This window comes from Streptomyces sp. NBC_01454 (genome assembly GCF_036227565.1).
GTDB lineage: Bacteria > Actinomycetota > Actinomycetes > Streptomycetales > Streptomycetaceae > Streptomyces.
In genome coordinates this window covers 3927960-3984249 of sequence record NZ_CP109460.1, presented here as the reverse complement: position 1 = coordinate 3984249, position 56290 = coordinate 3927960, and the positions used below count along the sequence as shown (strand labels likewise).

Annotated in this window: 52 protein-coding genes, 1 tRNA gene and 1 pseudogene (3 of these 54 cut by a window edge); 26 read left to right on the top strand and 28 right to left on the bottom strand. The window is 71.8% G+C overall.

The genetic code is table 11. The features are described 5' to 3' along the window. The 4 genes from OIU81_RS17600 to OIU81_RS17585 all read right to left on the bottom strand — a co-directional run. Positions 1–658, bottom strand: the 5' portion of a protein-coding gene (locus OIU81_RS17600) for a MerR family transcriptional regulator (RefSeq protein ID WP_329148955.1). The gene continues 548 nt to the left of window position 1, outside the view; only the first 658 of its 1206 coding nucleotides appear in the window; its start codon is at positions 656–658; the stop codon falls past the left edge of the window. Positions 659–687: 29 nt separating this feature from the next. After that, a complete protein-coding gene (locus OIU81_RS17595; protein WP_329148952.1) occupies positions 688–1617 on the bottom strand; it encodes a metal-dependent hydrolase in 930 nt (309 codons plus the stop codon). A gap of 291 nt (positions 1618–1908) precedes the next feature. Beyond that, positions 1909–3717, bottom strand: coding sequence for an SDR family oxidoreductase (locus OIU81_RS17590; RefSeq protein WP_329148950.1), 1809 nt, complete (start codon positions 3715–3717; stop codon positions 1909–1911). Between the two features lie 236 nt (positions 3718–3953). Continuing rightward, positions 3954–4820, bottom strand: coding sequence for a M24 family metallopeptidase (locus OIU81_RS17585; RefSeq protein WP_329148948.1), 867 nt, complete (start codon positions 4818–4820; stop codon positions 3954–3956). A gap of 241 nt (positions 4821–5061) precedes the next feature. Between OIU81_RS17585 and OIU81_RS17580 the strand changes: the two genes are divergently transcribed. From OIU81_RS17580 to OIU81_RS17565, 4 genes and pseudogenes are all read left to right on the top strand, one after another. After that, positions 5062–6084: an ABC transporter ATP-binding protein gene (locus OIU81_RS17580; RefSeq protein WP_443074150.1), complete on the top strand. Its 1023-nt coding sequence runs from the start codon at positions 5062–5064 to the stop codon at positions 6082–6084. Further along, positions 6074–7029, top strand: a pseudogene (locus OIU81_RS17575) (ABC transporter permease subunit). Before OIU81_RS17580 ends, OIU81_RS17575 begins: the two are co-directional and overlap by 11 nt. Before the next feature lie 85 nt (positions 7030–7114). Further along, a complete protein-coding gene (locus OIU81_RS17570; RefSeq protein WP_329148945.1) occupies positions 7115–8026 on the top strand; it encodes an ABC transporter ATP-binding protein in 912 nt (303 codons plus the stop codon). A 79-nt stretch (positions 8027–8105) separates the two neighbouring features. Beyond that, entirely contained in the window at positions 8106–8825 is a 720-nt protein-coding gene (locus tag OIU81_RS17565) for an ABC transporter permease subunit (protein WP_329155199.1), read from the top strand. A gap of 94 nt (positions 8826–8919) precedes the next feature. Here the strand turns inward: OIU81_RS17565 and mltG are convergent, their stop codons facing one another. From mltG to OIU81_RS17540, 5 genes are all read right to left on the bottom strand, one after another. Continuing rightward, the gene (mltG, locus tag OIU81_RS17560; protein ID WP_329148944.1) at positions 8920–9762 is read right to left on the bottom strand and encodes an endolytic transglycosylase MltG; all 843 of its coding nucleotides are present in this window, start codon (positions 9760–9762) and stop codon (positions 8920–8922) included. Between the two features lie 117 nt (positions 9763–9879). Further along, complete coding sequence (locus OIU81_RS17555; protein ID WP_329148942.1) at positions 9880–11169, bottom strand: CynX/NimT family MFS transporter; 1290 nt, start codon at positions 11167–11169, stop codon at positions 9880–9882. 164 nt (positions 11170–11333) lie between these two features. Then, complete coding sequence (locus OIU81_RS17550; RefSeq protein ID WP_329148940.1) at positions 11334–12044, bottom strand: FadR/GntR family transcriptional regulator; 711 nt, start codon at positions 12042–12044, stop codon at positions 11334–11336. Between the two features lie 169 nt (positions 12045–12213). Continuing rightward, positions 12214–13632, bottom strand: coding sequence for a diaminopimelate decarboxylase (gene lysA / locus OIU81_RS17545; protein ID WP_329155197.1), 1419 nt, complete (start codon positions 13630–13632; stop codon positions 12214–12216). Between the two features lie 60 nt (positions 13633–13692). Further along, positions 13693–14013: an SAV_915 family protein gene (locus OIU81_RS17540; RefSeq protein WP_329148938.1), complete on the bottom strand. Its 321-nt coding sequence runs from the start codon at positions 14011–14013 to the stop codon at positions 13693–13695. A gap of 262 nt (positions 14014–14275) precedes the next feature. Between OIU81_RS17540 and OIU81_RS17535 the strand changes: the two genes are divergently transcribed. The 3 genes from OIU81_RS17535 to OIU81_RS17525 are packed head-to-tail and all read left to right on the top strand — an operon-like array spanning position 14276 to position 16234. After that, positions 14276–15226 (top strand): MerR family transcriptional regulator, encoded by a 951-nt coding sequence (locus tag OIU81_RS17535; protein WP_329148936.1) that lies wholly within the window; start codon positions 14276–14278, stop codon positions 15224–15226. 52 nt (positions 15227–15278) lie between these two features. Continuing rightward, a complete protein-coding gene (locus tag OIU81_RS17530) occupies positions 15279–15452 on the top strand; it encodes a hypothetical protein (RefSeq protein WP_329148934.1) in 174 nt (57 codons plus the stop codon). Between the two features lie 11 nt (positions 15453–15463). Beyond that, positions 15464–16234, top strand: coding sequence for a rhomboid-like protein (locus OIU81_RS17525; RefSeq protein WP_329148933.1), 771 nt, complete (start codon positions 15464–15466; stop codon positions 16232–16234). Here OIU81_RS17525 and OIU81_RS17520 read toward each other — a convergent pair. From OIU81_RS17520 to OIU81_RS17480, 9 genes are all read right to left on the bottom strand, one after another. Further along, a complete protein-coding gene (locus tag OIU81_RS17520; RefSeq protein WP_329148931.1) occupies positions 16222–17037 on the bottom strand; it encodes an HAD family hydrolase in 816 nt (271 codons plus the stop codon). The genes OIU81_RS17525 and OIU81_RS17520 overlap by 13 nt on opposite strands. Beyond that, positions 17034–18323: a serine--tRNA ligase gene (gene serS / locus OIU81_RS17515; RefSeq protein WP_329148929.1), complete on the bottom strand. Its 1290-nt coding sequence runs from the start codon at positions 18321–18323 to the stop codon at positions 17034–17036. The genes OIU81_RS17520 and serS overlap by 4 nt, the downstream gene beginning before the upstream one ends. Positions 18324–19008: 685 nt before the next feature. Continuing rightward, positions 19009–19935: a prephenate dehydratase gene (gene pheA / locus OIU81_RS17510; RefSeq protein WP_329148927.1), complete on the bottom strand. Its 927-nt coding sequence runs from the start codon at positions 19933–19935 to the stop codon at positions 19009–19011. A 126-nt stretch (positions 19936–20061) separates the two neighbouring features. Then, positions 20062–21435 carry an iron uptake transporter deferrochelatase/peroxidase subunit gene (efeB, locus tag OIU81_RS17505; protein WP_329148925.1) on the bottom strand — a complete coding sequence of 458 codons (1374 nt, stop codon included), beginning with the start codon at positions 21433–21435 and terminating at the stop codon, positions 20062–20064. Continuing rightward, entirely contained in the window at positions 21432–23705 is a 2274-nt protein-coding gene (locus tag OIU81_RS17500; RefSeq protein WP_329148923.1) for a copper resistance CopC/CopD family protein, read from the bottom strand. The genes efeB and OIU81_RS17500 overlap by 4 nt, the downstream gene beginning before the upstream one ends. Before the next feature lie 82 nt (positions 23706–23787). Then, entirely contained in the window at positions 23788–24231 is a 444-nt protein-coding gene (locus OIU81_RS17495; RefSeq protein WP_329148920.1) for a copper chaperone PCu(A)C, read from the bottom strand. Beyond that, positions 24228–24875: an SCO family protein gene (locus OIU81_RS17490; RefSeq protein WP_329148918.1), complete on the bottom strand. Its 648-nt coding sequence runs from the start codon at positions 24873–24875 to the stop codon at positions 24228–24230. The genes OIU81_RS17495 and OIU81_RS17490 overlap by 4 nt, the downstream gene beginning before the upstream one ends. Before the next feature lie 85 nt (positions 24876–24960). Further along, positions 24961–25716, bottom strand: coding sequence for a YcnI family copper-binding membrane protein (locus OIU81_RS17485; protein WP_329148916.1), 756 nt, complete (start codon positions 25714–25716; stop codon positions 24961–24963). Between the two features lie 140 nt (positions 25717–25856). Then, positions 25857–26699, bottom strand: a complete 843-nt coding sequence (locus OIU81_RS17480; RefSeq protein WP_329148913.1) for a hypothetical protein — start codon at positions 26697–26699, stop codon at positions 25857–25859. A gap of 246 nt (positions 26700–26945) precedes the next feature. Here OIU81_RS17480 and OIU81_RS17475 point away from each other — a divergent pair, with 246 nt between their 5' ends. Further along, positions 26946–27443 (top strand): ATP-binding protein, encoded by a 498-nt coding sequence (locus OIU81_RS17475; protein ID WP_329148911.1) that lies wholly within the window; start codon positions 26946–26948, stop codon positions 27441–27443. A gap of 98 nt (positions 27444–27541) precedes the next feature. Here the strand turns inward: OIU81_RS17475 and OIU81_RS17470 are convergent, their stop codons facing one another. Continuing rightward, positions 27542–28888 carry a diacylglycerol/lipid kinase family protein gene (locus OIU81_RS17470; protein ID WP_329148909.1) on the bottom strand — a complete coding sequence of 449 codons (1347 nt, stop codon included), beginning with the start codon at positions 28886–28888 and terminating at the stop codon, positions 27542–27544. A 434-nt stretch (positions 28889–29322) separates the two neighbouring features. Here OIU81_RS17470 and OIU81_RS17465 point away from each other — a divergent pair, with 434 nt between their 5' ends. Then, positions 29323–29970: a TetR-like C-terminal domain-containing protein gene (locus OIU81_RS17465; protein WP_329148907.1), complete on the top strand. Its 648-nt coding sequence runs from the start codon at positions 29323–29325 to the stop codon at positions 29968–29970. A gap of 34 nt (positions 29971–30004) precedes the next feature. Here the strand turns inward: OIU81_RS17465 and OIU81_RS17460 are convergent, their stop codons facing one another. Both OIU81_RS17460 and OIU81_RS17455 read right to left on the bottom strand, forming a co-directional pair. Next, positions 30005–31465, bottom strand: a complete 1461-nt coding sequence (locus OIU81_RS17460; protein WP_329148905.1) for an aminopeptidase P family protein — start codon at positions 31463–31465, stop codon at positions 30005–30007. Between the two features lie 172 nt (positions 31466–31637). Then, entirely contained in the window at positions 31638–33323 is a 1686-nt protein-coding gene (locus OIU81_RS17455; RefSeq protein WP_329331142.1) for a PP2C family protein-serine/threonine phosphatase, read from the bottom strand. A gap of 718 nt (positions 33324–34041) precedes the next feature. On the opposite strand from OIU81_RS17455, the gene OIU81_RS17450 reads away from it, so the two are divergent. Both OIU81_RS17450 and OIU81_RS17445 read left to right on the top strand, forming a co-directional pair. Then, a complete protein-coding gene (locus tag OIU81_RS17450; protein WP_329148901.1) occupies positions 34042–34791 on the top strand; it encodes a bifunctional DNA primase/polymerase in 750 nt (249 codons plus the stop codon). 198 nt (positions 34792–34989) lie between these two features. Next, the gene (locus OIU81_RS17445) at positions 34990–35619 is read left to right on the top strand and encodes a hypothetical protein (protein WP_329148899.1); all 630 of its coding nucleotides are present in this window, start codon (positions 34990–34992) and stop codon (positions 35617–35619) included. A gap of 298 nt (positions 35620–35917) precedes the next feature. On the opposite strand, the gene OIU81_RS17440 is transcribed toward OIU81_RS17445, so the two are convergent. From OIU81_RS17440 to OIU81_RS17430, 3 genes are all read right to left on the bottom strand, one after another. After that, positions 35918–36886 carry a DUF5926 family protein gene (locus tag OIU81_RS17440; protein ID WP_329148897.1) on the bottom strand — a complete coding sequence of 323 codons (969 nt, stop codon included), beginning with the start codon at positions 36884–36886 and terminating at the stop codon, positions 35918–35920. Between the two features lie 144 nt (positions 36887–37030). Further along, on the bottom strand, positions 37031–37708 hold the full coding sequence (locus OIU81_RS17435; protein WP_443074003.1) for an ATP-binding protein: 678 nt from the start codon (positions 37706–37708) through the stop codon (positions 37031–37033). Between the two features lie 53 nt (positions 37709–37761). Then, positions 37762–38607 (bottom strand): glycerophosphodiester phosphodiesterase, encoded by an 846-nt coding sequence (locus tag OIU81_RS17430; RefSeq protein ID WP_443074002.1) that lies wholly within the window; start codon positions 38605–38607, stop codon positions 37762–37764. A gap of 586 nt (positions 38608–39193) precedes the next feature. Between OIU81_RS17430 and OIU81_RS17425 the strand changes: the two genes are divergently transcribed. Both OIU81_RS17425 and OIU81_RS17420 read left to right on the top strand, forming a co-directional pair. Further along, positions 39194–40729, top strand: a complete 1536-nt coding sequence (locus tag OIU81_RS17425; RefSeq protein WP_329148891.1) for a S1C family serine protease — start codon at positions 39194–39196, stop codon at positions 40727–40729. Between the two features lie 52 nt (positions 40730–40781). After that, positions 40782–40868: transfer RNA gene (locus tag OIU81_RS17420), tRNA-Ser, on the top strand. A 269-nt stretch (positions 40869–41137) separates the two neighbouring features. Here OIU81_RS17420 and OIU81_RS17415 read toward each other — a convergent pair. Then, entirely contained in the window at positions 41138–42046 is a 909-nt protein-coding gene (locus OIU81_RS17415; protein ID WP_329148889.1) for a DUF4231 domain-containing protein, read from the bottom strand. Positions 42047–42764: 718 nt separating this feature from the next. Between OIU81_RS17415 and OIU81_RS17410 the strand changes: the two genes are divergently transcribed. From OIU81_RS17410 to OIU81_RS17385, 6 genes are all read left to right on the top strand, one after another. Further along, the gene (locus OIU81_RS17410) at positions 42765–42986 is read left to right on the top strand and encodes a DUF7489 domain-containing protein (RefSeq protein WP_329148888.1); all 222 of its coding nucleotides are present in this window, start codon (positions 42765–42767) and stop codon (positions 42984–42986) included. Positions 42987–43311: 325 nt separating this feature from the next. Continuing rightward, positions 43312–43458, top strand: coding sequence for a hypothetical protein (locus OIU81_RS17405; protein ID WP_329148886.1), 147 nt, complete (start codon positions 43312–43314; stop codon positions 43456–43458). Positions 43459–43710: 252 nt separating this feature from the next. Further along, positions 43711–43833 (top strand): hypothetical protein, encoded by a 123-nt coding sequence (locus OIU81_RS17400; protein WP_329148884.1) that lies wholly within the window; start codon positions 43711–43713, stop codon positions 43831–43833. A gap of 450 nt (positions 43834–44283) precedes the next feature. Beyond that, complete coding sequence (locus OIU81_RS17395) at positions 44284–46068, top strand: ABC transporter ATP-binding protein (RefSeq protein WP_329155195.1); 1785 nt, start codon at positions 44284–44286, stop codon at positions 46066–46068. Between the two features lie 493 nt (positions 46069–46561). Then, positions 46562–47095 (top strand): GNAT family N-acetyltransferase, encoded by a 534-nt coding sequence (locus OIU81_RS17390; RefSeq protein ID WP_329148882.1) that lies wholly within the window; start codon positions 46562–46564, stop codon positions 47093–47095. 40 nt (positions 47096–47135) lie between these two features. Then, positions 47136–47894, top strand: coding sequence for a class I SAM-dependent methyltransferase (locus OIU81_RS17385; protein ID WP_329148880.1), 759 nt, complete (start codon positions 47136–47138; stop codon positions 47892–47894). Between the two features lie 21 nt (positions 47895–47915). Here OIU81_RS17385 and OIU81_RS17380 read toward each other — a convergent pair whose 3' ends face one another. Further along, complete coding sequence (locus OIU81_RS17380) at positions 47916–48917, bottom strand: bifunctional DNA primase/polymerase (RefSeq protein ID WP_329148878.1); 1002 nt, start codon at positions 48915–48917, stop codon at positions 47916–47918. Between the two features lie 565 nt (positions 48918–49482). Here OIU81_RS17380 and OIU81_RS17375 point away from each other — a divergent pair. From OIU81_RS17375 to OIU81_RS17345, 7 genes are all read left to right on the top strand, one after another. Next, on the top strand, positions 49483–49788 hold the full coding sequence (locus OIU81_RS17375; protein ID WP_329148876.1) for a hypothetical protein: 306 nt from the start codon (positions 49483–49485) through the stop codon (positions 49786–49788). A gap of 235 nt (positions 49789–50023) precedes the next feature. Next, on the top strand, positions 50024–51358 hold the full coding sequence (locus tag OIU81_RS17370; RefSeq protein WP_329148874.1) for an acyl-CoA dehydrogenase family protein: 1335 nt from the start codon (positions 50024–50026) through the stop codon (positions 51356–51358). Then, positions 51355–52473 carry a bifunctional MaoC family dehydratase N-terminal/OB-fold nucleic acid binding domain-containing protein gene (locus OIU81_RS17365; protein ID WP_329148873.1) on the top strand — a complete coding sequence of 373 codons (1119 nt, stop codon included), beginning with the start codon at positions 51355–51357 and terminating at the stop codon, positions 52471–52473. Before OIU81_RS17370 ends, OIU81_RS17365 begins: the two co-directional genes overlap by 4 nt. Before the next feature lies 1 nt (position 52474). Next, positions 52475–53761: an acyl-CoA dehydrogenase family protein gene (locus tag OIU81_RS17360; protein WP_329148871.1), complete on the top strand. Its 1287-nt coding sequence runs from the start codon at positions 52475–52477 to the stop codon at positions 53759–53761. Then, entirely contained in the window at positions 53758–54150 is a 393-nt protein-coding gene (locus tag OIU81_RS17355) for a MaoC family dehydratase (protein WP_329148868.1), read from the top strand. Before OIU81_RS17360 ends, OIU81_RS17355 begins: the two co-directional genes overlap by 4 nt. After that, on the top strand, positions 54147–55316 hold the full coding sequence (locus OIU81_RS17350) for a lipid-transfer protein (protein ID WP_329148866.1): 1170 nt from the start codon (positions 54147–54149) through the stop codon (positions 55314–55316). Before OIU81_RS17355 ends, OIU81_RS17350 begins: the two co-directional genes overlap by 4 nt. A 211-nt stretch (positions 55317–55527) precedes the next feature. Next, the gene (locus tag OIU81_RS17345) at positions 55528–56061 is read left to right on the top strand and encodes a SigE family RNA polymerase sigma factor (RefSeq protein WP_329148865.1); all 534 of its coding nucleotides are present in this window, start codon (positions 55528–55530) and stop codon (positions 56059–56061) included. A 19-nt stretch (positions 56062–56080) separates the two neighbouring features. Here OIU81_RS17345 and OIU81_RS17340 read toward each other — a convergent pair whose 3' ends face one another. Beyond that, positions 56081–56290: the 3' portion of a DUF397 domain-containing protein gene (locus tag OIU81_RS17340; protein WP_329148862.1), read on the bottom strand. It continues 3 nt past the right edge of the window; only the last 210 of its 213 coding nucleotides appear in the window; its start codon lies beyond the right edge, outside the window; the stop codon is at positions 56081–56083. After that, a protein-coding gene (locus OIU81_RS17335; protein ID WP_329148860.1) for a helix-turn-helix domain-containing protein crosses the window boundary here: on the bottom strand, position 56290 shows a 1-nt sliver of it. Its footprint extends 848 nt past the window's final position; only 1 of the gene's 849 nt is visible here; its start codon lies off the right edge, out of view — the gene reads right to left on this strand; the stop codon is cut by the window's right edge — 1 of its three bases falls inside, at position 56290. Before OIU81_RS17335 ends, OIU81_RS17340 begins: the two co-directional genes overlap by 4 nt.

Here is a 56290-nt window from a genome sequence, read left to right as displayed (position 1 = left end):
GGGGGCGCAGCCGGCGTACCAGGGCGGCGGCTTCCGCTGCCTCGGTCCCGGTGGGCGGGTGGTCCAGGAACGGCTGGAAGACATGCTCGGTGGTGAAGTCCAGGAACCGTGCGGCGATGTGCTCGACCTGGCCGCGCACCTCCCGCAGATGACCGGAGATCGCGAGGAGCGGGACGCCGGCCGAATACAGTTCGGCGGCGACGGCGAGTTCCTGCGGGCTGGGAACGAGGAATGCGTCGTCCCGGCCGGGAACCCGTTCCAGGACGCCCAGTTCGACGGCCTCGGCGATCGCCGTCTCGTCGGAGGTGCCCCCGAAGGCGGCGTCCAGTTCGGCGCGGGAGAGACGGGCGGGCTCCTCGTCGGTCCACGGCCCGTCGATCTCGGTGACCAGGCCCAGGACCCCGCCGAGGTCGAGGCCCGCGTCCCAGGCCTGGAGGAGTTCCTTGATGCTGGCCAGGGTGTAGCCGCGGTCGAGCAGACCGGCGATCTGGTGCAGCCGCGCCAGATGGGCGTCGCCGTAGACATTGGCCCGGCCGCGGCGTTCCGGGCGGGGGAGCAGCCCGCGGTCCTGATACGCACGGATCGTGCGGACCGTGGCGCCGCTGAGGTGGGCCAGGTCCTCGATACGGTATTCGGCCGGCTGCGCCTGCTCGGTCATGCGGTTGCTCCTCACACCATGGCCGCGCGCTACGGGAGAGCCGCTCGGCCCACCGCACCCGCCGCGGCCCGTGCCGCCGGGGAGGAGGCCAGATAGGCGACGGCCGTGCGCAGCGACCCTTCCTGCGAGGGATGGTACGACCGTCGCAGATACCGCGGTATCGCCGCTCCCAGCTCACGCCAGGTGGGCAGCAGCCCCTTGTGGACGGCGCGGCGGTGCGCGCGCAGCGAGTAGCGGGAGGGGGCGGCCAGCTGCGGGTCGTGCCGCAGGAGGTAGGCGGCGCCCCAGCCCCAGAGATAGAGCAGCACGGGGGCGGTCATGGCCATGCCCAGGACACGGCGGAGATAACGGCCGGGGTCCTCGCCACCGGTGTGCTGGTACATGTCGAAGGCGACCGCGCGATGCTCGACCTCCTCCGCGCCGTGCCAGCGCAGCAGATCGAGCATGACCGGGTCGGGCCCGGCGCGGTCGAGGCCCTCGGCGTGCAGCACCCAGTCGCCGAGCACCGCGGTGAACTGTTCGATGGCGGCGATCACGGAGAGCCGGAAGCGCAGCCACTCCCGGTCGGTGACCGGAATGCCGGAGGGAGGCTTCTCGCCCAGGAGGCGGGCGAAGAGGGAATCGATGTGCCGGGTGTAGGGGGCGGTGTCCAGGCCCTGGTGGGCCAGGTGGTCGAGCACGGTGGAGTGCTGGACGCTGTGGGTGGCCTCCTGGCCCATGAAGCCCTTGACGTCCGTGCGGAGTTGCTCGTCCCGGACCAGCGGCAGGGCTTCCTTGAAGACCTTGACGAACCATCGTTCGCCCGCCGGCAGCAGCAGGTGCAGCACATTGATGACGTGGGTGGCGGTGGGCTCGTCCGGTATCCACACCAGCGGCGTGGCCTGCCAGTCGAACGAGACCCGCCGCGGCGCGATGGGGCGGGGCTCCTGGGGGTGCGACGGGAAGTCCGGGGTGCTCATGCGGTGTGCTCCTGGGGTGCTCGGTTCTTTTGGCCACCGGCGGTTCTCCTGGCCGGTTATCCCGGCTCCTGGCCGGTTGTCCCGGCTCCCGGCGGGGGCGCCAGGCCCCCCGGGGCCGGGCGGTCGCTGCTCCGGCCGGCCCGGCCAGTGCCGTGCCGGCGTCGTGCCGGGGCCATGCGAGGCGTCTGTGGCTCTGTGCGTGTGGCCATGTGGCCGGTGTGTGGCCGTGCGTGGCTGTGTGTGGCCGCGTGGCGCCATGCCCGGCGGCCACACAACGGCCGGTACCCGGTGCTACAACCGCGGCTCGAAGCGGGCGAAGGCGCGTAGCAGGCGCGGGGCGAAGCGGGACAGCAGATGGGCGCCGCGTGCTTCGGGGGTGACCGGCACCACCGCCTGGTTGTGGACGACCGCACGCAGGATGGCGTCGGCGACCTTCTCCGGCGGGTAGTTGCGCCGCCGGTACTTCCGCGCGGCCGAGTCCTGGCGACGCTTCTCCTCGTCGGCCGGGACCCCGGTGAAGCGGGCGGTGTTGGTGATGGCGGTGTTGATCAGCCCCGGGCAGATGGCCGTGACGCCGATGCCCTGCCCTGCCAGCTCGGCGCGCAGACACTCGCTGAGCATCAGGACGGCCGCCTTGGACGTGCTGTAGGCGGGCAGCAGCTTCGACGGCAGGAAGGCCGCGGCCGAGGCGGTGTTGACGATGTGGCCGCCCTGGCCGCGGTCCGCCATCCGCCTGCCGAAGACCCGGCAGCCGTGGATGACCCCCCAGAGGTTCACGTCCAGGACCTTCTTCCAGTCCTCGGTGGCGGTCTGGAGGAAGGAGCCGGCCAGCCCGATGCCGGCGTTGTTCACCAGCACGTCGACCGTGCCGTACTCCGCGTGGACCCGGTCGGCGAGCTTCTCCATCGCCGTCTCGTCCGCGACGTCGACGACCTCCGCCCAGGCCTGGGGTGCGCCGATCAGCCGGGACATCTCCGCGGTCCGTGCCGCGCCCTCCGAGTCCCGGTCGACGGCGATGATCCGCGCGCCGGCCTCCGCGAAGGCGAACGCCGTCGCCCGGCCGATGCCGCTGGCCGCGCCGGTCACCAGCACCAGCTGTCCGCCGAACCGGTCGGCGTGCGGCCCGGACGCCACGACCCGCTTCGCCGGATCACCCTCCTCCTTGGCGGTGATGAACGCACCGAGCCAGGACACCAGTTGGTCCGGACGGGTGCGCGGTACCCAGTGCTTGGCCGGCAGGGTGCGGCGCACCAGCTGGGGAGCCCACTGCTCCAGGTCGTCATAGAGCCGCTCGGAGAGGAAGGCGTCGCCGGTGGGGGTGATCAGCTGGACCGGGCAGTGCGCATAGGCGTCGCTGCGCGGGCGGCGGAGCCGGGGGAGCACATTGTCGCGGTAGAGCCAGGCGCCATGCGCCGCGTCCCTCGGCAGCGAGGCGGTGGGGTAGTCCCCGGCAGGCACCTTCTCCATCCGCTGCAGGATCTGCGGCCAGCGCTTGCCGAGCGGGCCCTTCCACGCCAGTTCGGGCAGCACGGGGGTGTGCAGCATGCCGACGTACCAGGACTTGGCGCTCTGGTGGAGCAGCTGGGCGGCGCGCCGGGGGGTGGGGCGCGTCATCCGCTTCTTGATCCAGTGGCCGAAGTGGTCCAGGGACGGGCCCGACATGGAGGTGAAGGAGGCGATCCGGCCCTCCGTACGCCGCACCGTGGCGAACTCCCAGCCCTGTACCGAGCCCCAGTCGTGGCCGACGAGATGGACCGGGCGGCCGGGGCTGACGGCGTCGGCGACGGCCAGGAAGTCGTCCGTCAGCTTTTCCAGGGTGAAGCCGCCCCGCAGCGGCCGCGGGGCCGTGGACCGGCCGCAGCCCCGGACGTCGTAGAGCACCACATGGAAGCGGCCGGCCAGCCCGCGGGCGACCTCGGACCACACCTCCTTGCTGTCGGGATAGCCGTGCACCAGCAGCACCGTGGGCTGCTCCGGATCCCCCAGCTCCGCGACGCACAGTTCGATACCGCCGGTCCGCACCCGTCGCTCCCGCGCCCCCGCGATCCCCGCACCGGCACCGGTCCCGCGGCCCGCCCCGTCCCGCTGCACCCGGCTCATCCCCTGCCCCCGCACAGCGCCCCGTCGCCCACCCCTCGCCCGGCCGGGCCCCTCCGCCTGCCGACGCCGCCTGCCCCGCCCATGCCCGCTTTCCTGTCCCCGATCTTCCCCATACCCGTGCCCCTCTCCTTGCCCCTGCCGGTTTCCCTGCCCCTGCCCGTCCCCATTCCCCGGCCCCTCTCCACGCTCCGGCGGCTCTCCATGCCCCTGTCCCCCTCCACGTCCCCGTCCCGTGTTCACGCGGCCTTCTCCTCCTGCCAGCGCCGCACATGCGGCAGATCGCCGTCCAGCCAAAAGGCGCTTTCCTGGGGGTCCGCCGAGTCCGTCACGACCAGGATTTCCTCGAACTTCGCGCCGGTGCCCCGGAATCCGAGGTGGGGTTCGACCGCCCACAGCCCCGGCGTCGGCGGGTGATCGGAGAAGCGGTACGGGCTCCACAGCGGGGACCAGCCGTCACGGTGGCCGTGCAGCGCATCGGAGGCGAGTCCCCGCAGGGAGCGGGCGCCGAACCCGAAGAGGGTGGGGGACCAGCGGTGCTGCCCGACCCGGTCGATCTTGTGCGCGATCACGCCGAAGGGGTAGGCGCGGTGGCGGTTGGCATAGCCCTGCCGCACCATCAGCCGGTCGACGTCCTCGTAGATCTCCCGCAGCGACCGACGCTCGCGCACCTCGCGCAGGATCAGGTCCCGGTGTGCTTCGAGGTCGGCGAGGAGCCGGTCGTGCACGGGGTTGAGGCCCAGACAGCCCGAGTAGCCGATGTCGGCGGTGAACCCCTGGTGGACCGGGGCCATGTCGAGGATGAAGGGCATCCCGGGCTCCAGCGCACGGTGGGTGGGGAAGAACTGCAGCGGCACCCGGAAGTTGACGAAGGCGGTGCGGTCACCGAACCACGCGAACGGCAGATGGAACCAGTCCCGTACACCGCGCTCGCGCAGCCACTCGCGCTGCATCCGCGCCGCCGTACGCTCGGTGACCCCGGGCCTGAGCTGTGCGGCCACCGCCTCCGCACAGGCATAGGCGAGCCGTTGGACCTCTCTGAACCCCCTCAGCCCGGCGCTGAGTTCCGTGGCTTCCCGTGCGGTCGCTGTGGTGACCGATGCCATCGCCAACCGTCCCGTCCCTGAGCAGTTTCATCGCGGTACGTGCTCGTAACTTGACACCGATGAATGTGACAATGACCGGCGGCTGCGTCAAGGGGGGCGGGTGCGGGCACCGCGCCCCCGACGCCGGGGGAGCTCCCAGAAGGAGACCCCTACGGGCATGTACTACCGCAGGGGGAGAGAGATCCCATCGTCTGGGCTGACGACCGGTGTGGCGGGCGCCACTACCGTCTAGGACGTGACTGTGATCGTGACCGAAAGCCTGAGCAAGCGGTTCCCGCGGGTGACCGCCTTGGACCGGCTCTCCGTTGACATCGCCCCCGGCGTAACGGGCCTGGTGGGTGCCAACGGCGCCGGTAAGTCCACCCTGATCAAGATTCTTCTGGGACTGGCCCCGGCCACCGAGGGGAGTGCGCATGTCCTCGGCCTGGACGTGACCAAGGACGGCAGCACCATCCGTGAACGGGTCGGCTACATGCCCGAACACGACTGTCTGCCGCCCGACGTCTCGGCCACCGAATTCGTCGTGCACATGGCCCGGATGTCCGGCCTGCCGCCGACCGCCGCCCGCGAGCGCACCGCGGACACCCTGCGCCACGTCGGCCTCTACGAGGAGCGCTACCGCCCCATCGGCGGCTATTCGACGGGCATGAAGCAGCGGGTGAAACTGGCCCAGGCACTGGTCCACGACCCGCAGCTGGTCTTCCTCGACGAGCCCACCAACGGCCTCGACCCGGCCGGGCGGGACGAGATGCTCGGTCTGATCCAGCGCGTCCACCGCGACTTCGGGATCTCCGTCCTGGTGACCTCCCACCTCCTCGGAGAGCTGGAGCGCACCTGTGATCATGTCGTCGTCATCGATGGCGGCAAACTCCTGCGCTCCTCCTCGACCGATGAGTTCACGCAGGTCACGGCCTCGCTGGCGGTCGAGGTCACGGACACCGACGCCCATCCGGACGGCACCGGAGCGCTGCGCACGGCCCTGGCCGCCGCCGGCGTCGCGGTGACCACCGCCGCCGGCGGCTCCGAGAGCCTCGCCTCCTCCGGCCACCTCCTGTATGTGGAGGCGGCCGGCGAGGAGACCTACGACCTGGTGCGGGACACCCTCGCCGGGCTCGGGCTGGGCCTGGTGCGGATGGAACAGCGCCGCCACCAGATCGCCGAGGTCTTCCGTGACGCGGACGCGGCGCAGGCCACCCCCGCCCCCGCGGGCGCCCCGCGCGCCCCGCACGCCACCCAGGACGGAGGCGCCCACGATGTCGCCTGAGCCCACGACGCCCCAGTCCGCGACCTCCCAGCCCGCGGCACCCCCGTCCGCGACGTCCGTAGCCGGTGCGCCGGGCGGCGCCCATATCCACAACATCGGCTACCGCCACTACGACGGCCCCGCCTGGGCCGCGCCTATGCCCGCCGGTCGCTCTTCTCACAGAGCCTGCGCGGCGCCTACGGTCTGGGCCGTTCGGCCAAGAGCAAGGTGCTGCCGATGCTGCTCTTCGCCGTGATGTGCCTGCCCGCCGCGATCATGGTCGCGGTGGCGGTGTTCACCAAGGCCGGCAAGCTCCCGGTCGGTTACTCCGGCTATGCCGTCTACCTCCAGGCGGTCATCGGCCTCTATCTGGCGTCCCAGGCGCCGCAGTCGGTCTCCCGCGATCTGCGCTTCCGGTCCATACCGCTGTACTTCTCCCGCCCCATCGAGCGGGGCGACTACGTGGCATCGAAGTTCGCGGCCATGGCCGCCGCCCTGTTCGCCCTCACCACCGCCCCCCTGCTGGTGCTCTACGCCGGAGCGCTGCTGGCGAAGATGGACTTCCTCGACCAGACCAAGGGGCTGGCACAGGGACTGGTCTCCGTGGTGCTGCTCTCGCTGCTGTTCGCCGGGATCGGCCTGGTCGTCTCCGCGGTCACCCCGCGGCGCGGCTTCGGCGTCGCCGCCGTGATCGCCGTCCTGACCATTCCGTACGGCGCGGTGAGCGCGCTCCAGGGGATCGCCCACATCCAGGGCAACGACTCCGCCGCCGGCTGGCTGGGGCTGTTCTCCCCCATCACCCTGATCGACGGGGTGCAGTCGGTGTTCCTCGGGGGCACCAGCTCCTTCCCCGACGGCATAGCGCCCTCGACCGGCGTCGGATTCGTCTATCTCCTCGTCACGCTCTCGGTCATCGCCGGCTGCTATGCCCTGCTGCTGCGCCGCTACCGGAAGGCCGGGCTGTGATGCCCGCCCGCCGCAGGCCCGCCCGCCGCCGGCCGGGCGGCGCCCCCGGCCCCACCACGACCCTCCGAAGGAACGGGCCGCGCCCATGACGCACCTCTCGATCGACCATGTCTCGCGCTGGTTCGGCAACGTCGTCGCCGTCAACGACATCACGATGTCCATCGGCCCCGGCGTGACCGGCCTGCTCGGCCCCAACGGCGCCGGCAAGTCCACCCTCATCAACATGATGGGCGGCTTCCTCGCGCCCTCCAACGGAACCGTCACCCTCGACGGCGCCACGATCTGGCGCAACGCCGGCATCTACCGCCACATCGGCATCGTCCCGGAGCGCGAGGCGATGTACGACTTCCTCACCGGGCGCGAATTCGTCGTCGCCAACGCCGAGTTGCACGGCCTGGGCCGGGCGGAGGCGGCCAGGGCGCTGGCCACCGTCGAGATGGAGTACGCCCAGGACCGCAAGATCTCGACCTACAGCAAGGGCATGCGCCAGCGCGTGAAGATGGCGTCCGCGCTGGTCCACGATCCGTCCGTGCTGCTGCTCGACGAGCCGTTCAACGGCATGGACCCGCGCCAGCGGATGCAGCTGATGGAGCTGCTGCGGCAGATGGGCGACCAGGGCCGGACGGTCCTGTTCTCCTCGCACATCCTCGAAGAGGTCGAGCAACTCGCCTCCCACATCGAGGTGGTGGTGGCCGGACGGCACGCCGCGTCCGGCGACTTCCGCAAGATCCGCCGCCTGATGACGGACCGCCCGCACCGCTACCTCATCCGGTCCGACAACGACCGGGCGCTGGCCGGTGCCCTGATCGCCGACCCCTCGACGGCCGGGATCGAGGTGGATCTCGCCGAAGGCGCCCTGCGCGTCCAGGCGGTCGACTTCGGGCGCTTCACCGCACTCCTGCCGCGGGTCGCCCGCGATCACGGCATCCGCCTGCTGACGGTCTCTCCCTCCGACGAGTCGCTGGAATCCGTCTTCTCCTACCTCGTAGCGGCCTGAGGCCTGAAAGGAGCCCTGACGCATGTCCACGACCACTCCGACGGCCTCGCCCGCGCCCCCGCGCGCGCCCAAGGCCGCACTGTTCCACCCGACCGTCGCCCGGCTCACCTACCGCGCCCTGCTCGGCCGGCGGCGCGCCCTGATCCTCTTCGCCCTGCCCACCCTGCTGGTGGTGCTCGCCATCGCCGTCCGTGCGCTGGCCAGCGCGGACGACTCCACCGCCGGCGGCATCCTGGGCGGCTTCGCGCTCGGCACGATGGTGCCGCTGATCGGCGTCATCGCCGGTACGGGCGCGATCGGTCCGGAGATCGACGACGGCTCGGTGGTCTATCTCCTGGCCAAGCCGGTGCCCCGGCCGACGATCATCTTCACCAAGCTCCTCGTCGCGATCGGCGTCACGGTCGCCTTCTCCGCCCTGCCGGTCCTGCTCGCCGGCTTCCTCCTCAACGGCAACAGCCAGCAGATGGCCGTGGGGTACGCGGTGGCGGCGGCGATCGCCTCGGTCGCCTACAGCGCCCTCTTCCTCCTCTTCGGCACGCTCACCCGGCACGCCGTGGTGTTCGGCCTGGTCTACGCCCTGGTCTGGGAAGCGCTCATGGGGACGCTCATCCCGGGCGCGAAGACCCTCAGCATCCAGCAGTGGGCGCTGGCCGTCGGCCAGCGGGTGGCCGCGGAGGGCGCGATCACCTCGGACGTCGGACTGCCCGCCGCCATCTGCCTGCTGGTCGGCGTCACGGCCGTCGCCACCTGGTACGCCGGCCGCCGTCTGAAGGCGCACACCCTGGCGGGCGAGGAGTAACCCCCTCCGGGCGGCCGGGCCCGCGGGGCGGCAGGACGGAACTCGTCCCTGCCGCCCCGCGGGCCCGTCGGCGTCGGGACGTCACGGACCCGGCCTAAGCCCCGCCGCCGCTCGCCGCGCCGCCGCTCGCCGCGCCCCTGTGCCGGCGGTTGAACTCCTGAACGTTCCTCAGATGCCGCTGGTAGTCGGCGGTGAAGCGGGTGTCGCCCGGTGTGACCGTGACGAAGTAGAGCCAGTCACCGGCGGGCGGTGCCCCGGCCGCCCTCAGCGCGTCCGCCCCGGGACTGTCGATCGGCGTCGGCGGCAGGCCCTGCTTCCGGTAGGTGTTGTACGGGCTGTCGATCCTGGTGTCGGCGTGGCTGGTGCGCAGCGTGCTGCGGCCGAGCGCGTAATTGAGCGTCGAATCCATCTGCAGCGGCATGTGGTGGTCGAGCCGGTTGGTGATGACCCGGGCCACCTTGCCCATATCGGCGGGCCGGTCCGCCTCGGCCTGCACGATGCTGGCGAGGACCACCGTCCGGTAGGAGGAGACGCCGTCGTCGGCGAGGTGCCTTCTGGCGGTGCTGACCATGTAGGTGAGCAGCGACGCCGGAGTGGTGTCCGAGCGGAGCGGATAGGTCGCCGGGAAGAGGTAGCCCTCGGGATTGCCGTGTGCGTCGTCCGGCAGCGCGAGGTGCGCGCTCCTGGCGGCCTTCGCCGTGGAACCCGCGGGCAGCTTCAGGGCCTTGTCGGCGGCGGCGTAGATCTGGCCGGCCCGCTGCCCCTCCGGGACCGTCAGGGTCCCCACGGCCTGCCGCCCGCGCAGCCACCGGGCCAGCAGCAGGACACCCAGAACGAGCAGGACGAGCAGGACGAGCAGGGCGGCCGCAAGAAGGAGCCGGCCACGACGGGAGGACCGCGGTCCCGGTCGGCGATCGGTGTGCTGAACCTCGCTCATGGGGGCACGGTAGGACACCGTCCACACCATGCGGTGCCCACCACGAAACGGGGCCCAGGAGATCTCCGGGGCCCCGCCCCCTGCGCCCCCCGGCGCCCGCTTCCCTCCCCGTACGCGCTACTTGCCGTTCCCCTCCCCGATCCGCCGGTCCCGTCCCGCGCCCGCGCCCAGCAGCGCCAGGCCGGCGCAGACCACGAGCAGCAGGACCAGGGGGACACTCCAGCCGCCGGTGACCTGGTGGACGGCGCCGAGGACCAGGGGCCCGGCGGCGGCGAGGAGGTAGCCGCCGGTCTGGGCCATGCCGGAGAGCCGGGCGGCGGTGTGGGCGTCACCGGAGCGCAGCACCATCATCGTCAGGGCCAGGCCCAGCGCACCGCCCTGTCCGACGCCGAGCAGCGCGGCCCACAGCCAGGCGCCGGCCACCGGTGCCAGCAGCAGACCGGTGACGCCGCAGGCCATCAGCGCGGACACCGCCACACCCAGCAGGCGCTGACGCCGCATCCGCCCCGCGAGCACCGGCACCACGAACGAACCGGCCATCTGCAGCAGGGTGCTGAAGGCGAAGACCAGCCCCGCCTCGCTCTTGGCCATGCCGTGGTCGGTGAAGATCGTCGGCATCCAGGCGATGCTCACGTACGCGATCAGCGACTGCGAGCCCATGAAGAGCGTGACCTGCCAGGCCAGCGGGGAACGGCTCAGCTTCGGCCCGGCCGCGGCGTGGTGCGCCGGGGTGGCCGCGGGCGCGCCGTGCCGGCTGCCCCACCGGACGAGCAGGGCCTGCGGGATCCAGACGACCGCGGCGACGGCGGCCAGCAGCGACCAGGAGACCAGCGAACCCTGCCAGCTGCCGAGCGCATCCTCCAGCGGGACCGCCGTGGCGGCCGAAACGGTCGCCCCCAGGATCATCGCGGTCGAGTACAGCGCCGTCATCCCCGCGGCCCGCTCCGGGAAGTCCCGCTTGATCAGCCCCGGCATCAGCACGTTCAGCAGGGCTATGGAGGAACCCACCACCGCGCACCCGGCGAACAGCGCGACCACCGGCGGCGCGATCCGCAGCACGATGCCGCCGCACAGCGCCACCAGCGCCCCGCACAGCACCGCCTCCGTGCCCCAGCGCCGCGCCAGCTTCGGCGCGATGATCGAGCCGAGACCCATGAAGACCAGCGGAATGGTCGTCACCAGGCTGCTGGCGGTCGGGGTCAGCCGGAAGTGCCGGCCGATCTCACCGAGCAGCGGGGAGACGCCGGCCAGCGCGGTCCGCATGTTGAGCGCGGCGAGCACGATCCCGGCCAGGAGCAGGGCGGGGTGGGCCCGCAGCCGGCGGCGGGCGGTGGCGACCGGCGGTGTCGCGACCAGATCCTCCTCGGCGTCGATCACCGCGGTTCCCCGCTCGGGTGTGCTGGGCATACTCTGTTCCTCCGCTCGTCTGGCCGGCTGCGGCGATCTGCCGCGCGGCTCGTCCCTGCGTCCGCTCCCCGGAGCCGGCCGGCCCGCCCCGGCACCGAGGCACCGCGGCTTCGCGCGTGCGAAAGTCGACGGAACGCCTCGGTGTGCAGCCCGAAGGCAGGCCCTCAGCCGTCGGTCAGCAGGGCTTCGACGGCCCGCTTCGGCTTCTCCAGCAGGGCGCGCGTGGCCCGCTCCGCGGCCTCCGGGTCGCCCGCCGCGATCGCGTCCATGACCGCGCGGTGATCACCGTGCAGGATCCTCGGCATCGCCCGGTCGTCGAGCGCGCTGACCAGCGCCTCCCGCACCGAGCTGCTGAACCAGCCGTAGGTGGCCGTCAGCGCCGTGTTGTGCGCGGCCTCGACGACGGCCCGGTGGAAGGCGATGTCGTGATCGGCGTAGAGCTCCAGGTGGTCGGCGTGGGGCTGGCCCTCTGCGTCCGCGAGGTCGGTCTGCGCGTCGAGCGCGGCCCGCATCCGTGCCAGGTCGGCGGGCTCATGGCGCAGCGCGGCCAGTCGGGCGGCCTCCGCCTCCAGCGCGATCCGCAGCTCCAATACGTCGCGGATGCCCGCCCGTTGGACGCCTCGCATGATGTCACCGGGGTCCGCGGTGGACACCACGAAGGTGCCTTCGCCCTGCCGTGAGCGCAGCATCCCCGCATGGACGAGCACCCGCACCGCCTCGCGGACGGTGTTGCGGCCGACTTCGAGCTGTTCGGCGAGCGCATGCTCGGTGGGGATGCGGGACCCCACCGTCCACTCCCCGGCGGCGAGTTGGGCCCGCAGGGCATCGACGACGGTGTCCACGAGTGAGCGCCGTCCCGCCGCCTGCAGTGCCATGGCCGTTCCGTCCCTGTCGATGAGCTCCCGGTGCCAGTTGCCCTGTCATCCTACAACTGACTGATTCATCGTACATGGAAGTAGCGGGGGTGAAGAAGATGCCTGGTGGGAGCGCGTGCGGGGGCGAGAGTCGGAGCGGGGGGGGGGCACCAGGAGGCGCCCCCCGCCCTCACAGTCCGACGTCCCGCTCCTGGATGTCCGCCAGGGATTCGCGGCGTACGAGGAGGCGGGCATGTCCTCCGGTGACGGCGATGACCGGCGGCCGGCCGACGAGGTTGTAACCGGAGGCCATCGAGAGCTGGTAGGCGCCGGCGACGGGAACGGCCAGCAGATCGCCGGGGCGGACATCGGCGGGCAACGGGACATCGGCGGCGAGCACATCGCCCGCCTCGCAGTGCCGCCCGACGACGGTGACCGGCTCCGTCGCGGCCGCCGTGTCGCGTCCGATCAGCCGCGGGGCATAGCGCACCCCGTACAGCGCGGGCCGCGGGTTGTCGCTCATCCCGCCGTCCACCGCGACGAAGGTGTGGGCGCCGGTCCGTTTGACCGACAGCACCCGGTAGAGGACGACACCGGCCGGACCCACCACGGCGCGGCCGGGCTCGACGGCCAGCCGGGGCACCGGCAGGCCGGCCGCCGCGCAGCCGCCGGCCAGCTCCGCGCGGACCCTGGAGGCGAAGGCGGCGAGGTCGAGCGCCGGCTCACCGGGGCGGTAGGCGACCCCGTGGCCGCCGCCGAGGTCCAGCTCGGGCAGCGTGACGCCGTGCTGCTCGCGGATCCGGGTCAGCAGGCCGATCAGCCGTCGCACGGCCGACAGATACGGCTTGACGGTGGTGATCTGCGAGCCCAAGTGGCAGTGCAGCCCGACCAGTTCGAGGCGTGGCTGGCTGAGCACCCGGGCGATGGCGTGCTGTGCGGAGCCGTCGGCGATCGACAGCCCGAACTTCTGGTCGTCGGTCCCGGTCCGGATCTTGGCGTGCCCGCCGGCGGCGATCCCCGGCACGACCCGGATCAGTACCTTCTGCCGGGTGCCCGCCGGGACCGTGGCGGCCAGCCGGGCGATCTCCGAGGTGTTGTCGAGGGCGATCCGGCCGACGCCGAGCCGCAGTGCGGCCCGCAGATCCGCCGGGCTCTTGGCGTTGCCGTGCAGCACCATCCGCTCGGGCGGGAAGCCGGTGGTGACGGCCAGTTCCAGTTCGCCGGCGGAGCAGACGTCCAGGCCGAGGCCCTCCTCCCGCACCCAATGGACCATGGCGCGGCACAGGAAGGCCTTGGCCGCGTAGTAGACCTCGGCGTCGGGGAAGGCCCGCAGGTAGGCGCGGCAGCGGCGGCGTATCTCGTCCTCGTCCAGGACATAGGAGGGGGTGCCGAACCGGTCGGCCACTTCGGTGAGCGGCACGCCGCCGACGGCAAGGTCGTCCTGGCCCAGCGGTGTCGTCGACCCGGGCCAGACGGACAACGGCCCGTCGCCGGAGGGCGGCTCGCTGTCGGAGGGCGGCCGGGTGGCGGTGTACGGCGGGGCGGCGACAGCGCCGGCCGGCGGGGCGGCGGCTTCCCCGACGGTCCGGGGCAGGGTGTGGCCGTTCATCGACTTCATGCGGCTCGTATGACTCAGGTGACTCAGGTGACTCATGGCGCTTGCCCTCCCTCAGACGGCCCGAAGATGGTGACCGTGCATCCGGGGCGTGTCGGGGACGAACCCCGGATCCACGGTCAGCACCCTCGCTCCGACGGGTTCGGCCAGCGCCCGCAGCGCGGCCTCGGAGAGCCTGACCCACGGCTGGCCGCTGCCGAGGACCGCGGCGAGCCGCTGGGGCGAGGTGAAGCCGACGGCGGTGCGGCCGCCGAGCGGAGTGCGGAACAGGCGGGCCGTGCAGCCCGCGGGGCCCGACCGGACAGGGACGCACAGCAGCCCGGCCGGGACGGGTTCGGCAGGCTCGGGATCTTCCGCGTACAGGGGGTGGGACACGGCGTCGCTCCTCGTTCAGAACAGCGGCCCCGGACCGGTGGGAAACGCGTATGCCGGGGCTCGGCTCTGACGCTATGCCCGGGATGCGGGGCTTCCGTCCGGTCACTGACGCGTCATTGACGGGTTGTGGGCCCTACTTGACGCGATGCTGCCGCCCGGTGGCCGACTGTGGGGCGGCGGTGACGCAGGGGAGTCGCCGGCAGGCCCTGGACCGCCCCCGCTTGACCTTGACACTGTGGAAAGCACTCCACTGGAAGGCGTCATGTTCACCATCGGAGACTTCGCCCGGTACGGCCGTGTGTCGGCCCGCATGCTGCGCCATTACGACGCGCTCGGGCTGCTGCGCCCGGCCCGCACCGACCCCGTCAGCGGCTACCGCTACTACGAAGCGGCCCAGCTCGCCCGGCTCAACCGCATCATCGCGCTCAAGGACCTCGGCTTCAGCCTCCAGCAGGTGGGGGCGATCCTGACCGAGGAGGTGAGCGTGCCGGAACTGCGCGGCATGCTGCGGCTGCGCCGGGCCGAGCTGGAAGCGGCGCTGACGGCGGCGGGTGCGCGGCTGGCCCAGGTCGAGGCGAGGCTCCGGACGATCGAGAGTGAGGGACGCATGTCTGCCGACGATGTGGTGGTCAAGCGCACCGGAACGGTACTGCTCGCCGAGCTGACCGGAATCGCGGCCGGTTACGGGCCCGAGGACATCGGGCCGGTCATCCAGCCGCTCTACACCGAGCTGTGCCGGCAGTTGGAGACGGCCGGGCTGACCCCGGCCGGACCGGGCCTGGCCTACTACGAGGACGCACCGCGGACCGGAGCGGGCAGCGAGCGGCCCACCGGAGGCGACGAGGGCAACGCCGGGGAGGGGAGCGGCCCGATGGCGGCCCCCGGCAGTGAGGCCCTCGTCGTCCACGCCGGGTTCGTGATCACCAGGGAAGCCCTGGACAAGGCCGGACTCACGGCCGACGGCAGGTCCACGACGGCCGGCGCTGACGGCCCCGGCTTCGAGGTCGTCACCCTCCGCGGCCTCGACTGCGCCGCCACGGTGGTCCACCACGGCCCGATGAGCCGGATCCTGCCCACCGTCCAGAACCTGGCCCACTGGATCGACACCAACGGCTACCGCTCCGCCGGTTACGCCCGCGAGCTCTACCTGGAGTGCCCACCCGACCAGGAGAAATGGATCACCGAGATCCAGGAGCCGGTGGTCCGGGCCTGAGCACCGCCCTCACACGCCCCCGGCGGCGCAATCCGCCGCGCGCTAGCCTCGAATGGTGACAATCGACGGGAATCAGGACGGGACGGTCCCGGGGGACGCCATCGGCCACCCCCGGGGCCCCCGCACCGACTTCGGCGGGACCGCGCCCCTCCTGCGGCACATCGAGGGCCCCGGACCGCAGGTCACCGCCTCCCCTGCCGTCCCCGCCCCCCGTGGGCGCCGCTGATGGGGGCACCGATGGAGCCGCCGCGCCCCGGTGTGCGGACGCGGTGCGGCAATCCCCTGGTCTGGGCGAAGGAGTGGGTCCGCAGCAGTCCCGGTACGCACATCTGGCTGCTGGTCATCGGGGTCACCAGCCTGGTCGTCGCCTCCGCCTCCGAGGGGCTGGGGCAGTTCCTCGTCCACCGCACCAGCAGCAACATCCACGAGCTGAACGAGCATCCGCTGCCGTCGCTGCTGATCAGCGGCTTCTGGATCGAACGCCCCGCGTCCTTCCTGCTCTACGTGGTGATGTTCGAGCTGCTGCACGCCAACGTGGAGCGCTGGACGGGGACCACGCGCTGGCTGCTGACCGTCGGCGGCGCGCATATCGCCGCCACCCTCGCCAGCCAGGAACTCGTCCTGCTGGCCATCGAGGGGCACCGGCTGCCGCGGTCGATGACCCATGTGGTCGACATCGGCGTCTCGTACGGGCTGGCGGCGGCCGCCGGGGTGCTGACGTACCGGCTGCGGCCGCCCTGGCGGTACGGCTACGTCGCCGGAGTGCTGATCTTCTTCGGCATTCCGCTGCTGACCGGTGCGAGCTTCACCGACTTCGGTCATGCCATCGCGCTGACCATGGGCTTCGCGGCCTGGCCGCTGACTCCGGCGGCGGTTGCCGAGGCCGGGGAGGCCGGGGAGGCGCCACCGGATGGGGCGCACGGGCCGGAGACCACCGGCTCGGAGACCACCGGCCCGGCCGTCCGGCCGCCCGCGGAGTCCGGGCCGCAGGACGGTCAGGAGAGGTAGAGCCGCTCCAGCACGACCGCGACGCCGTCCTCCTCGTTGGAGGCGGTGAGTTCGTGCGCGACGGCCTTCAGCTCGTCATGGGCGTTGGCCATGGCCACGCCGTGCGCGGACCAGGCGAACATCGGGATGTCGTTGGGCATATCGCCGAAGGCCAGCGTCTCCTTGGCGGTGATCCCCAGCCGGCGGGCGGCCAGCGACAGCCCGGTGGCCTTCGACAGGCCCAGCGGCAGCAGCTCGACGATGCCCTCGCCGGCCACCGTCACCCCCACCAGATCCCCGGCGATCTGCCGCGCGGCCAGCGCCAGCGCATCGTCGTCCAGGGTCGGGTGCTGGATGTAGACCTTGTTGAGCGGGGCCGCCCACAGCTCGCCGGGGTCGTCCAGCAGGACGTTCGGCAGCGGGCCCTCCTGGACGCGATAGCCGGGGCTGACCAGCACCTCGCCCTCCAGACCGTCGCGGCTCGCCGCCAGATGCAGCGGGCCGGTCTCCGCCTCGATCTTGGACAGCGCCAGACCGGCCAGCTGGCGGTCCAGCGTCACCGAGGTCAGCAGCCGGTGCTCACCGGCGTGGTAGACCTGACCGCCCTGTCCGCACACCGCAAGGCCCTTGTACTCCAGGGCGTCGAGGATGTGCCGGGTCCAGGGCACGGCCCGGCCGGTGACGACGAGGTGCGCCGCGCCCGCCGCGGTGGCCGCGGCGAGCGCCTGGCGGGTGCGCTCGGAGACGGTCTCGTCGGGGCGCAGCAGCGTTCCGTCGAGATCCGTCGCGATGAGCTTGTAGGGCAGCGGATCCGGCGTGCTCACTTGGCGACGGGCTCCAGGATCTCGCGGCCGCCCAGGTAGGGGCGGAGCACCTCGGGGACGCGCACGGAGCCGTCCGCCTGCTGGTGGTTCTCGAAGATCGCCACGATGGTCCGCGGAACGGCGCAGAGCGTGCCGTTCAGGGTCGCCAGCGGCGAGACCTTCTGCTTGCCGTCGACGGTCTCGCGCATCCGGACCGAGAGCCGGCGGGCCTGGAACTCGTTGCAGTTGGAGGCCGAGGTCAGCTCGCGGTACTTGCCCTGGGTGGGGATCCACGCCTCGCAGTCGAACTTGCGGGAGGCGGAGGCGCCGAGGTCACCGGTGGCGACGTCGATCACCTGGAAGGGCAGCTCCAGACCGGTCAGCCACTGCTTCTCCCAGTCCAGCAGGCGCTGGTGCTCGGCCTGGGCATCCTGCGGCGCGACATAGGAGAACATCTCCACCTTGTCGAACTGGTGGACCCGGAAGATGCCGCGGGTGTCCTTGCCGTAGGTGCCGGCCTCGCGGCGGAAGCAGGGCGAGAAACCGGCGTAGCGCAGCGGCAGCTTGGCCGCGTCGACGATCTCGTCCATGTGGTACGCGGCGAGCGGGACCTCGGAGGTGCCGACCAGGTAGTAGTCGTCCTTCTCCAGGTGGTAGACGTTCTCCGCGGCCTGGCCGAGGAATCCGGTGCCCTCCATGGCGCGCGGGCGCACCAGGGCGGGGGTCAGCATGGGGGTGAAGCCGGCCGCGGTGGCCTGCGCGATGGCGGCGTTGACCAGGGCGAGTTCCAGCAGCGCGCCGATGCCCGTGAGGTAGTAGAAGCGGGAGCCGGAGACCTTGGCGCCGCGCTCGACGTCGATGGCGCCGAGCAGCTCGCCGATCTCCAGGTGATCCTTGGGCTCGAAGCCCTCGGCGGTGAAGTCACGGATGGTGCCGTGCGTCTCCAGGACCGTGAAGTCCTCCTCGCCGCCCACGGGGACGTCGGGGTGGACGAGGTTGCCGAGCTTCGCCAGCAGCGCCTGCGTCTCCTCCTTGGCCTCGTCCTGCGCGGCGTCGGCGGCCTTGACGGCGGCGGACAGCTCACCGGCCTTCTTCAGCAGCGCGGCCTTCTCGTCGCCGGCGGCCTTGGGAATGAGCTTGCCGAGCGACTTCTGCTCGGCACGCAGCTCGTCGAAGCGGACGCTGGACGACCTGCGCCGCTCGTCGGCGGAGAGAAGCGCGTCGACGAGCTCGACGTCCTCTCCACGGGCGCGCTGGGACGCGCGCACACGGTCGGGGTCCTCACGGAGCAGGCGAAGGTCAATCACCCCCCCAGGCTACCGGGGCCCCACCGCGTCGCTCGACGCGATATTCCCCCGCACGGCATTTTGTCCGTTTTGGGGTGTTTATTCCCTTAGGGGTGACGGAAGGAAAGCGACGGGAAATGCCTCCGCATTCCAGGGTGCAAGGTGGTCGGCGCGGGGCTTTCGCGGCGTTCAGGGGTCGTTCCGGGGCGGGGATTTCGCGGCGCCCCCGCCGGTGATCCACTGCGCGCGGGGCGGCAGTTGGGCGGCTGTCGAGCGGGGTGCGGGTCAGGGTTATCCCCCGGGATTCCCCTGGTTGTCCACAGGGGCTGGGGGTTTCTGGATTGTTATCCACAGGCTGTGTGTGAGATCTGTGGAAGTCGGAGGAGATCATTCCGCTCCCGAAATGCTCGGCTATGGATTCTCTGTCCAAACGCCGTTCACGCACTCTTTCGTGTGGGATTGCCTCGCCCTAAAGGATTGATCACCTGAATTGTGCTGACGCTGTCCGACGTGAGGCGCTGTGGAGCGATGTGGGATCAGTAGGGCGATTTGTCGACTCTGTCCGTTTCTCATGTCGACTTACCCACAGGTCGAGAACCGGGCCTGTGGATAACTTTGTGGATAACTCACAGCCCTGCCAAAGCCGCAGGTCGTGCCGTTCCGCAGGGCCCGTGCCGCCGGGTCGCACCGCGCCCGAGGTGCCCGCTCAGCCCCGCCCGTCCAGGCAGCGCCCCAGCCAGTCCGACGCCTCGGTGAACGCCGCGTCGGTCATCTCGCGCCGGACGGTCGGCAGCACCTCGTCCGCCCGCGGGTACGAGCCCAGGAAGCGCACCTCGCGGCAGACCCGCTTGAGCCCCATCAGGACCTCGCTGACGCGGCGGTCGGTCAGATGCCCCTCGCAGTCCACCGAGAAGCAGTAGCGGCCGATGCCCTCGCCGGTCGGCCGGGACTCGATCCGCATCATGTTCACCCCGCGGACCGCGTACTCCTGGAGCAGTTCCAGCAGCGCGCCGGGGTGGTCCTCGGCCAGCCACAGCACCACCGAGGTCTTGTCCGCGCCGGTGGGCGAGGCGGGCCGGGCCGGGCGGCCCACCAGCACGAAGCGGGTGGCCGCGTTCTGCGCGTCATGGATGTCGGTGACCAGCGGCTCCAGGCCGTACGGCGCGGCCGCGAACTCGCCGGCGAAGGCGCCGTCGTAGCGGCCCTCCTGCACCAGCCGGGCACCGTCGGCGTTCGAGGCCGCCGACTCCCATACGGCCTCCGGGAGTTGGGCCGCCAGCCACTTGCGCACCTGCGGCTGGGCGACCGGATGCCCGGTCACCGTCTTCACCTCGCTGATCGCCGTTCCCGGGCGCACCAGCAGCGCGAAGGCGATCGGCAGCAGCACCTCGCGGTAGATCATCAGCGGTTCGCCGGCGGCGAGTTCGTCGACGGTGGTGGTCACCCCGCCCTCGACGGAGTTCTCGATCGGCACCAGCGCCGCGGCGGCCTCACCGGCGCGCACCGCGTCCAGGGCGGCCGGCACCGACACCATCGGCACCAGCTCGCGGGTGGCCGCCTCGGGCAGGGTGCGCAGCGCGGCCTCCGTGAAGGTGCCCTCGGGGCCGAGATAGGTATAGCGGCTGGCCGACATGGATAGGACTCCCTCGCGTAACTGCGGGGGCACCCCGCCGATGTTCCTGCCCTGCCACGATAACCGGCCCGTCCGGGGCCCGGGCCGGACTTCCGCGGCGGGCCCGGGACCGGGCCCGCCGGTCGCTCAGCCCTCCAGCAGGGGGCGGCCCACATAGCCGCCCGGCTCCGCGGCCGGGGGCACCGCGAACAGTCCGCTCGCCTCGTGCCGCAGGAACGGCGACAGCGCGTCCCCGCGGTCCAGCTTCCGCTGGATCTGGGTGAAGGCCCGCAGCGGATCGGCCTGCCAGCAGACGAAGAGCAGTCCGGCGTCCGGGGCGCCGTCCTCCCGGAAGCCGTCATGGAAGGAGAACGGGCGGCGCAGCAGTGCCGCGCCCTGGTTGGACGCCGGCGCCGCGATCCGGGCGTGCGCATTGGCCGGGATCACCGGCAGCCCGTCGGAGCCCGTCGCGTCCAGCCGCATCGGGGTGGTCTCGGAGCCCCCGGTCAGCGGGGCGCCGGTGGCCTTGCGGCGCCCGATGACCTTCTCCTGTTCGTGCCGGGAGCGCTTCTCCCAGTCGTCCAGCAGCATCCGGATCCGCCGGACGACGGCGTACGACCCGCCGCGCATCCAGGCCTGGTCGGCATCGCGCCCGACGAAGATCCGCTCGTCGAAGTCCTTGTCCGACGGCTTGGGGTTGTTGGTGCCGTCGATCTGGCCCATCAGATTGCGGGCGGTCATCGGGCGCGCGGTGGCGCCCGGGGTGCGGTTGAAGCCGTTCATCTGCCAGCGCAGCCGGGCGCTGCCGGCCGCGTCCTTCTGCAGCGCGCGCAGCGCGTGGAAGGCGACCAGGGCGTCATCGGCGCCGATCTGGATCCACAGATCGCCGTTGCTGCGCCGGGGGTCCAGCGCATCGGCGGAGAAGTCCGGCAGCGGGTCGAGCTGTACGGGGCGCCGCTTCGTCAGGCCCGTACGGCCGAAGAAGCTGTGCCCGAGGCCGAAGGTGACGGTCAGCGAGGACGGGCCCGCGTCGAGCGCGACCCCCGTGTCGGCGTCCGGGGCGCGCCCGGCCATCAGTTCCTCGGCCGTCCGCGACCAGCGCCGCAGCAGCGCGGCCGCGGTCTTGCGGTCCGCGTCCGGTGCCAGGTCGAAGGCCACGAGATGGCCGGTGGCCTGGAGCGGGGTGGTGATCCCCGCCTGGTGCGCGGCGCGCGCCTCGCGGAACGCCACCTCGGTCGAGCCGATGCTGGCCAGCGCGGTGGGGGCGGCGTCCTGCGCGGCGGTTGCCGCGAGCGCGCCACCGGCCCCGCCGGCCACCAGCCCGGCCGCACCCGCCGCGCCGACGGTGCCGAGCAGCCGGCGGCGGGAGAGCTCCGGGGCGGGGGAGGCGCCGCTCTTGTCGGCCGGCGCGGTGGCCGGCTCGGTGGCCGGGGCGGGGATGCGCCCGTCGCCCGGCCCGCCGGTCCGGGTGCCGGGAGTCCGCTTGACGGTGGCCTTCTTGCCGGGGGTCTGCTTGCTCATGAGCCGATCTTCACGTTCTTGATCTCGGTGACCTGGTCGATGTCGGAGGTCCGTACGACCAGCGACAGCTGCCACTGCCCGGGGACCGGCAGCCGGACCCCGCTCGCGCGCCAGCGGCCCTTGCCCTCGTTGCGGGGGGTGGCCGGCAGCGGCCCGAGCTTCTTGGCCTTCTGGGTGAAGGCGATCTTCACCTCGGGGACGTCCATGGCCTTGCCCGAGGTATCCGTGAGCCGCAGCTGCACCGTATTGGCGACCGTGCTGCTCCCGGGGGTGAGGTCGACGCGGGCGGTGCCCTTGCCGTGCGGGCCGCCGGTGTCGAACGGGACGGTCAGCACCTGCGGCCGGGCGGCCGCGGCGGACTGCCCGCCCGAGGTGGCCTTGACCGCCTCTTCGGTCCGGGCCGGCTCGGTGGCGGTCAGCACCGTGGTCACCACGAGCACGACGGCCGCGACCGCCGCCTCGGCCAGCACGGACCGGCGCAGCCCCAGCCGCTCCGGATCCGCATCGCGCTTCCGCTTGGTCTGCGTGGCGTCCAACGCGGCCTGCTGCCGGGCGAGTTGGACGGCCCGGGCGGGGTCGGGGGTGGCGGTGTCGTCGGGGGCGCCCGGGGTGTCAGGGGCGTCAGGGGTGTCAGCGATATCAGGGGTGTCTGTGGATCCGGACCCGCCTCCTGTCCCCGGGCCGGTGGCGCGGGCCGATCCGGCGGTGGCGGTGGCGGTGGCGCTGGCGTTGGCGGTGGCAGCGGCCGGGACGCCGACACCGGCCCTCTCCGCGCCCACCTCCGCGCCCACCTCCGCGCCCGCCTCCGCGCCCACCTCCGCGACGGCCTCTGCCTCTGCCTCCGCGGCCTCCGCCCCAGCCTTCTCTCCCGCCTCGCTCGCCTCGTTCGCCCTGTCCGTCTCGTTCGCCTCGTTCGCCTCGTTCGCCTCGGCCATCTCAGCCGTCAGGCTCTCCCTCGCTGGCACCCCCGCCGGCACCTCCGCCAGCCGCCCCGTCCACCGGCGCGACACCCAGGCGATCCCGACGAGCACCACGACCAGCCCCGCCTTGAGCAGCAGCAGCCACCCGTACGTGGTGTCGGTCAGCGCGCGCCAGCTGCCGACCTGGCGCCAGGACTGGTAGATGCCGGTGGCGACCAGCACCAGCACCGAACCGAAAGCGATCCGCGAGAAGCGGCGCACGGCGGACCGTTCGACCGGCGGGCCCCAGTACAGGGACACCACCAGCGCCGCCAGCCCGCCGAGCCAGGTGGCGACCGCGAGCAGATGCAGCACATCGACCGGCATCGCGACGGCGGTCTGCAGACCGGTCGAGGCGTGCTCGGCCATCGCCCAGGTCGCGGCGAGCCCGGCCGCGATGATCACTCCGCCGATGCCGAGGCCGAAGGTGAGGTCCTTGCGCTGCCTGGCCGCCGCCGTGGCGTCCAGCGGCTCCTCGCCCGGCTCCGCCGGCTCCTGCGTCCGGGCGTACGCCCCGAAGAGCACCGCCACGAGCAGCGCCGCGGCGGCGAGCAGCAGCAGCCGGGAGACCAGCGCCGCACCCGGCTTGGTGATCAGGACCTGCTGGAGGCCGCCGAAGTCGAAGACGTCGGCGAGATCGCCGGACCCCGTGTAGGGGGTGCGCAGCAACAGCATCGCCACGGTGGTGCCGGTCAGCAGCGCCCAGCCCTGGACGACCAGCCGCTGCACGGACCGGACGAGGGCCGCGGCCGGCCGGCAGGCCACCACGAAGGCGGCGCCGCCGACCAGCAGCACGAACCCGGTGTACGCCAGCGCACGGGCGATCCCGTACAGCGCGCCCACCAGGCCGCCGCCGGCAGTCTGTTGAGGAAGGGCGGCGGTGGTCTTGGAGGGCGCGCCGACCGAGAAGGTGAAGGCACCGGAGACGGGGTGGCTGTCGGCGGAGACCGCCTGCCAGGCGACGGTGTACGTACCGTTTCCGAGCCCCGCCGGCAGCCCGGCGCCGTATTTGACGACGCTGCCGCTGGACAGGTTGCGCAGCTTGCCGGCGTCCACCCGCTTGCCCTTCGGGTCCAGGACCCGGATGGAGTCGTCGCCCATGGCGACGCCCTCGGAGAAGGTGAGCGCCACCTGCTCGGGGGCGTGGTCCACCACCGCCCCCTGCGCGGGGGTGCTGCCGGTCATCGCGGCATGCGCCGAGGCCGGGGCGGCACCGCCGAGCCCGCCGAGCAGCGCACCCGCCAGCGCCACCGCGACGACCAGCAGGCGCAGCACGGCGGACCGTCCCGGCCGAAGCCCGGTGGTGACCATAGTGATCGCTCCCCTTACTGCGTCTGCTGGGTCTGCTGGGTTGTCCGTGGTGAACCGGCCGGTGCCGGCTCCGCGGAGCCGGCTACTTCTTCGGCGCGTAGGTGGCGGCCTTGACCGGGACCTGCACCGTGATCGGTTTCGCGGTGGCGAAATGCAGCTCGAGGGTGACCTTCTCGCCCTCGGCCGGCTTCTTCTTCAGCCCCATGAACATCAGGTGGTTGCCGCCGCGGCCGAGCACCAGCTCGCCGTTGGCCGGTACGGGCAGGGAGTTGACCTGCTCCATCTTGCTGCCGACCGTCTTGTGCAGCGAGATGTCCTTGGACAGGTCGCTGGTGACCGAGGTGAGCTTGTCCGCGGTGCCGCCGCTGTTCTTGACGGTGAAGTACGCACCGGCCATGTCCTGGGTGACCGGCTGCGGCATGTACGGGTCGGCGACCTCGAGCTTCGGCGCGCTGTCGCCGCAGCCCGCCAGCACGAGACCGGTGGTGAGGGTGAGGGCGGCGGCGAGGGCGGTGCGGCGGTTCACGGGTTCTGTCCCTTGACGATCTTCGGCAGTGCCTTGGTGTAGTTGTCGGAGGTCGCCTCCTGCATGCCCATCCAGTGGATCTTGTCGTCCTTGGGGGAGCTCAGCAGCACCTGCGCGCCATGGGTGGAGACGACATCGCCGTTCTTCTTCTTGACCGGCTTCTCGATGCCGATATTCACGCTGCGCGCGCCGGCCTGGATGGTGTCGAACTTTCCGGTCAGCCCGGTGAAGTCCTTGTTGATACCGCCGAGCCACTTCTTGAGGGTGGCCGGGGTGTCGCGCTCGGGGTCGGAGGTGACGAAGACGACCCGCAGATCCTTCTGCTCGGCCTTCGGCAGCTGCTTCACCGCGACCGCGATGTTGGCCATCGTCAGCGGGCAGACGTCCGGGCAGTTGGTGTAGCCGAAGTAGATCAGCGTGGGGTGGCCCTTGGTCTGCTGCAGCAGGTCGTACTTCTTGCCGCTGGTGTCCGTCAGGACGAGGTCCGGCTTCGCCATCGGGCTGTCGAGCGTGACGATCGGCTTGGCGGCGGTGCCGCCGGAGACGTCGGCGGCGGGCTTGTTCTGGTCATCGCCGTTGCAGGCGGTCAGGCTGAGGGCTGCGGCCGCCGTGAGGGCGGACGCCAGCAGGGTCCTTCTACGCATCGCAGATAAATCCTGTGAGTTGGATCCCGGAGGTCCGGGAGGGGGTGCCGGGCCGGCACGGTTCGGGCGCCGGCCCGTGCGGTGATCAGGCGCTGCGGCGCCGGCCGGCGAACACGCCGAAGCCGACTCCGGCGAGGCCGACGACGATGCCGACGGCACCCAGGACGCGGGCCGTGGTGTCACTGCCGGACGCCGCGGCGGCCGTGTTCCGGCCACCGTCCTCGGCCCCGCTCTTGTCGTCCGCGGCGGCGCCGTGACCGTCCGCCCCGGCCGCGGTGAGCTTGAGGACCGGCGCCGGGTTCTCCGGCTCCGGCGCGCCCTCCTTGGTGGGCTCGATCCAGCGCACGACCTTCTTGTCGTCGTACGTCTGCAGGGCCTTGAAGACGAGCTGGCCGGCGTCCTTGGGCAGCTGCCCGACGGAGAGCGGGAACTGCTGGAACTGGCCCGGCTCGACGCCCTTGTCCTCGGCCGTCCACGTGATCTTCGAGGGGGCTTCGGTGATCTTCTCGCCCTCCATCTCGATCGGCTTGGGGAGCTTGGCCTTGGTGATCGACACCTTCCAGCCCGGCACCGGCTGCGGCATGACGGACGCCAGCGGGTGGTCGGTCGGCAGTGTGACCTCGAGCTTCACCGTCGAGGCGTCGTCGCGCTCGTTGGGCACCTTGAAATTAACGGTGGCGAAGCTGCCCTTCGCGGCCGTCTCCGGCTGCACGCTGACGTGCGCGAACGCCGGTCCGGCGAGCAGCAGCACGCTGCCGGCCGCGACGGTGGCGACCAGCGGCAGCCGGCGCGCGTGGCGCCGCGTCCGCGACGACCCCGGCTGCTGCGACTGCGTCGTCATCGGCGGCATCTTCGAATTCCTCGACATCGAAAAACACTCCACAGGAAGGAGAAAGGTGCTCATAACGGTTCGGGTGGCGCGCGTACGGCGACGACGCGCGAGCCCGTACCCCGTCCTGTGGGAGCGTGGTTCGCGTGACGTCAGGCCGCGAGGGCGAGGGTGGGTGGCCCACGCCTGATCACACTGTGGTGGAGCGCGGGGTCCTGTGGGCCGGGTTTGTCATCCCCGTACGAAACGGGGGCGCGCAGCGTCTCGTCGTGCGCCGTCGCGAGGCCCGTGAGCAGGGCGCGAACGAGCCGGAGCGCCCCGCGCACCGCATGGGCCAGCGTCTGCACGGTGCTCTCGTACGCCGCCGGCGCCGACAGCCGGACCAGCCGCCACAGTGCCGCCTCGCCCCGCCGCAGCAGCCAGCCGAGGGCGAGCGCGGCCAGCAGATGCCCCAGCAGCATGGGCAGCGAGGGCAGCAGCGCGTCGGACACGGAGGCCGCGGCGGCCGTGTGGCCGGCCATCGGGTGCCCCGCCGGAGCGGTCATCCCGGCGGCCGATGCCGCATCGAAGCCGCCCGAGCCGAGCATCCGGCGCGCCTGGGCGCCGTCCATCCGCCCGGCGCCGAACCCGCATGTGACATGGCGGGCAAGGGCGATCGCGGCCTGGTCCGAGAGCCCGCCGATGCCGTGTCCGCCGACGCGGGGTGGCACGGGCCGCGGACTCTGGCCCCAGGCGAACAGCGCGTGCAGAGCGAGCTGCGCCACGGCAAGACCCGCGGCGATCCCCGGCAGTGAGCGCTCCCGCCCGGCCAGCGGTGCCGCGAGCGCGAAGACCGCGACGGCGGCCACCCCCAGCGTCCACAGCGGGACGCCGGCGCACGACGCGGTGATGTGCCCGGCCGCGGACAGCGCGACACAGGCCGCGGCGAAGACCGCGGCCCTCAGCAGCCGGAGGTCGGCGGCTGCGCGCGCTGTGGAGGCGGACGGGGGAGTCATGGCGGCGCCATCATCCCACTGCGCTGATGGGCCGCCTACGGCAGGTCGGCACCAAGGGGCGCCCGCCGGGGCGCCCGAGGAGCCCGGCGGGGCGCGCAAGGGCGCATGGGCAGCGCTGCACCTACACCGATGCGCTCACTCTTCGCATCCGCCGAATGAGCGGTATCACGTCCCGGACATGCTTACGGACCTTGAGGCACGGCAATAGGTATCGATATGTCGAGCCGCGGCCAGGAGGCTGGAGCGATGAGCATCTGGTGGTCACTCCATTTGCGGCGTGAGGCTGCGAGCGTCCCGCTCGCCCGTCGTCTGCTGCTGGGCACGATGGAGACGGCGGGCGTGGACCCGGACATCTGCTACGACCTGGCGGTGGCCCTCTCCGAGGCCTGTGCCAACGCCGTCGAGCACGGCGGGGACGCCGCCTCCGAGGACTACCGCGTCACGGCGTTCATCGACGGCGACACCTGCCGCATCGAGATCACCGACTCGGGCCCCGGCTTCCGCCACCGCCCCGCACCCGCCGCCCCACCCCATACCGCCGAGGACCGCGCCCTGGCGCCGGCCCCCGTGCCCACCCCCGCGCAGGCTCCCGCCTTTGCCGAGGACGGCCGGGGGCTCTTTCTGATCGAGGCCCTCACCGACCACGTCCACTACCGCAACCGCACGGGCCGCCCCGGTGCGGTCGTCAGCTTCGACAAGATCCTCAAGTGGCGCGAGGGAGCGGCGCTTCCGCTGGCGTCGTGAGCGTGTCCGTTCCGTTCCAGGCCCCGGAGTCACCCCCGCGAAGTGCGGGACGACGCCGGTGAGTTCGGGCGTGGCGTCCTGAGCGCCGGCGCGGGCGGTCAGCCCGCGTGCGGTGGTGCCGGGGCCCCGTGCTCTCGCCCCCGCGGCCCCGCCGTGGCCCGGCCCGTGCGCAGGGCCAGTCGCCGTACCCGGTGCCAGTTCATCGGCGGCAGACCGCGCGGCACCCCGGGGCGGTGACGGGGCAGCCGCACGCGCAGCGCCCGCGGTGCGATGCGGCAGCGGACGGGGGTGGGCAGGGTGAGGGCCTCGCCGTCGACGCCGGCCTGGATGACGGGGGCGTCCGCGTCGATGACGATGTCCCGGGCGCTCAGCGAGGTCAGGCCGGGACCGTTGCGGCCGCGCAGCATCCAGGCCGCCTGCGCCGCGTTGTCGACCTTGACGCCCAGCATCCCCAGGACGCCGGAGTCCAGCCGCTCCCGCAGGCCCAGGCCCGCCGGATCGTCCATGCGGTAGGGGTTGTTGCTCACGAGGACGGCCTGCGGCCCGTCGACGGCGGTGCCGCCCGCGCGCACGGCCAGGTGCGGACCGCCGTGGTGGGTCAGCAGATCCGGCAGCATCTCCAGGGTCGTACGGGCCTTGTCCGCGCGGTACGCCGGGCTCTGCACGACCGCCGCATAGGCGCCGAAGGAGGCGTTGTTGACGAAGATGCGGTCGCCGGCGAAGCCCAGATCGACGCGCCGTTCGACGCCGTCGGTCAGCGCCTCCAGACACGTCGAGGGGTCGTCCCGGTCCAGGCCGAGGTCCATGGCGAAGTGGTTGCGGGTCCCGGCGGAGATCACCATGAACGGCACACCGCGCTCCGCCGCCACGCCCGCGACCAGGGCCTGCGTGCCGTCACCACCCGCGACCCCGAGCAGATCGGCACCGTCGTCGACGGCCCGCCGGGCCAGTTCGGTTACGTCCTGGGGGTGCGCGGGATCCAGTACGCAGACCTCGGCGCCGAGCGCCTCGGCCTTGTCCACCAGCCCGAACTCCCCGACCTTTCCGCCGCCCGACCGCGGGTTCATGATCAGGAACGGGTGTGCGGGGGGCACGGCCGCGGGCTCCGGCCGGCTCGCCGGGCCGCTCTGCGCCGCCAGCGCGGCCCGGCCGGTGGAGACGGCCAGCGCCCACAGCACGACCGAGACGAGCACCACCCAGAGCAGCCCGGCGATCGCATAGAGCACGATGACGGCGAGCGGGGCGGCCACCGTGAGCACGAGGCCCAGCACCCGTGCCGGGCCCTTGTGGGAGAGCAGCCACCACAGGCCGACCGCCGCGACGGCCAGTCCGGCCGCCCCCAGCCCCACCAGGGCGATGCTCTGCAGCCCGGCGAAGCCCAGCAGCACCAGTACCGCCGCCACTGCCGCCGTCAGCGCCAGGCGCGCCGTCCAGCGTCCGTCCATGCGGCCCACCTCCCGTCCGGCCCCGCGCGCCCGCGAGGGGCACCGGGGTGCGGTCCCTTCCAGAGTCCACCGGCGCGGCCCGGACCACATCCGGGAGCGGGGGCGCAGGGGCCGCCGAGGGAGCCGCGGAGCGGCGGGGTGCGGTGGTGCGGGGCGTGGAGCGGCGGCCGGCCGGGGTGGAGGGGTACGCGCGGGGGCAGCTTGGTGACGTGCCGGCGGCGAGGTGTCAAACGGGGCGAACGCGGGCAGTCGGATATCTGACTGAAAATCGCCCTTGCGTAAGGTGGTTAGCGCGGTCTCGCGGTGGGAGGACCTCCCCCGCGGCGTCCCCTGTCCCGGCGAGACCAGCGCACACCTGATTAATACGAAGTTGCTCGCATTAACCTTTCCCGGACAATACTTGGCGTGATCCCGCACTGCAATACGGAGCCGTCGTGACGACAGCGCACCCTGCCCCGGGCGAGGCCCGCCCCGGCGGGCGCACTGCCCGCACCCGCGAAGCCGTATTGACCGCCGTCTTCGAGGAGTTGGGCGAAAGCGGGTTCGGCGGGCTGACCATGGAGAAGGTCGCACAGCGGTCGGGAATCCATCTGGCCACGGTCTACCGCCGCTGGCGCTGCGTCGAGGGCCTGATCTGCGAGCTGCTGACCGAGCTCAGCTCGGATGTGCCGTTGCCGGACTCCGGGACCCTGTCCGGGGACCTGCGGGCGCTGGCCCGCTCGATTGCCGACTTCTACGGGGAGGCGCGGGTCCGGCGCCTGATCGAGGCGGTGGTCTCCGCCGCGGCCAGCGACCCGCAGGTGGCCGCGGAGCTGCGGACCTTCTTCGACGAGCGGCTGGCGCTGGCCGGCCGGATGGTGCAACGGGCCGTCGGCCGCGGCGAACTGCCGCCGGACACGGACCCGGTGCAGGTGATGTCGGCGCTCGGCGCGCCCTTCTACTACCGGATTCTGATCGCCCGCCGCCCCGTCGACCGGGACCTCGCCGACTCCGCCGCCACCGCCGTCCGGGCGGCCGCCCACGCCGGCGCGTACACGCGGAAGGACGACGGCCCGGCCCACGGCGCGTCCCCCGGCGGCTGAGGCCACCGGGGGACGGGCGAGGCGTTGCTGCGCGTTACGTGCCGAGCAGGCCGGCCATCCAGGCCTCGACCTCGTCCGAGCGCCGCGGCAGCCCGGCCGACAGATTCCGGTTGCCGTCCTCCGTCACGAGGATGTCGTCCTCGATCCGGACGCCGATGCCGCGGTACTCCTCGGGGACCGTCAGATCGTCCGCCTGGAAGTACAGACCGGGCTCGACGGTCAGCACCACGCCCGGCGCCAGCGTGCCGTTGACGTACGACTCGGTGCGGGCCGCGGCGCAGTCGTGGACGTCCAGACCGAGCATGTGGCCGGTGCCGTGCAGGGTCCAGCGGCGCTGCAGTCCCAGCTCCAGCACCCGCTCGACCGGGCCCTCGAGCAGACCCCACTCGACCAGCTTCTCGGCGAGGACCTGCTGCGCCGCGTCGTGGAAGTCGCGGAAGGCCGCCCCCGGCTTGACCGCGGCGATGCCCGCCTCCTGGGCCTCGTACACCGCGTCGTAGACGGTGCGCTGGAGGTCGGTGTAGCGGCCGTTGATCGGCAGGGTGCGGGTGACATCGGCGGTGTAGAGGGAGGTGGTCTCCACGCCGGCGTCCAGGAGGAGCAGATCGCCGGAGCGGACCGCGCCGTTGTTGCGGACCCAGTGCAGCGTGGTGGCGTGCGGGCCGGCGGCGCAGATCGAGCCGTAGCCGACGTCGTTGCCCTCGACGCGGGCGCGCAGGAAGAACGTGCCCTCGATGTAGCGCTCGCTGGTCGCCTCGGCCTTGTCCAGGACCTTTACGACGTCCTCGAAGCCGCGCACCGTGGAGTCGACGGCCTTCTGCAGCTCGCCGATCTCGAACTCGTCCTTGATCACGCGCGCTTCGGAGAGGTACACCCGCAGCTCTTCGTCGCGCTCGGCGGTGACCTTGTCGGTCAGCGCGGCCTCGATGCCGGCGTCGTGGCCACGCACCACGCGGACCGGACCGCCGGCCTCCTTGAGCGCCTCGGCCAGCTCGCGCACGTCCGCGCAGGGGACGCCGAGCAGCGCCTCGGCCTCGGTCAGGCTGTGGCGCCGGCCGACCCACAGCTCGCCCATGCCGTTCAGCCAGAACTCGCCGTTGTCCCGGTCGGAGCGGGGCAGCCGGTGGATCGTCGCCTCGTGGGTCTCCCCCCGGGGCTCCAGGACCAGGACGCTGTCGTCGGTCTGGTCGCCGGTGAGGTAGACGTACTCCGTCGAGGCACGGAAGCCGTACTCGGTGTCGTTGGAGCGGGTCTTGAGATTGCCCGCCGGGATCACCAGGCGCTCGCCGGGGAAGCGCGCGGACAGCGCAGCGCGCCGCCGGGCGGCGTTCGGGGCCTGCTCGATCGGCCGCAGGTCGCGCAGCTCGGTATCGGCCCAGCCGCTCTTCATGTTGTCCGCGAGCTCATCGGAGACGGCCGGGTAGAGGCCGTTCTTCCGCTGCTTGATCGGCTGCTCGTGCTCGTCCGGGGTCTCCGGCGTGAGCTCGTCGGTCACGGTGCCTCCTCTAAAGACTGAACCGCCTTCCATCGTATGTGCGGATCGAAAGCGGTCCAGGGGCAGAAAGGTGTGACCTCTCCGGCACTCCGGCCCATACGGTGCATCTCCGCGCCGCGGACCAGACGGCTCCGTGCGACCGGTTCCGTGCGACCGGCTCCGTGCGGCCGGCTCACTCCTCGAAGTACGCCGCGAGCAGCACCACGTCCTCCTCCGACGACGGATCGTCCAGGCCCTGCGGCAGCATCGTGCGCACGATGTGGTCGACGACCGCCTCGGGATCGTGGCGGATCGCCCGGGGGACGCCCGCGGCGGCCGCGTGCAGCAGGGCGAAGGCGCGGTCCATGGACTCGCCCGTGCGCTGCAGCAGACCGTCGCTGTAGAGCAGTACGGTCTCGCCGCCGGCCGGTTCGATCTCCACACTGGGCGCCTCCCAGCAGGCCAGCATGCCCAGCGGAGCGGACAGCGAGGTCTCCACGAACTCGGTCCGCGTCCCGCCCAGGACGAGCGGCGGACAGTGGCCGGCCCCGGCCAGCACCAGCTTGCGCGCCGGTGCGCTCCCCCAGCTCCCGCCCGGGGTGCCCTCCGCCATGCCGGGCGGGCAGGGGGGAAGGCCGTCGATCCCGCCCGGCCCGGGGGCGAGGGACGGCCCGCCCGGCGTACCGGGCGGCGCCTCGGTATAGGCGAACAGCGCGGTGGCGCTGCGGGCCGGCTCGGTCAGCCGCAGCAGCAGTTCGAGATCGGACAGGACGGCGACCGGATCCTCGCCCTCCATGACGGCGTAGGCACGCAGGGAAGCGCGCAGCCGCCCCATGGCCGCCACCGCGCTCGGCCCGGAGCCGGTCACCGAACCGACCGCCAGGCCCAGTGCGCCGTCCGGCAGCGGCAGCGCGTCGTACCAGTCGCCGCCGCCGCGCGGACCGGTGCTGTGCCGCACCGCCAGGCGTACGCCGGGGATCCGCGGCAGCCGGTGCGGCAGCAGCTCCTCGCGGAGGGTCTCGGTGGCCTGCCGGCTGCGGTGGAGTTCCAGGAGACGGGCGAGGTGTTCGGCGGCGTGCGCCCGGTAGAGGCCGACGAGATGGCGCTGCCGTTCGGTGGGCTCGGCCGGTTCGTCGTAGAGCCAGACCGCGGCGCCGGTGCGGCCGATGGGGTCGGCGGTGAGCGGGACCGCGTAGCTGGCCGCGTATCCGAGACGGGCGGCGACCTCCCGCAGGCGGGGATCGAGGTCCTTCTCCCCGGGGATGTCGGGTTCGGAGATCTCGGTGCAGGCCACGGCGCCCGCGCGGGGATCGGCGGTGCGGGCCGGGGCGTCGAGCGGATCGGCCCGGTCGTCCTCGCCGCAGGCACCCCGCTCCGGAAGGCCGTCCAGTATCCGGGCGTACGACAGGGCGCGGCGCGGGACGGTCTCGATGTGGCCGATCTCGGCGTGGCCGAGGCCGAGGCCGACGGTGGTCTCCGGGCCGAGGCCGTCGGCCGGGGCGAGGACGACCAGGCCGCGGCGGGCACCGACCAGCGCCGCGCCGGCCCGCAGCAGCTCCCGGAGGGCGTCGTCCAGCGTGCGGGTGTGCGCGAGCCGTTCGGTCAGGTCGTGCAGGGTGCTGAGGTCGGAGATCCAGCCGGCCAGCCGGTCCTGGACGGCGGCCGGTTGTTCCTCACCGGACACGCCGGGGGACGTGCCGCTGACGTCGGCTGACGGGGTGTCGGAACCGGGGTCCCGGGGGGCGCCCGGCGCGCCCTCGGAGGGGGCGCCGGAACCGGCGTCCGCGGGGGCATTCGCGGCGTGGGGCGCGACAGTGTGCGCGGGGGCGGGAAGAGCTGGTTCGATTCCAGCCACTTTCGGTACGTGCGGGGCGCTCATGGCCGACGGCTCTCGTCGCGCCGGGTGTGACCCCAGGTCAGGCCGCTTTTTGCCAGGGAGTGCGGCATTTTGTTGAGTGATGTTGTGCGGTGAAGTGAGCCGCTCAATTTCCTCAATAGCATCGCAAACCCCCATGTCATGCTGCTCCGCTATCAATGCCTCCAGATGTACACGCATCAACGATGTGATGTCCAGCACTGTCCCTATGGGGTTTGTGGTGTCAGCGAGGTCTGTACTTTGGCCTGAAAAAAGCCCACTGAGCGTCAATTTGAGGTCGACTGACGGCGATCAGCAGCGCGTCATCACCACAGTGGCGGGTACGTAATCGGAAAGGTGCGGGGTCAGTTGAGGCCGCACCGGAACCCTCCGGCGGGCAGCGGCGTCTCACACGCCGACGACCGCTACGCACTCCCAAGCGGCGGGGACTGCACGACCCAAGCGCAAGCGCCATGTGCGCGCCACCCCCCGCCATGTTCCACGCTCGGCGTACGGCGTGATGCGCTGCCTTGTACACGCGGTGACCAGTGATCCACGTGACGTGATCGATGCGCGATCGGCCCCGGCTGCACTGCCGGGTCTTCAGGAAACGTCACAAACGGCATGAAGTGGCACGGCGCAATGATGGCAAATCGGAAGCAGTGCCCTTAGTGCGATGCGTAGTGCGATGCGTAGTGCGATGGACATAGCCCTCGGCGTTAACGGAAAGGAACGAGCGCTCATGCGCGAGATCCTCGGAAGGCGACGCAAGCTCCTGTTCCGGCGCGGCGGAAGGTCGGCGCTGCTCGGTGCGGCGCTCCAGTGCGCCACCGAGTGGCAGTGGCCCGTACTTCCCGGAGTGGGCCTCAGGTCAGGCGGCCGGCAGCCGGCCGGCGCCCGGCTCGGCCTCGGTGAGCGGCCCGCCCCTCGGTGCAACTGTCCCGACCCCGACTGTGTGGTGCCCGGTGCGCACCCCTTCGACCCCGGCCTGCTGGCCGCCACCACCGACGCCCGGATGCTGCGGTGGTGGTGGAGCAACCGCCCCGATGCCCCGCTGGTGCTGGCCACGGGCGGCCGGGCGCCCTGCGCGGTGAGCCTGCCGGCCGTCGCCGGCGCCCGCGCCCTGGCGGCCCTGGACCACTTCGGCGTACGCCTCGGCCCCGTGGTGGCCACGCCCACCCGCTGGTCATTGTTCGTATCGCCCTACGACCTCGCGGAGTTGGGTGAGCTGCTGCACTCCCGGGACTGGGTGCCCAGCTCGCTGCGGTTCCACGGCGAGGGCGGCTATGTGGTGCTCCCGCCCTCACCGGTCGGTGCCGGACGGGTCCGCTGGGAGCGGCCGCCGGTCTCCCCCAAGCTCTCAACTTCGTTCGAGCAGGGGGGACCCCCACCCTCGGCCGCGCCCTGGCTGCCGAAGGTGGCCACCATCGTGGACGCCCTGGTCACGGCGAGCACCAGCACCCCCGACGGCGGCAGCCGCCTCGCCTACTGACGCCGCGCGTCCGCCCGGCGCCCGTTCGGTGCGGGCGGTGTCGCCCACCGCCCGCGGGCGGATCACCCGTACGGGTGTGACCGCCCCCGATCCCGCCCGGAAACGGGCTTCGGGTGTCCTGGGGCACCCCCGCCGGCCGATAGGTTCGCACCACCGTCAAGCCGTCGTCGGCGGCATCTCAATCGCAGGTGGGGGCCCATGCAGCGTGCGCAGAAACTCCGCTTGACCGGGCTCGCCGGCATCGCGGTGCTCGCCATCGTCGTGCCGCTGGGTGCCGCGATGGCCGGCCCGGCCTACCGCGCGGCTCCGGGAGCACAGTCCGGGAAAGCGGCCAAGGCCGAAAACAGCTCTTCGGTCGAAACGGGAAACGCGGGCGATAGCGGCATCAATCCGGGCGAGAGTCCTGCCCATGGCTCCGGCTCCGGGAGCGTCTCCGGCACCCGCTCGAGCCCCGGCCCGGGCCGCCTGCCGGGCCGTACCGCCCGCTGCGGCTCCGAACTCACCGTTCCCCAGGGCATCGAGGCCCAGACCTGTGTGCTCGCCCAGGCGGGCCGGACCCGGGCCCGGACGTACTACCGCAACCGCACGGGCAATCCGCTGCGCGCCGCCCTCACGCTGCTGCGGCCGGACGGCGGGGCCGTCCAGGTGAACTGCGCGGTGCCGGCGGCCGGGGTGCCGGGGATGTGCGAGACGCCGTCCGGTCCGACCGTGCACGCGGGAGGGCTGCCGTACGCCGCGGTGGCGGAGGTCTCCGACGCGGCGGGGGAGCGGCTGCTGCTGCGCTCCGGCAGCAACTCGCCTCTGCGGAGCGGTGGTTCGGACCACTGACAGGAAGGGCGTCGAGGGAACGGGCCGCCAGCGGGGCGGATGCCCGGGCTGCGGTGCCACCGGGGCCCCGGTCCGGCGAAGCGGATCGTCCGCCTCCGGACATGGAAGCGCCCGGTCGCTGGCGACGGGGGATGCACCAGCGACCGGGCTTTTAGAACCGTAACAAGAGATCCGCGGTTCGCAAATTCGATCGTGGAATTCCGGACGCCTATTTACCGGCAGGTACGGGCAGTTGTGACAGGTGTCACGCCCCGGTTTTCGCGGAGGCGTCCACTCCGCTCGGCCGGAGCCGGCCCGGTCAGCTCAGGGTGACCTGACGGTTCGTTAGACCGCCCCGCGCCCGGCGCTCCTCGGGGCTCAGCGGGGCGTCCGCGGCCAGGGCCTTCGCCAGCCGCTCGGCGAACGCCGCGGCGGGCTCGGCGACGTCGTCGGCGCTCATCGACGAGGGCAGATCCCAGACCGGAACGACCAGGCCGTGGGCGCGGAACGAGCCGACCAGGCGGGTGTCTTCACCGAGCGAGGAGGCGCCCGCCACATGGAGTCGCGCGAGCGCGTCCAGCAGCTGCTCCTCGGGGTGCCCGGTGACCCAGCGCAGGTGGTTCTTGTCCGGGGCCTCGCACCAGTACGCGCCCTCCAGCCCGGGGATCCGCGCGGTCGGGATGGCCGCCGCGTTGGCCCGCTCCAGCGAGGCGGCGACCTCGCCGGTGGCGTTCTCGGGGTTCTCCACCCAGAACTCGAAGCCGGTGTGGACGGTCGGCTCAAAAGCCGCGTCCGCATCGAGCAGGTCCTGCAGCCGCGGGCCGTCGGGCGCGGGCCGTCCGGCCGGGACCGGAGTGCCGGGCTCCGCGGTCAGGGCGCGCTGCAGGGTGTCCGCGAGGTCGCGGCTGAGGTCGCCGGAGGCGGTGTCGTTCTGCAGGCCGAGCATGATCGCGCCGTTGTCGCGGCGCAGCGCGGGCCAGGCCATCGGCAGCACGGTCGCCAGCGTCACCGACGGGACGCCCTCGGGCAGTCCGCCCTTCAGCGTCAACTCGGCGGTGGCGGCGGGCACCAGCTCGCGCAGCGCCACCCAGTCGCACTCACCGGGCAGGCCCTCGAAGGGCCGCTGCACGAGTGCGGTGGCGGCATGCGCCGCGGCCCGCCCGTGACAGGCCTTGTACCGGCGGCCGGAGCCGCAGGGACAGGGCTCGCGAGCGCCGACGACCGGCACCTCGCCGTCCTTGATCTGCGGTGCTGCGGCCTGGGACTGGGGACGGCGCTTCTTGGCCATGGCGACGGAGTCTCCTGGTCGATCCTGGGCGTACGGACGCGTTTCGGCGCGAGCCTAGAGGATTGCGTACCCGGTCGCGTCCGGCTGCGCGCGCGGCCGTGTCCCGTACCGGTGTGGCGGTGACCGGTGTGTCCGCCCGGGCCGCTACACGAGTTCGTCGAAGTCGGGGAAGCCCGGCCCCAGCGGATGCCCGGTGCGCATCGGCGCGCCCGCGGCGAGCGAGGGCGGCAGATCGGGCGTCAGTTCCACGCGCGTAGCGAACGCGTCATGGAGGGAGAGTGCGGCCCAGACCGTCACCTCGTCGGCGGCGGTGTCGCGCACGCCCCAGTCCTTGGCGAGCGAGCGGATGATCGCCAGCCCGCGGCCGCCGCGCGCCGTGACCGACGGAGTGGCCGGAAGTGGCCGGGTCGGGCCGCCGCCGTCCGTGACCGCGACGGTCAGTCTGCCCTGTGCGTCGATACGCCAGGAGGCCCGGATGGATGCCGACGGGGTGTCACCCCGCCCGGCCGTTACGGAATCCGGTGCGCTGTTTTCGTATATCGGACGCGCATGGCGACACGAATTGCTCAACAGCTCCGAAAGAATAAGGACCGCGTCATCGACGACCGTGTCCTGAACTCCACTTGCCAGTAGCTCTTCTCGCATGCGCCGCCTGGCCATGCCCACACCCACTGGTCCATGGGGTACGGCCATGATCGACGACGTCGGCACCTCTTGTGCCACCACCAACGCCACCCCCGAGACCTCCTTTGCCCCACGCCACGGGATGAATGCCCCAATGGACTGGACCGGAAACCGGCCAAGCGACACTCGGTGACGCACTGGACATAATCGAATACGGGTCGAATGCGCCGGTGCACACCCTGTGAGGGGTTTTAGTCGAGACCGAGCTGCATTCGCACCTGCTTGGGGCGGTTTGTAATGATTGCGTCCACTCCCAATTCCCGGCAGAGCGCGACATCGGCGGGGTCATTCACCGTCCACACGTGGACCCGGTGGCCGGCGCGGTGCGCCTTGGCGACGTAGTCGGGGTGCGCGCGGAGGATCCGGATCCCCGGGCCCGCGATGCCGACGCCGGGCGGGAGCCGGCCGTCGCGGTGCCGGGGTGTGAGGAACTGCATCAGATAGACGCCGGGGAGCGCGGGCGCCGCGGCCCGGACGCGGTGCAGGGAGCGCGCCGAGAAGCTCATGACCCGGACCTGGGGCGTCCAGTCGGTGCGCGGGGCCGGTGTCGTGTGCCCGAAGCGGCCGAGCAGCTCGACCAGCCGCTCCTCCACCTGTCCGGCCCAGCGCGTCGGATGCTTGGTCTCGATGGCCAGCTCGACCCGGCGGTCCGCGTCGGCGACCAGCTCCAGCAGCCGCTCCAGCGTCAGGACGGCGGTCCGCTCGGGGTCCTCGTGCTGCCGGTCCGGCGCCTCGTTCGCGAACCCCTCGGTCTTCCAGGAGCCGAAGTCCAGCATGGCGAGGTCGGCGAGCTCCAGGGCGGAGACCGAGCCGCGTCCGTTGGAGGTGCGGTTCACCCGCCGGTCGTGTACGCACACCAGATGGCCGTCCGCGGTCAGCCGGACATCGCACTCCAGGGCGTCCGCGCCGTCCTCGATTGCCTTGCGATAGGCGGCCAGGGTGTGCTCCGGGGCGTCCTCCGAGGCACCGCGATGGGCTACGACGGACATGGCGGGACGATCCGGACGGGCGTCCTGAACGGGGCGTGCATAGGTCACCGCGTTATCGTGCCATCCACCGCTGCCGGGCCCGCGGGCGCGTACCCCGGGCCACGGAACAGGGGATGCGCCGGTTTTGTCCGGCATAAAGGGTGAGGGGACAGTCACAGTCTCGGCTTACGGTGCTCTGACGCGCAGTGGGTAAGGCTGGGACGGAGACTCGCCCGTGTCATCCGGCCGAAGGTCCGGACCGGATGTACGGACCGGGTCTCGCGGACGGACGGGAGCTGCGACGGACCGCCGGGCCATGGCCCGCGGCCCCGGACCGGCGGACCGGGACTCGCCCGCGGCGCCCGGATCCCGGATCCTGAATCCTGGAGTACCGGGTTCCGTATCCGTCGGCACCGAGGAGCCGGACGTCCCGGAGGGCCCGCCAGGCCCGCCGGAACGGAACAACCGCACCACCCGGCGGACCACCCGGCCCGCCGGCAGGACAAGAGACCGCACCACCCGGACGCACCCCCAGGGTCCGGCCGAACCGCAAGCCCCGGAAGAGACGGCGCGCCCCAGGCATCAGACAGCTGAGGCGCCGGGCACCCGCCCGCGGGCCGTGGACGCCGACAGTCGTGAAGCTGAGGAGAGAGCTGTGAGCACCGAGAACGAGGGAGCCGTCCCGTCGGAGGCCAAGCCGCCGGCCGGGCCGCAGCCGGACAGCGCCTCCGCCTCCGGCGCCCGGTCTCCCGGCGGCCCGCCGCCGGCCGCTTCCCCCGCGGCGCCCCCGCCCCCGGACTTCGCGCCGACCGTCGCCTCGTCCCCCGGCGGGGCCGGCTCCGACGACCCCGGCCGGATGCCGCCCTACAGCGCCGGAAACCCTCCGCAGCACGGCTTCGGCCACCCCGGCGACGAGCCCACGACCGACCAGACCGCCCAGTTCCCCCCGTACGGCACCGCCGCGCACGGTGCCCCCGGAGCGGGCGGCGGGGCCGGCGGCTGGGGCGGTCCCCCGTACGGCGGTGGCGGCGGTGACCCCTGGGGCCTCACCGAGAACCCCGCCCCCAAGCGGCGCAACGGCGGTCTGATCGCGGCCGTCCTGGCGGCCGCGCTCGTCTTCGGCGGCGTCGGCGGCGGTGTGGGCTTCTGGCTCGCGGGCCGCAGCGACGACGCCTCGACGACGGTCTCCGCGCCCGGCGACGCCGGGGCCCTGAACCGCAAGCCCACCTCCGTCTCCGGGATAGCGCAGAAGGCGCTGCCGAGCGTCGTGACGATCGAGGCCCAGGGCGCCGGCGGCGAGGGCGGCACGGGCACCGGCTTCATCTACGACAAGCAGGGCCACATCCTCACCAACAACCACGTCGTCGCCAGCGCGGCCGACGGCGGCAAGCTCACCGCGACGTTCTCCAACGGCAAGAAGTACGACGCCGAGGTCGTCGGCCACGCCCAGGGCTACGACGTCGCCGTGATCAAGCTCAAGAACGCCTCCGACGCCCCGCTCAACCCGCTCCCGCTCGGCAAGTCCTCCCATGTGCAGGTCGGCGACGCCACGATCGCGATCGGCGCGCCCTTCGGCCTGTCCGGCACGGTCACCACCGGCATCATCAGCGCCAAGGACCGCCCGGTGGCCTCCAGCGACGGCGGCGGCGCCAGCGCCTCGTACATGAGCGCCCTGCAGACGGACGCCTCGATAAACCCCGGCAACTCCGGCGGCCCGCTGATGGACGCCGCGGGCAACGTCATCGGCATCAACTCCGCCATCCAGTCGGCCGGCAACGGCGGCAGCCTGGGCGGCGAGTCCCAGCAGTCCGGCAGCATCGGCCTGGGCTTCGCGATCCCGATCGACCAGGCGAAGCGGGTGGCCCAGGACCTGATCAAGACAGGTAAGCCGGTCTATCCGCAGATCGGCGTCCAGGTCGGCATGCGGGACACCGGCAACGGCGCGACCATCGCCCAGACCGGCAACAACGGCACCGATGCCGTCAGCCCGAACGGCCCGGCCGCCAAGGCAGGCCTCAAGCCCGGCGACATGATCACCAAGCTCGACAACACGGTGATCGACAGCGGCCCCACCCTCATCAGCGAGATCTGGCAGCACAAGCCCGGCGACGAGATCACCCTGACCTACAAGCGAGGCGGCAAGGAGCACACCACCCGAGTCACCCTGGGCCAGCGCACAGGCGACAAGTGACGCGCTAGTCTGATCCCGCGACACCGCACGCCTTCGCGGCCCGGTGCCGCGGGGAGGCTTGCCCGAGCGGCCTAAGGGAACAGTCTTGAAAACTGTCGTGGCGGCAACGTCACCGTGGGTTCAAATCCCACAGCCTCCGCAGAGGTAGACAAACATGCAGGTCGGAGCGGGTTCCGGAGTTGTCCGGGCCCGCTCCGACTGCGTTTGCTGTCTTACCTCAGGCCCCCGGACCTCCGTCGTGGCCAGGGCATGTGGCCAGGCTGTGGCCAAGATTCCGGCCGGCGGCGCGACATCCCTCTGTGGGTACGGCACCTCCGCGAAGGGGCTCGCCGCGTCCTCGGCGGAGAGCGCTTTCGCCCTCGCCTCCTGTCACACTTCGGCGTACTCGGTGGACCTCACCCGGCCCGGTCAGCTTGTCAGTCCCACGTTGCCCGTGCGGCCTGATGCCCACATGGTGTGCTCACGTGAGATGGCGGCTTCGGCCTGGTCGACGAATTTGCCCCACGGTTCTGCGTCCGCAGACTCATCCGCAAGAGAGAGAATGTGCCTGATCTCCCGAGCCGTAAGGCTGTATGCGGATGCTTCTGTCTCAAGTCGCTGTGCCTGGAACCATGCGGTGATTCCGGCGACTCCGGCACTCACCACACCGAGTAGGTCAATGGGAACCAGGCCATACGCCTTCACAGCACCAGCAACGACGCCGAGCATCTCCCCAATGAGAGCAACACTCCGCCAAGTACGAGACTGCCTGTCCCGGAGTTTTGCCATCCGCGCATACCACTCGACCTGTTCCATCAAGCGATTGCTCTTGTAGGTCTCGATCCTCTCGTCCTTACTGGTGGCGCGGCAGCGTTCCATCGCCTCGTTGACGTCCAAGCCTGCAGACACATCGACGATATCGAGACCGAGGCTGATCTCCCGAAGTCTGTGGATGAACAGGCGTCGAGCCTCGGGGGCAGGCATGGACTCAGGGAAGGGATCTCCACACACCGCGTAGCGCCACGCGAGCGTCTTGCACGATTCGGCGGCGGCCCGGCATTCGTACCAGCGCCGCTCATCTCGTTGCTCCACGATGTAGAGCCGGACCAAGATGGAGGAGATGAATGCCAGGGAGGCAATAAGTCCTGCCCAGTCGATCCCGTTACTGGCGTACTTGAGCGTCGTGGCGCCAGCGGCCGCCGCCAAGAACAACAGAAGCAGAGTCAGGCGGAGTTGACCGAAATAGCGGCGTTTCGAGCGGATCGATCCCGTGTCCGCATCTTGGAAAAAGGGCGGGAGCTGATGCCAGGTGAAGCTGTCACTGCCAGGACCAGTCATCGGGCTGCCTTGGGTAGGTAGAACAGTCAACACGCCAGCCTAGCCGACCAGTTGATGCTGCGGCGGTGGAAATCGTGCTCTTCGACGTTGTTCCGCGGCTGGCCGTGCCGGCGCCGACGACCTGTACGAGGTGCTTTGGCCAGTAGGAGAGCACCTTGCTGCCAGAGCGCACATCCCGGCGTGCTCTGAGGAAGCCAGCGCACGGCTGGGCCGGGTGATCAGCACGCTAGGTCACTCGCTGCGCAAGTCCCGACCTCTGTAACGGCGCATCGAGGCGCCCAGTGGAGGACCATGAGGTGCCCTCCGAAGGTGTGTAGCGGCGGACCGCCGCCCACCGTGATCGAATTCCTGAAGCGGTGCTTTCTCGTTGAGGCCGATGCTGAGGAGTCGCCGCTTCGTTGCAGCTCAAAGCAGGTTCTGTGCCGCGGAACCGAGCGGTCTTGAAAACTGTCGGGGCGGCAACGTCACCGTGGGTTCAAATCCGGCAGCCTCCGCAGAGGTCGGCGACTTAGCTGGTCAGAAGGGGTACCTGAGCGATTCGGGCACCCCTTCTGCGTGGGCGATGTTCCGCTCGTCTCGCTGGCTCATGCCCAGGGTGGCTGTCTGTCTGCCTGCCCCGTACCGAAGCCGTTCAACGCCCCGGCAGGACATATGTCATGGCGAGGATGCGACTCATGGCTCTGCAGGGCCGGCTGCCGATCCTCGTAGGCTCGACGGCATGTTCAAATCTCGCAAAGTCGGACAAGACGATTCCTGGGAAGGCATCGTCCTCAATAAGTCCCGGGGCATGCTCGACGGCTCGAACATGTATCACTTCGTCGAGGTCCGCCTTGCCGACGGCGAATCCTTGAAGGTCCGGATCAGCCGCCGGCTCTGGAAGTCGATCGTGGTTGATGATCGGATCGTCAAGCGGCCGGGCGCCGACCCGGTCAGGGCGTAGCCCTTCAGGAGCCTGGAGGTGTGGGAGTCCGCTGCTGCCGGCCCGGGCTCGCCGCAGGCCCGTACATGCGACGGATGGCTCCCGCCGCTGGATGCCGTCGCGGAACTCACGATCCCGCTGCTGCTCCCGCTCCATGCTCGGCTACCTGCGGCTCGGCCCAACGGGCGGTCTGCCGACCACGGCCGAGCGGGTTCCGCCGGCGTCACGCTCATTTCCTTGACCGAGCCTCACCGAGGAATTCAACTCTCCACTGCCGAATTCCTCGGTGGCATCTTTCTCGCCGAATCGGACAGGCGCAGCGAAAGCAGGCGAAAGCGGAATTGAAATGAGATGCAAGAAGATCGCCCCGCTACCCGCTACCCGCACACTCGCGCAAGCCGCCCCGGAAGCCGCTGCCGAAGCTGAAGAGGACCTCAAGAGCGACCTCAAGGGCGACTCCAAGAAGCCCCGGTGTTGTCTGGTCGAGCGCTGAGTGCGGCCTGGGCCGACCAGGTCACGGGAGGGGGTCGGTGGCACACGCCATCGGCCCCCTTCGGCACGCCCAGATGCGCGTGGACGCAGCCGCCTGGCCCGCGGTTCCAGGTATTTCCTGAGAATGCGTTCAGTAGCCCTTGGGGTATGCACAGGTTCCGCTGATCCCACTCACAGAAACCCCTCTTAATGTTTTCCACGTCGAAGCCGAAAGGCGAGACCTCAGAAAAGAAACAACTGAAAGAGAATCGCCATGAGCATCCGCAAGGTCATTCCGGTCAAGCCCGCCTGCAAGCCCGAGGGGAAGAGGAACCGGCACCAGCACCCGAAGCCGGCGCACAAGAAGCACCAGCGCCGTCGCCCGATCGGTTTCTGAGCCACATACCGGAGGCGGGCCCGCGGCACTGTGCCACGGGCCCGCCTCCGGCCATGTCCGAACCCGGTACGCCCCCGGCAGCCGGAGGACGCCAGAGCGTAAGAGACAGAGACAGAGACAGAGACAGAGACCGTGACCTCGACAGTGCCCTCGGAGCCAACAGCACGCACAGCGCCCACGGCACGTACAGCGCCCACAGTGCTCACAGCGCTCAGCCACGGCGACCCGCCGACGGTGCGGCTGCGGGCGGTCGGAGCCGAGCCCGCCCCCGGCCGCGGGCGAGGCCGGCGTCCCGGGCCATCCCGTCCGTACGGCCGCCACCAGCCGTCAAGCGCTCAGCTCCCCCGCGCCGACCGCGCCGACCGCGCCGACCGCGCCCACCACGACGAGCCGTACGCGAACACGTCTGGGGGTGGCAGGGGCTGCGAGGGCGAGCCGGCCACCCCGCATCTGCCGACGCGCGCGGCCTTCCGTCGCTTCTGGCCGCTGGCTCGGGGCGACCGCCGCTGGCTGGTGCTGATCTGTATCTGTGTGGTTGCCGCCGCGCTCGCTGAGACGGCCGCGATCCTGCTGTTCTCGAACCTGACGGACCATGCCCTGCAGCAGGGCTCGCTCAGCGCCTTCTGGTCCCCCGCCGGACAGTGGTTCGCCGTGGCGGTCCTCGGTGCGGCAGTCGGATACACCGGCAACTCGCTGGCGGTGTGGACCGCCGCGCGCTTCGTACTACGCCTGCGCGCCCGCGTCTTCGGCCACGTCCAGGACCTACCGCCGCACTTCTTCCAGAGCCACCGTCAGGGAGACCTGGTCGAGCGCCTTACCGGGGACGTCGAGGCCATCGAGCAGATGGTGGTCTCCGGGGTCGTGGGAACCGTGTCCGCGCTGTTCAGCACGGTCTTCTTCGCCACCGCCGCCTTCTGGCTGCGGTGGGACCTGGCGCTGGCCACCTTCGTGCTGGCGCCGCTGTTCTGGGTGGCTGCCCGGCGCTTCTCCGGCCGGATCAAGGCCGTCGCGTGGGAGGAGCGCGTCGCCGACGGCGCGATCACCTCGGTGGTCGAGGAGTCGCTGGGCAACATCGTGCTTACCCAGGCGTACAACCGGAAGGCCGCCGAGGAGAAGCGGCTGCGTCGGGAAGCGGACGCCTGGATGCGCGCGTCGGTGACCGGGGCGCGGATGAGCGAGCTGTACGAGCAACTCGTCCAGGTCATCGAGACGCTGTGCGTCCTCGCCGTCATCGGGCTCGGCGCCTGGGAGATCTCCCAGGACCGGATGACCATCGGCCAGCTCCTGGCCTTCGCCGCCTTCCTCGGCTACCTCTACCCGCCGATCCGCAACCTCGGACAACTCAGCCTCACCCTCACCGCCGCGACCGCGGGCGCCGAGCGGCTGCTGGACATCCTCGACGCCGGGCCCGCCGTGACCGACCCGCCGCCGGGAGCGGCCGCCGCGCCCTGGCGGGTGCACGGCACGGTGGAGTTCGATCAGGTGGGCTTCCGCTACCCGGGCGCCGAGAAGCGCACCCTGGCCGGGGTCACGCTCACCGCCGGCCCCGGGGAGTTCGTGCTGATCACCGGCGCGAGCGGGGCGGGCAAGTCGACCGTCTCGAAGCTGCTGCTGCGCTTCTACGACCCCGCCGAAGGCTCCGTACGCCTGGACGGGGTGCCGCTGCACTACATGCCCCTCTCCTTCCTCCGCGAGAACGTCACGCTCCTGCCGCAGGAGGCGCTCATCCTGCACGACACCATCCGCGAGAACATCGCCTGCGGGCGGCCGGGAGCCACCGACCACGAGATCGTCCAGGCTGCCCGGGACGCGGCGGCCCAAGACTTCATCGCCGCCCTCCCCGAGGGCTACGACACCCGGATCGACCCGCACACCGCGCAGCTGTCCGGCGGCCAGCTGCAGCGTGTGGCGATCGCCCGCGCGATGCTGCGGAACGCGCCCGTCCTGGTCCTGGACGAGCCCACCACCGGTCTTGACGCGCTGTCCGCGCGGCAGGTGGTCAGACCGCTGAGGCGGCTGATGTCCGGCCGTACGACGATCACGATCACGCACGATCTGAACCTGGCGCCGGACGCCGACCGCATCGTCGTCCTCGACCACGGGCGTGTGGTGGAGACCGGGACGCACCGGGAACTGCTGGCCCTGGGCGGGACGTACGCGCGGCTGCACGGCTCACAGAACGCCACGGGACTCTCGGACACAGGACCGTTCCCCGCCCCGCTCGCGGGGACTTGAGCCGGGCCCGACGAGCTCGTGCACGGTTGGCCTTGAGGTGTCGAGGGCTTCGAAAGCCGGTCGTGGATGTGGGTCGCCGACGGCAGGTGAGGGCGGGGCACAGCCGGCATCGTCGGTCTGTGTACCTGAGCTCTTGCAGGGAATTTCCGCCGGCGCTGGCACTCCAGGAATTCTGGCGCTTGCCGTGCACGGTGCCGTAGGGGTGCTGCTGTCGTGGGACCACTGGAAAGGCGGAGCGAGGGGCGAGCCGCGGCCGGCACACCGGATATGCCGGCAAGCCGGATATTGTGTGCCGCTGCCCGGTGGGGAATGGTTCAAGGCCTGGTGGCCGGCGCGATCATTGAGACGATGGGTTCGTGGATGGGTTCGTGGATGGGTCCGTGGATGGGTTCGTGCCCTTCTTGGGAAGGCGCGGTGTTCCTTACGGTTCAGCGGCCTGGGGGCGCTGAGTGGAATGTGCGGGTGCCCTCAGGGCGTATGCGGAAAGTGGGTTGTGGTCACCGTGAGTGTGCGCAGGGCGGGGGGCGGAGCCAAGGGGACCGTGGTGGTGCGGCGGGCGGAGGGGCGGGATGCGCGGCGGCTCACCCGGCTGGTGCGCAGTTCGCGGGCCTATGAGGGGCGGTATGCCGCGATGGTCGAGGGATATCGGGTGGGGCCGGATTACATCGAGGCGCATCGGGTTTTTGTGGCGGTGGAGAGGGGAGAGGGGGAGGGCATGTGCAGCGGGGAGCGTGGTGGGGAGCGGGTGTTGGGGTTTTATGCGTTGGTGGTGGGCCCGGGGGAGTTGGATTTGATTTTTGTGGCGGATCAGGCGCAGGGGTATGGGATAGGGCGCATGCTGGTCGAGCATATGAAGGGGGAGGCGCGGCGGCTTGGGATTGAGCGAGTGCGGGTGGTTTCGCATCCGCCTGCCGAAGGGTTTTATCGCAGTGTGGGTGCCCGGCCCGTAGGAATGGTGCCGGCGAATCCGCCGGTGGTGATGTGGGATCGTCCGGAGTTTGTTTTTGTGATGGGGAGTCGCGAGTAAATCGGTGGCGTGGGAAGGGGGTTGCGGTAACTGTGGGGGTATGACGCGATCATTTGAGGAACTGGTGGCCGAGGCGGAGGCCGTGTCGGTTGAGGGGTGGGATTTCTCGTGGCTGGACGGAAGAGCCACTGAGGAGCGGCCCTCTTGGGGTTACCAGCGGGGGATGGGGGAGCGGCTGGCGCGGGCGTCGGCTGCCCTGGACGTGCAGACCGGCGGTGGGGAGGTGCTCGCCGGGGCGCCGAAGTTGCCGCCGGTGATGGTGGCGACGGAGTCCTGGGCGCCGAATGTCGCCAAGGCCACCGCGCTGTTGCATCCGCTCGGTGCGGTGGTGGTGGCCGATGCGGATGAGCCGCCGTTGCCGTTCGGCGATGCGACGTTCGACCTGGTGACGAGCCGTCATCCGGTGACCGTGTGGTGGGAGGAGATCGTCCGGGTGCTGCGGCCCGGGGGCATCTATTTCTCTCAACAGGTCGGGCCGGCGAGCGTGTTCGAGCTGGTCGAGCACTTTCTGGGGCCGCAGCCGGAGCACGTACGGCGGGCCCGTCATCCCGAGGATGCGCGCCGGGCGGCGGAGGCGGCGGGACTTGAGGTGGTCGATCTGCGGGCGGAGTCGTTGCGGACCGAGTTCTTCGATATCGGGGCGGTCGTCTACTTCCTGCGGAAGGTGGTGTGGATGGTCCCAGGGTTCACGGTGGAGCGCTATCGCGAGCGGTTGCGGGAGTTGGATGAGGTGATCCGTCGCGAGGGGGCGTTTGTGGCGCGGACGACCCGGTTTCTGATGGAGGCGCGTAAGGCATAGGCGGGACTTTGTGGATATGCCTTAGCGGGTGGGGGGTGGTGAGGGGGGTGTGGCGCGGGCTGCTGAGGCGATGGTGGTGTGTGCCTCGTGGGTGGAGAGGCCGGTGTCGCGGGCTGCCTCCGTCAGGCGGGCGGTGAGTTCCTGGCCGAGGCCGGCTTCGTAGGCGCGGCAGGCGGCCCAGAAGAGGCGGGCGTTGCGCTGGCCGTCCGGGGAGGTGCGGACGAAGCGTACGAGGGCCGCGGCGTGCTGGGGCGGGACGCCGGGTGGGGAATCTCGGTGGGCGGCCGGTGGTGGGGAGATGAGGAGGTCGAGCAGGGCGCCCGGCAGGGGGGCCGGGCGGCGTGGTGTGTTCGGTGCGTGGGTGTATCGCCCCTGGGCGGTGACCGAGCCGGGGCCCACCAGGTAGCCGGCTGTGCCGCGGATGTCGATGCCCGGGGCGAGCCGTCCGGCCGAATTCGGTACGGGTGGGGTCGGTGGGCCGGTGAACCAGAGGTGGCGGCCGCCGCTGGGGGTGAGGACCGTGACGGTCGGCGGGATCGGGAAGCCGTGCTGTTCGGCGAGGAACCGCAGGGCGGTCAGGCCGTCGGCTCCGTTCTTGGTGTCGAGGTCGATGCCGATGAGGTGGTGTGGGGGCCGTCCGCAGGCGATGCCGTAGCCGGTGGACCAGGGGGCGGCGGCGAACATCCGGCGGATGGTGAGCGGGTCGGTGCTCGCGTCATGGACGCCGTGCCCGAGCCGGCCGCATTCGCCGCGGCAGGGCGGGACCTCGGGGTGTCCGCGGTGCGGGGAGCGTATGGCGGGGAGTTTGTTGCGGGTCAGCGGGATGACCGGGTAGCCGCCGGAGGCGGCGAGGAGCGCCTCGGTGAGCGCGGCGGTGTGCGGGTCAGGGGGATCGGTGGGTGCGGTTTCCCGGGGATCCGGGCGGTCGGCGCGCAGGTCATTCTGCGGGGCAGGCGGAAGGTCGGCCCGCAGGTCGGGCCCGTGGTCGGGCGGTGTTCCGGTATGGCGTCGGTGCATGGCCATGGAGCTATTTTCGTACGAATGTTCGACGAAGGGAAGGGGGTGTGGAGGGGGCCGGGGCGCGCGCCGGGCTCGTCGTGCGGGTGGGGTGTGGGCGGTGGGCCTTGAGGTGAGCCGTGTGGCGGGGCGCCAGGCGGGCCCCGTCGTCGTCGAGGGGCGTGCGCGGCGGATCACGCCGGGCGGCGGGGGTTTATCCGGGGGTGCTCATGCTTGCGGGGGAATCGGGGCCCCGTGACGGGTTCGCCGTGGATTCGTGGGCAAGCCTGAGTGCGCGACGTCGAGGAAAGCATCGTGGTGGTCGGCCAACTGCCCGGTGAGGGAGGAAAGTTCCACGGATTTCGGGCCCGGAGTGAGTGGGATCGGACGGACAGTGGATCCAGCACTTCCGGTCCCGTACATCGCAAGCCCAGTCACAAGCCCAGTCATCAACACATTCACAAACGCAGTCACAAACGCAGTCACAAGCACAGTCGTATGTCAGAGCTGTAGATCAGACCCCCGCGCAGCAGGACCGCGCCGGATGCCGGCGCGGTAGATCCAGAAGTCGTGTTCCGTAGGAGGAATAGACATGGCAAGCATCCGTACCGCCCGTGTTCTCGCCGTTGCCGCCGCACTGCCCCTCGCGGCCGCGCTCTGCACCGGCGTGGCGCAGGCCGACAACGGCGGCTTTGCGACCGGCGGGTCGAGTTCGGCGGCGACGAGCCAGGCGGGGAGCGGTGTCGGCGGCACCAATCTCGGCAATTCGACCACCGGCCAGCAGGTCGCCAACGGAGCCGGTGCCTCCAACCAGAACAACACCGCGAGCGTGAACGGCTCCGGCCCCACGCGTATCGACCAGTCCAACGCCACCGTCAACTTCACCAATCTCTGGTGAGCCGGCGGCAGTCTCCGGTGAGCCGGCGGCCCGTCGCAAGGGGAGTGCGGCGCGGCTGACCGGCGGGTGAGCGTCAGGGCCGGCACGGAGAGAATGGGGCTGCTCCGGAGTTCGCTGCGCCGGGCCTTGACAGTGAGCGGGTTTCTGACGGACAGTCAGAAACCCGCTCGCTTCCTTCGTGTGCCCGGCTCCCTGTGCACCGGGCGTACGGCCACCAGAAGGGGAGGCCGCCGACGTGCACCTCGCCCCCACCGCCCGCCAGGAGCAGCTGCGCAGCCAACTACGTGCCTACTTCAGGGAGTTGTTGCCGGACGGGCCGGTCGAGGATGCGGCCGAGCAGCGTGCGGTGCTGCGCCGGATCGGTGCGGACGGCATGCTGGGGCTGGGCTGGCCGACGGCCTACGGAGGGCAGGGCCGCGGGCCCGACGAGCAGTTCGTGTTCTTCGACGAGGCGTATCGCGCGGGCGCCCCGGTCTCGATGGTCACCCTCAACACCGTCGGCCCGACCCTGATGAAGTACGGCACCCCGCAGCAGAAGGACTTCTTCCTGCCGCGGATCCTCCGTGGCGAGCTGGTCTTCGCGATCGGCTATACGGAGCCCGAGGCCGGGACCGACCTCGCCGCACTCCGCACCCGCGCGGTGAAACGGCCGGGTGGGGTGGATGCCGCCGACGGTGGAGCGAGGGCCGACGGTGGAGCGAGGGCCGACGGTGGAGCGGGTGTCGAGGGCGGAGCGGGCGCCGAGGGCGGAGCGGGTGCCGACCGTGACGTGGCGGGCGCCGACCGTGACGTGGCGGGTGCCGATCATGACGCGTGCGCCGATGAGGACGCCCACTGGCTGATCAACGGTGCCAAGAGCTTCACCAGCAACGCCCACCGGGCCGACTGGATCTGGCTCGCCTGCCGCACCGACCCCGAGGCGCCCAAGCACCGGGGCATCTCCCTCCTCCTTGTGCCCACCGACGCACCCGGCTTCTCCTGGACGCCGATCGAGACGGTCGGCGGGCTGATGACCACCGCCACGTATTACGACGGCATCCGCGTCCCGGCCGGGAACCTCGTCGGCGAGGAGAACGGCGGCTGGCAGCTGATCACCAACCAGCTCAACCATGAACGCGTCGCGCTGGCCGCCCTCGGGATGCAGGCCGAGGACTCTTTCGACGCGGCACTGGCGTATGCCCGTACGCCGGACCAGGAGACCGGCGAACGGCCTGCGGACCGGCCCTGGGTACGGTCCCGGCTCGCCGAGGCGCACGCCCGGCTGGCCGCGACCCGGCTGCTGAACTGGCGGCTGGTCGGCGATGTGGGCGCCGGGACGCTCAGCCCCGGAGACGCGGCCGGGGTGAAGTTCGCCGGGACGGAGAGCGCCGTCGAGGTCTACCGGATGTGCCAGGAGGTGGCGGGGGACGCCGCCCTGGTGCGGGCCGGTTCTCCGGACGCCTTCGGGGACGGCGAGCTGGAGCGGATGAACCGGGCGGCCCAGATCAACACGTTCGGGGGCGGGGTGAGCGAGATCCAGCGGGAGATCGTCGCGACGATGCGACTGGGGATGCGGAGGGGGCGGCGATGAGCGAGGTGGCCCAGGAGGAGCCGGCGCCGGCGGCGCACACCGCCCGGCCCCCGGACACGTCCCTCCCCTACGAACGGCTCAAGTCCTTCGAGGGGCGGCCGGCCGCCACCGCGGCGGTCGGCAAGGACCCGGTCAACGCGCCGATGATCAGGCACTGGTGCGAGGCGGTGGGCGACGCCAACCCGGCCTACCAGGGGTCGGAGGCCATCGCGCCGCCGACGATGCTCCAGGCCTGGACGATGGGCGGCCTCTCCGGCCATACGGACCGTTCGGGCGCGTTCGACGCGCTCTTCGCGCTGCTGGACAGCGCCGGGTACACCTCCGTCGTCGCCACCGACTGCGAGCAGGAGTATCTGCGGCCGCTGCGGCCGGGCGACGAGGTCACCTTCGACGCGGTGATCGAGTCCGTGTCGGAGCGCAAGACGACCAAGCTGGGGGCGGGGCACTTCGTCACGACGCGGATGGATGTGCGGGCGGACGGGGAGCTCGCCGGGACGCACCGCTTCCGGATCCTCAAGTACGCGCCGCACGCCCGGCAGACCCCGCACGCCCCCGAGACCCCCGAGACCCCCGAGACCCCCGAGACCCCCGAGGCTCCGGAGGCTCCGGAGGAGCGGAAGCCGGAGCCGCCGGCCGCGTCAGCTTCGCCCGCCCGGCCCGCCCCGCCCGCCGCGCCCGCCACTTCAGCTCCGTCCGCCCCGTCCGCCCCACGGCGCCCCCGCCCCGTCGTCAACCGCGACAACGCCGGCTTCTGGGAAGGCGTCGCCGGGCACCGGCTGCTGATCCAGCGGTGTACGGGGTGCTGGACGCTGCGTTTCCCCTGGCTGCCGGGGTGCTCGCGGTGCGGGTCGCCGGAGTGGGACACCATCGAGGCGAGCGGCGCGGGAACGGTCTTCTCCTACGTCGTGCTGCACCACCCGTCCTTCCCCGCCTTCGACCCGCCCTACGCGGTCGGACTGATCGAACTCGCGGAAGGGGTACGGATGGTCAGCAACATCGTCGGCGTCCCGCACGACCGGGTGCGCATCGGCATGCCCGTCCGGCTCGCCTTCCAGCGGGTGGACGAGGAGTTCGAGCTGCCGGTCTTCCGCCCCACGGCGGGCGGTGAGGGGTGACATGGACTTCACGCCCACACCCGAGCAGACAGCGGCCAGTGAGCTGGCCGCGGAGATCTTCGGCGACCTGTCCACCCCCGAGCGCCTCGCCGACCGCGGCGGAGATACGGACACCGCGCTCTGGAAGGAGCTGTGCACGGCCGGGCTGTCGGGCGCGGTGACGGAGACCGGGCTGCTCGGGCTCGTCCTGATGCTGGAGGAGCAGGGCCGGACGACGGCGCAGGTGCCGTTCGCCGCGAGCTGCGTCTACGGGCTGCTGGCGATCGGTGCGCACGGCGATACGGACCAACGGGCACGGCTGCTGCCGGCGCTCCGGGACGGTACGGCGATCGCCACCGGGGCGTTCCCGGCCCGGCCGGGCGGTGTACGGGCGTGGCCGGAAGGGCCCCGGAGGACGGAAGGGGACCGGAGGCCGGACGGCCCCCGGAAGGAGGAAGGCCCCCGGAAGGCGGAAAGGCCCCGTAGGGCGGAAGGGCCCCGTAGGGCGGACGGGAAGGGACGGCTGACCGGCAGCGTCCCCGTGGTGCCGTGGCTGCGCGAGGCCACCCATGTGCTGGTACCGGACGGGGTGACGCAGACACTGTGGCTGCTCCGTACCGACGCCCCCGGGGTACGACGCGACCCGGTCGAGACCACCGCCCCCTGGTCGGCGGGCCGGCTCACGCTCGACGACGCCCCCGCCGAACGGCTGGGCCCGGACGCCTCCACTGCGCAGCAGTCCACCACCCACCCTTACGCCGATGTCCTGGCCACCGCCCGTACCGCCTTCGCGGGCCTTCAGGCCGGGGTCTGTGCCGGGGCCCTGGCCCGTGCGGTGTCCCACACCGCCACACGTGAGCAGTTCGGCCGTCCGCTCTCCACCAACCAGGGCGTCCTGCTGCGCGCCGCCGACGCCTACATGGACACCGAGGCGATCCGGCTGACCGCCTACGAGGCGGCCTGGCGCCGGGACGCGGACCTGGACGCCGGGGAGCAGGCGCTGACCGCCGCCTGGTGGGCCGCCGAGGCGGGTACCCGTGTGGTGCACACCGGCCAGCATCTGCACGGCGGCATCGGCGCCGATCTGGACCACCCCGTCCACCGGCACTTCCTGTGGGGCCGCCAACTTGCCGCATACCTGGGCTCGGGAGCCGAAGTGCTGGAGGAATTGGGTGAGTTGCTCACCTCCCGGGACGCACGGAACGCACAGGACGCACAGGACGCACGGAACGCACGGGACGTACGGAACGCGCGGGACGTACGGAACGCGCGGGACCCGCAGAACCGGCAGGAGGAGGGCACCACATGAAAGCCGGTGACGAGCTTCCGGAACTCACCGTCCCGATCACCCGCACCCTGATCGTCGCCGGCGCACTCGCCTCCCGTGACTACCAGGACGTGCACCACGACACCGAGGCGGCCAGGGAGAAGGGCTCCCCGGACATCTTCATGAACATCCTCACCACCAACGGGCTGGTCGGCCGCTACCTCACCGATCACTTCGGGCCGCGCTGCGTCCTGCGCAAGGTCGCCATCCGTCTGGGCGCCCCCAACTACCCGGGGGACACCATGGTGTTGCGCGGCACCGTCACCGAGGTGGCGGACGGTACGGCCGTGGTGCGGGTCATCGGGGCGAACGGCCTCGGCCACCACGTCACCGGCACCGTGACGGTGAGCCTCCCGGAGGGCACGGAATGAGCATCCACCGCCCCGACTCCCTAGGGGGCCGGGCCGCGATCGCCGGTATCGGGGCCACCGAGTTCTCCAAGGACTCCGGCCGCAGCGAACTGAAGCTCGCCGTCGAGGCCGTGCGGGCCGCCCTCGACGATGCCGGGCTGACACCCGCGGACGTCGACGGCATGGTCACCTTCACCATGGACACCAACCCCGAGATCACCGTCGCGCAGGCGGCCGGCATCGGCGAACTGTCCTTCTTCTCCCGCGTCCACTACGGGGGCGGCGCGGCCTGCGGCACCGTCCAGCAGGCGGCCCTGGCGGTCGCCACCGGGCTGGCCGAAGTCGTCGTCTGCTACCGCGCGTTCAACGAGCGCTCCGGCCGCCGCTTCGGCTCCGGCGTCCAGCAGCGGGAGCCCTCCGCCGAGGGGGCGGCGCTCGGCTGGAACCTCCCCTTCGGCCTGCTCACCCCCGCCTCCTGGGTCGCCATGGCAGCCCAGCGCTACCTCCACGCCTACGGGCTGACGCCGGACGCCTTCGGCCATGTCGCGGTCACCGACCGCCGCCACGCGGCCACCAACCCGGCCGCCTACTTCCACGGGCAGCCGATCACCCTCGCCGACCACGCCGCCTCCCGCTGGATCGTGGAGCCGCTGCGGCTGCTGGACTGCTGCCAGGAGACGGACGGCGCCCAGGCGATCGTGGTGACCTCGCCCGAGCGGGCCCGTACGCTGCCCCACCCGCCGGCGCTGATCACGGCCGCCGCACAGGGTGCGGGCCGCGCCCAGGAGCAGATGACCAGCTTCTACCGCGACGCGCTGACCGGCCTCCCGGAGACGCAGGTGGTCGCCCGCCAGCTCTGGCGCACCTCGGGACTCTCCCCGGCCGACATCGACGTCGCGATCCTCTACGACCACTTCACCCCCTTCGTGCTGATGCAGCTGGAGGAGTTCGGCTTCTGCGCCCCCGGTGAGGCCGCCGACTTCGTCGCCGCGGACGCCCTTCCCCTCAACACCCACGGCGGCCAGCTCGGCGAGGCCTATCTGCACGGCATGAACGGCATCGCCGAGGCCGTCCGCCAGCTGCGCGGCACCTCCGTCAACCAGGCCGGCACCCCGGCGCATGTCCTGGTCACGGCGGGGACCGGGGTGCCGACCTCGGGGTTGGTCCTGGGCGCGGACGGCTCATGACCACCGTCCCGGGCGCGGGGCCGACGCCGTACGCGGCGCACGGCGAGGTGACGGCAGGTGTCGCCCCGTCGGGGTTCCCTTGGGGGGAGGTGCCCCGGCCCGTCCCCCCAAAGGAGGTGCGGCGGGGCCCATCCGTACAACTTGAGGCGGATGGCGCTTCGGCACCTGGGGGCGATCCGCGGGACCCACCCTCGCTTCTAGCGTGGTTCACATGACCACGCCAGTGTGCACAAGCGCCTCAACCGCCGCTGTGTTCCCGACGTTCTCGTCCTATGTACGGGCCCGGGGGCCGGTCCTGCTGCGCGCTGCGCGGTCGATGTCCGGCAACCCGAACGACGCCGAGGACCTCCTCCAGACCGCGCTCACCAAGACCTTCATGGCCTGGGAGCGCATCGAGGACCACCGCGCCCTGGACGGCTACGTCCGTCGCGCGCTGATCAACACCCGCACCTCCCAGTGGCGCAAGCGCAGGGTGGAGGAGTTCGCCGTCGACGAGATGCCGGAGCCGGACCCGCTGCCGGCACCCGACCCGGCCGAGCTCCAGGGCCTGCGCGACGCGATGTGGCGCGCCGTGATGCGACTGCCGCCCCGCCAGCGGGCCATGGTCGTGCTCAGGTACTACGAGGACCTGAGCGAGGCCCAGACCGCCGAGGTCATGGAGGTCTCGATCGGCACGGTCAAGAGCGCCGTCTCCCGCGCCCTGGCCAAGCTCCGGGAGGACCCGGAACTGGGGATGATCGCCTGACGGTGCGCGGCCGCGGGACTCAGCGGTCTCCGGCGGCGTACGCCAGGAAGTCTGCCCAGGTACCCGGCCGGACGCACAGCTGCGGGCCGAGGGGATTCTTGGAGTCGCGGATGCGGATGGTGTCGGGGGCGGTGGCGACTTCGATGCACTCGTTGCCGTCGCTCTGGTGGCTGTAGCTGCTCTTGAACCACTCCAGCTCAAAAGCGTCACCGGCAGAGGGCTTGAGGGT

Bases quoted from the DNA above. Each gene is read 5' to 3' on its own strand.
- efeB (WP_329148925.1), bottom strand. From the start codon at position 21,435: ATGAGCAAGCAGACCCCCGGCAAGAAGGCCACCGTCAAGCGGACTCCC.
- OIU81_RS17455 (WP_329331142.1), bottom strand. From the start codon at position 33,323: ATGAGCGCCCCGCACGTACCGAAAGTGGCTGGAATCGAACCAGCTCTT.
- OIU81_RS17485 (WP_329148916.1), bottom strand. From the start codon at position 25,716: ATGACGACGCAGTCGCAGCAGCCGGGGTCGTCGCGGACGCGGCGCCAC.
- lysA (WP_329155197.1), bottom strand. From the start codon at position 13,632: ATGAACGGCCACACCCTGCCCCGGACCGTCGGGGAAGCCGCCGCCCCG.
- OIU81_RS17555 (WP_329148942.1), bottom strand. From the start codon at position 11,169: ATGCCCAGCACACCCGAGCGGGGAACCGCGGTGATCGACGCCGAGGAG.
- OIU81_RS17475 (WP_329148911.1), top strand. From the start codon at position 26,946: ATGAGCATCTGGTGGTCACTCCATTTGCGGCGTGAGGCTGCGAGCGTC.
- OIU81_RS17525 (WP_329148933.1), top strand. From the start codon at position 15,464: ATGGAGCCGCCGCGCCCCGGTGTGCGGACGCGGTGCGGCAATCCCCTG.
- OIU81_RS17400 (WP_329148884.1), top strand. From the start codon at position 43,711: ATGAGCATCCGCAAGGTCATTCCGGTCAAGCCCGCCTGCAAGCCCGAG.
- OIU81_RS17380 (WP_329148878.1), bottom strand. From the start codon at position 48,917: ATGGCCATGCACCGACGCCATACCGGAACACCGCCCGACCACGGGCCC.
- OIU81_RS17535 (WP_329148936.1), top strand. From the start codon at position 14,276: ATGTTCACCATCGGAGACTTCGCCCGGTACGGCCGTGTGTCGGCCCGC.
- OIU81_RS17470 (WP_329148909.1), bottom strand. From the start codon at position 28,888: ATGGACGGACGCTGGACGGCGCGCCTGGCGCTGACGGCGGCAGTGGCG.
- OIU81_RS17375 (WP_329148876.1), top strand. From the start codon at position 49,483: ATGGCAAGCATCCGTACCGCCCGTGTTCTCGCCGTTGCCGCCGCACTG.
- OIU81_RS17355 (WP_329148868.1), top strand. From the start codon at position 53,758: ATGAAAGCCGGTGACGAGCTTCCGGAACTCACCGTCCCGATCACCCGC.
- OIU81_RS17530 (WP_329148934.1), top strand. From the start codon at position 15,279: ATGGTGACAATCGACGGGAATCAGGACGGGACGGTCCCGGGGGACGCC.
- OIU81_RS17360 (WP_329148871.1), top strand. From the start codon at position 52,475: ATGGACTTCACGCCCACACCCGAGCAGACAGCGGCCAGTGAGCTGGCC.
- OIU81_RS17365 (WP_329148873.1), top strand. From the start codon at position 51,355: ATGAGCGAGGTGGCCCAGGAGGAGCCGGCGCCGGCGGCGCACACCGCC.
- OIU81_RS17595 (WP_329148952.1), bottom strand. From the start codon at position 1,617: ATGAGCACCCCGGACTTCCCGTCGCACCCCCAGGAGCCCCGCCCCATC.
- mltG (WP_329148944.1), bottom strand. From the start codon at position 9,762: ATGAGCGAGGTTCAGCACACCGATCGCCGACCGGGACCGCGGTCCTCC.
- OIU81_RS17350 (WP_329148866.1), top strand. From the start codon at position 54,147: ATGAGCATCCACCGCCCCGACTCCCTAGGGGGCCGGGCCGCGATCGCC.
- OIU81_RS17590 (WP_329148950.1), bottom strand. From the start codon at position 3,717: ATGAGCCGGGTGCAGCGGGACGGGGCGGGCCGCGGGACCGGTGCCGGT.
- OIU81_RS17550 (WP_329148940.1), bottom strand. From the start codon at position 12,044: ATGGCACTGCAGGCGGCGGGACGGCGCTCACTCGTGGACACCGTCGTC.
- OIU81_RS17405 (WP_329148886.1), top strand. From the start codon at position 43,312: ATGAGATGCAAGAAGATCGCCCCGCTACCCGCTACCCGCACACTCGCG.
- OIU81_RS17490 (WP_329148918.1), bottom strand. From the start codon at position 24,875: ATGCGTAGAAGGACCCTGCTGGCGTCCGCCCTCACGGCGGCCGCAGCC.
- OIU81_RS17450 (WP_329148901.1), top strand. From the start codon at position 34,042: ATGCGCGAGATCCTCGGAAGGCGACGCAAGCTCCTGTTCCGGCGCGGC.
- OIU81_RS17385 (WP_329148880.1), top strand. From the start codon at position 47,136: ATGACGCGATCATTTGAGGAACTGGTGGCCGAGGCGGAGGCCGTGTCG.
- OIU81_RS17345 (WP_329148865.1), top strand. From the start codon at position 55,528: ATGACCACGCCAGTGTGCACAAGCGCCTCAACCGCCGCTGTGTTCCCG.
- OIU81_RS17440 (WP_329148897.1), bottom strand. From the start codon at position 36,886: ATGGCCAAGAAGCGCCGTCCCCAGTCCCAGGCCGCAGCACCGCAGATC.
- pheA (WP_329148927.1), bottom strand. From the start codon at position 19,935: ATGTCGGCCAGCCGCTATACCTATCTCGGCCCCGAGGGCACCTTCACG.
- OIU81_RS17480 (WP_329148913.1), bottom strand. From the start codon at position 26,699: ATGACTCCCCCGTCCGCCTCCACAGCGCGCGCAGCCGCCGACCTCCGG.
- OIU81_RS17585 (WP_329148948.1), bottom strand. From the start codon at position 4,820: ATGGCATCGGTCACCACAGCGACCGCACGGGAAGCCACGGAACTCAGC.
- OIU81_RS17410 (WP_329148888.1), top strand. From the start codon at position 42,765: ATGTTCAAATCTCGCAAAGTCGGACAAGACGATTCCTGGGAAGGCATC.
- OIU81_RS17570 (WP_329148945.1), top strand. From the start codon at position 7,115: ATGACGCACCTCTCGATCGACCATGTCTCGCGCTGGTTCGGCAACGTC.
- OIU81_RS17500 (WP_329148923.1), bottom strand. From the start codon at position 23,705: ATGGTCACCACCGGGCTTCGGCCGGGACGGTCCGCCGTGCTGCGCCTG.
- OIU81_RS17445 (WP_329148899.1), top strand. From the start codon at position 34,990: ATGCAGCGTGCGCAGAAACTCCGCTTGACCGGGCTCGCCGGCATCGCG.
- OIU81_RS17415 (WP_329148889.1), bottom strand. From the start codon at position 42,046: ATGACTGGTCCTGGCAGTGACAGCTTCACCTGGCATCAGCTCCCGCCC.